The organism is Azoarcus olearius (assembly GCF_001682385.1).
Classification (GTDB): domain Bacteria; phylum Pseudomonadota; class Gammaproteobacteria; order Burkholderiales; family Rhodocyclaceae; genus Azoarcus; species Azoarcus olearius.
The window spans coordinates 4,243,272-4,299,270 of sequence record NZ_CP016210.1 but is presented as its reverse complement, the minus strand read 5'-3'; the positions used below and the strand labels follow the sequence as shown (position 1 = coordinate 4,299,270).

Here is a 55,999-nt window from a genome sequence, read left to right as displayed (position 1 = left end):
GGCAGCCACGGCGGGTTGCACACCACCAGCGGCGCGCGCCCGGGCGGGTAAAGGTCTGCCTGCAGCAGCTCGACGCGCCCGGCCAGCCCGAGGCGGCCGAGGTTGTCGGCGGCGCAGGCGAGCGCGCGCGGGTCCTGGTCGGTGGCGACCACGCGTTCCACGCCGCGGCGCGCGAGCAGCGCGGCGAGCACGCCGGTGCCGGTGCCGATGTCGAAGGCCAGCGTCGTGGCCGGCAGCGGCGCCTGCGCCACCAGGTCCACGTATTCGCCGCGCACCGGGGAGAACACGCCGTAGTGCGGATGGATGTCGCCGTCGAGCGCCGGCACGCGCACGCCCTTCTTGCGCCATTCGTGCGCGCCGACCAGGCCGAGCAGTTCGCGCAGCGAGACCACGAACGGGCCGCGCGCGGGGCCATAGGCCTCGGTGCAGGCGGCGCCGAGGTCCGGGGCGCGCCGCAGCGGAATGCGGTAATCGTCCTCCACCGGGATCAGCAGCATGCCGAGGCTGCGCGCACGCTGCGCCTGGGCCTGGCGGTGCAGGTGGAAGGCCTCAGTGATGGGCTTCGCCGCGCCGCCCTTGGCCTTGCCGGGCTTGCGCTGCGCGCGCCGGCCCATCGCCTGCAGCAGCTGGCGGGCGTTGTTGAAGTCGCCGCGCCACAGTATCGCGGTGCCTTCGCAGGCAAGCCGCCAGGCGGCGTCGGCGGTCAGCGTGTCGTCGGCGACGACCACCCGGCGCGGCGGCGGAGCGCCGTTTTCGGACTGCCAGCGGGCGTGAAGTTCGGCGCCGCCTTCGTTCCACTGCAGGTGGTCGGGCGCGGCGGGGGCGGGAGCGGACGGCATCGGGTGGAGAGGGCGAAAAGCGGATCGAGGGCCGATTCTACGGCCGCCGCCGCCAAAGCCGCGCGCCGTCGCTGCGGCGCGCGCTGCTTACAGGTCGATGCGCAGCGTGACCCAGTGGCGCAGGTCGACGACGCGGTCGGCCGGTTCGCCGCTGGACTTGAATTCGCCGTGGGCCCCGTTGATGGACTGCGCGGTGTAGGCGATCTCGCCCCGCGTGGGGCCGAACTCGAAGGGGTAGCCGAGGCGCATGTCGAAGCGGCGGTAGAAGTCCACCGAACTGTTGCGCGTCCATTTCATCGCGTCCACCCAGTAGCCGGCGAGCGAGAAATCGATGTTGCCCGGCAGCTTCTGCATCAGCAGCAGCGAGGTCGAACGCTGGGGCGCCGACTGTTCGGTGTGGGCGTCGATGCGGGCGGCCTGGCGCGGGTCGTCGAGCGTGGTCGGCATCGGATAGTCCATTGCCGAGGTGAGGAAGTCGGACTTGATGCGGATGAAGGACTGGCCCAGCAGCAAGCGGGTGTCGTTGAAAGGCTGCCAGCGCCACTGGTATTCCACGCCCTCGATCTTCACGCGCTGGATCGGCAGCGTGAAGTAGGGCGAGGCGCAGCGCCAGTGCAGCGGCAGGTCGCACAGCGCGGGGTCGCTGACGCGGCGGCGGATCGCCAGCGTGCGGTTGGGAACACGTTCGCGGAACAGGCGCACGTCCAGGCTGCTGCGCAGCGCCGACCATTCGCCGAGGTAGCCGAGTTCGACCGTGGTGATCTTTTCCTGCGCCATGTCGGGGTCGCCGTACATGTCCTGCACCGCGATCACCGGCACGGGCGAGCCGTCGGTGGTGCCGTAGGGCGTGGCGCGGACGTTGCCGACGTAGTCGATGGTTGCGCCGGTGCGGAACGCGCGCGATGCGCCGATCCGGATCGTGTTCTCCGGATTGAGGTGGAAGCTGGTGCTGAGGCGCGGCGAGAAATTGCGCCCGGCGATCGAGTCGTATTCGGTGGCGGCGCCGAGGTTGGTCGTCAGCCACTCGGCCGGCTTCCATTCCAGGTTGCCGAAGATCCGCGCGACGCGGCGATACACCGTGCCGTCGGGCAGGTAGTTGTCCGACGTGAGGCTGTCGAGCCGGTAGGCGCCGCCCCACGCGAGGCGGGTGGTTTCGGTGGGGGCGAAGCTGTGCTGGGCTTCGATTTCGTGGCGGGTGCCGAGGTCGCCGACCGCATCCACCTTGAACAGCACGTTGCCGTAGCGCTCGGTGTGCATCTCCGAGCCGCGGCTCTCGGTGTAGGCGTAGCGCAGCTGGATGTCGGCGCCGTCGTCCAGCGCATGCCGCCACATGGCCTGCACGTAGGAGTCGGACTGGGTGAAATCGCGCAGCGGATTTTCCGGGTCTTCGCCGCCGGTCAGCACGCCGTTGCGGCGCGCGAGCCGGCCGCGCCGCGTGACCGCATCCACATGGCCGAGCGAGAGCTGCAGCTGGTCGCGGTTGGTCAGCCAAAGGTCGGAGCGCAGGTCGATCAGGCGCGACTCGAAGGAGTCCTTCCAGTCGAACTGGTCCTTGAGGCCGTCGTCCTTCTTCGATTGATACGTGATGCGCAGGTCGCCGCTTTCACCGAGATGGGTGCCGTGGCGCAGCGTCAGGTCGCGCACGCCCTGGTTGCCGATGTTGGTGCTGATCGAGGTGCCGCGCACCAGTGCCGGCTCGACCGTGATGATGTTGATGACGCCGAGGAAGGCGTTGGAGCCGTAGGACACCGCGTTGCTGCCGCGCACCACCTCGATGCGCTCGATGTCCTCCAGCGCCACTGGCAGCGTCGCCCAGTTCACCCCGTTGCGGAACAGCGGCGAATACTGCGAACGGCCGTCGATCAGCACCTGCAGGCGGGGCGAGAAGTCCTCGTCGGTGAGGCCGTGGTAGGTGACGCGCGCGGCGTCGGTGTTGTTCGGATAGGTCTGGAAGCCGGGCACCAGACGGAACACGTCGTTGAGGTCGCGCGCGCCGCTGGCCTTGATCATGTCGCGGTCGATCACGGTGACCGACGCCGAAGCGTCGGCCAGCCGCTGCGGCAGCCGGCTGACGGTGGCGACGATGGGCAGTTCGCTGAAGAACAAGTCCTCGCTCGCCAGCGCGGTGCCCGGCAGCACGACGAACAGCATGGAAAGCGCGCCCGCGAGGCGCGCGCGGGCAGGAAAGGACTGGCCCGGAACGCGTGCCGGGCAGGAGCGGAGAGCGGCCGCTGGCTGCATGGAATTCCCGAATCTTCTTATTACTTAAGTGGCAGCGGCGAAGCCGGCCCGCGACGAAGTATCGGTGGCGGTCGAGGACTCCGTCAATGATCCGCGGCACCGTTACAACTGTTCCTGCTACCCGATCCGGGCAGTGGGGGCGGAAGGGTTTGGCGTGGCTGCAGCGGTCGTGAATAATCCGCGCCATGTCCGCCATCGCCAACCCGCTTCCGCTCGACGTGTTTACCTGTCCGCTGGACGGCGTGCGCCTGGTGGAAGCCTCGGCAGGCACCGGCAAGACCTGGAACATCTGCGGGCTTTACCTGCGCCTGCTGCTGGAGCGCGAGCTGGCCGTGGAATCGGTGCTGGTGGTGACCTTCACCAAGGCCGCCACCGCGGAACTGTCCTCGCGCATCCGCGACCGCATCGTCGACTGCCTGCGCGTGCTCGATGGCGGCGATCCCGGCGCGGACCCCTTCGTGCCCGGCCTGATCGCCTGCGCCGGCGCGGCCGGGATCGAGCCGCCGCTGATGGCCGAACGCCTGCGGCGCGCGCTGCAGACCTTCGACGAGGCGGCAATCTTCACCATCCACGGCTTTTGCCAGCGCGCGCTCGCCGACACGCCCTTTGCCGCGGGGCTGCCCTATGCGCTGGAACTGGCGGAGGACGACGGCGCGCTGCGGCGCGAGGTGGCGCAGGACTTCTGGCGGCGCGAGATCGCCGCCGGCGCGCTGGCGCCGCTGCTGGCGGACCACCTGCTCGAATGCGGCGACAGCCCCGAGGGCTGGGCCGAGATGCTGCGCCGCGACCTCGCCCGGCCGCTGGCCGAACGGCGCTGGGATGAGGCGGAAGCCACCGATCTGGCCGCCTTGCACGCGGCGCTGGAAGCCGCCTATGCGGACGCGGTTGCGCGCTGGGGCGACGGCGAAGGGCCGTGCGAGGCGGTGTCCGGCGCGCTCGACGCGCTCAACAAGTCCAGCTACAAGCCCGACGCGCTCGCCCGCGCCCGGCGCCAGTGGCAGGACTGGCTCGGCGCCGGCGATCCGCGCCGCGCGCTGCCGGGCGACAAGGACAGCAAGCTCCACCTGCTGTGCGAGCAGTTCCTCGCCGGCAAGGTCAAGAAGGGTGGCAGCGCGCCCACCGGCCTGTTCTTTGCCGCGGCCGACGCCCTGCTCGGCGCGCGCGGCGCGGTCGATGCCGCGGTGGATGCGGCGCGGCTGCAACTGCTGCGGCGGTTTCTCGCCGAGGGCGCGGAAGAACTGCGCCGGCGCAAGCGCGAGCGCCGCCAGATCGCCTTCGACGACATCCTGTGGAACGCCTACGCCGCGCTCACGTCTGGCGCCCAGCCCTGGCTCGCCGGGGCGCTCCACCAGCGCTACCCGGCCGCGCTGATCGACGAGTTCCAGGACACCGATCCGCTCCAGTTCGCGATCTTCGACCGCGTCTACAACGCCGAAGGCCGACACGGCAGCCTGTTCCTGGTGGGCGATCCCAAGCAGGCGATCTACAGCTTCCGCAGCGCCGACCTGCACACCTACCTGGCGGCGCGCGACCGCGCTGATGCCTGCTACACGCTGGCGACCAACCAGCGTTCCTCGGCGGCGCTGATCGACGCGTGCAACCGCCTGTTCTCCGCCAATCCGGCGGTGTTCATGCTCGACGGTCTCGACTACCGCAAGGTCGGCGCGGGCACGCGGCCGCGCCCGCCGCTGTTCGATGCGGCCGACGACAACCCGGCGGCGCTGCGGCTGTGGCGGATTCCGAAGGACGAGGCGCTGGAGGCTGCCGCCGAGGAGGAAGGCGGCGACGGCGGCGGAGGCGGCCACCGCCTGCCGCGCGAGCAGGCCCTGCAGCGCGCCGCGCGCGCGAGCGCCGCCGAGATCGCCCGCCTGCTTGCGGCCGGCGCCGCCGGCGAGGTCCGCATCGGCGAGCGCCCGCTGGCGCCGGCCGACATCGCGGTGCTGGTGCGCAGCCACGGCCAGGGCGCGCGCATGCGCCGGGCGCTGGCCGCGTTCGGCGTCGGCAGCGTCGAGCTGTCGCAGGCCAGCGTGTTCCACACCGAGGACGCCGAGGAACTGGAGCGGGTGCTGATCGCGATTGCCGAACCCGCGCGCGAAGCGCGGGTGATGGCGGCCCTCGCGACCGCGGCGATGGGGTACGGCGCTGCCGCCATCGCCGCGCTTGCCGCCGACGAGGCCGCGCTGTTGCGCGTACTCGACCGCTTTGCCGGCTGGCGCGAGATCTGGCTCGCGCGCGGCTTCGGCGTGATGCTGCGGCGCTGGATGAGCGACGAGGGCGTGGCGGCGCGGTTGCTCGCGCGTGCCGACGGCGAGCGCCGGCTGACCAACCTGATGCATCTCGCCGAACTGCTGCAGCAGGCGGCCGGCACCGCCTCGCCCGAGGTGCTGCTGCGCACGCTGGCCACCCGCCGCGCCGAGGAGGGCGGTGAGGCGGCCCAGCTGCGGCTGGAGTCGGACCGCAACCTGGTGCAGATCGTCACCATCCACCGTTCCAAGGGGCTGGAATACGGCATCGTGTTCTGTCCCTTCCTGTTCGATGGCTATCCGCCGCCCACCGAGCGCGGGCCGATGCGCGCGTGGCATGCCGACGACGGCACGCTGGTGCTGGACTACCGCAGCGAGGCGGCGGCCGACAAGACGATCGCGGCCCGCATCCGCGCCGAACGGATGGCTGAAGACCTGCGCCTCGCCTACGTCGCGCTGACGCGGGCGGTGCACCGCTGCTACCTGGTGGTGGGCTGCTATGCGCGCATGGCCTTCGGCAAGCCGGGCTACAGCGAAAGCGGGCGCAGCCTGCTCAACTGGATGGCGGCGGGCGCCGGGCTGGACCCCGAGGCGTGGGCGGAGCACAAGATGACGCCGGCGGAGATCGACGCGCGCTGGCGCGGACTGGTGACGACGAGCGGCGGCGTGATGTCGCTCGTCGACCTGCCCGCCGGCGAGGGCGCCGCACTGGCCCTGGACGACGGCGCCGAACGCGTGCCGCGGGTGCCGCGGCCGCCGCAGGTGAGCGCGGGCTGGCGCATCGGCAGCTTCTCGGCGCTGATCTTCGGCGCCACCCACGAGCAGGCCGCGCGCGACCACGACGCCCGCCAGGTGCCGGTCGAGGCCGAGTCGCCGCCCGCGCCGCCGCCTGCCGCCGACGACATCCTGCGTTTCCCGCGCGGGCCGGTGGCCGGCGACTGCCTGCACGCGGTGTTCGAACGCATCGACTTCACCGACCCCGGCGGCTGGGATGCCGCGATCGAGAGCGCGCTCGCCGATCACCCGCAGCGCGGCGAGGCCGACGGCGCGCGCCTGCACGCGATGCTGCGCAGCATGTTGCGCGACGTGCTGGACGCGCCGCTGACCGCGGGCCCGGCGCCGCTGCGCCTCGGCACGCTGACGATGGCGCGCCGCCTCACCGAACTCGGCTTCCACCTGCCGGCGCCGCGGGTGGAGGCGGAGGCGCTCAACGCCTGGCTGGCCGCGCGCGGTTATGGCGTGCCGCGGCTCGCCTTCACCGGGCTGGAAGGCTATCTGAAAGGCTTCATCGACCTCGTCTTCGAGCACGACGGCCGCTACTGGGTGCTGGACTGGAAGTCCAACCACCTCGGCAACGCGCCCGCGGACTACGCCCCGGCACGGCTGGAGGCGGCGATGCAGGCGCACGGCTATCACCTCCAGCACCTGCTCTACACCGTTGCGCTGCACCGCCACCTCGGGCGCTGCGTGCCGGATTACGACTACGCGCGCCACTTCGGCGGCGTGCTCTACCTGTTCGTGCGCGGCGTGCGGCCGGGCTGGCAGGCGGACGGCCAGCCGGCGGGCGTGTTCCATCATCGACCGGAGGTCGAGGTCGTGCAGGCGCTGAACCATCTGCTCGCCGGCGGCACGCGCGCGCCGCTCGCGGAAGAGGGGGCCGTGCAGTGAACGCACCGGCGGGGCTGCCCGCGCAGTTCGACCTTGCCGCCGGCTTTGCCGAGCGCGTCGCCGGCTGGGCGCGCGCGCGGGGCGCCGGCGAGGCGGCGCTGGCGGCGCTCGCGACGGCGGCGCAGCGGCTCTGCCTCGCCAGCGCGGCAGGCCACGTCTGCCTGCCGCTCGCGGCGATCGCGGCCGAGGTCGCGCCGGAGTGGGGCGAGGACGACGCCGGCTGGGACGAGCAGTCCGCGCTGCCGTGGGACGAAGGCGCGGACCCGGCTGCCGTGGCCGCGCTGCGCAGCCGGCTGCTGGAGAGCGGCGCGGTGGTGGCGGCCGCCGATCTGGCCGCCGCAGCGCACGAGGCGCACGAGGCGCACCCGCTGGTGCTCGACGCGGATGACCGCCTCTATCTGCGCCGCCTCTACGACCTAGAAGGACGCCTCGCGCAGGCGCTGCGCACGCGCGCCGAGGCCGCCCCGGGCGCGGTGGCGGACGAGCGCGTGCGCGCACTGCTGGCGCCGCTCTTTCCCGCGCCGGCCGGCGAGGCGCCGGACTGGCAGCGGATCGCGGTGGCGCTCGCGCTCGGACGCCGCCTGACCGTGATCAGCGGCGGCCCCGGCACCGGCAAGACCACCACCGTCGCCGCGCTGCTCGGCGCGCTGCTGGGGCTGCAGCCGCAGGCCCGCATCGCGCTGGCGGCTCCCACCGGCAAGGCCGCGGCGCGCATGCTCGAAGCCCTGCGCGGGCGCGCCGCCAGCCTGCCCGCGGCGCTGCGGGCGGCGCTGCCGGGCGAGGCGCACACGGTGCACCGTCTGCTCGGGGTCACGCCGCAGCCCGGCCGCTTCCGCCACCACGCGGGCAACCCGCTGCCGGTGGACGTGCTGGTGGTGGACGAGGCCTCGATGCTCGACCTCGCGCTCGCGGCGCGGCTGCTCGATGCGCTGCCGCCCGAGGCGCGGCTGGTGCTGCTGGGCGACAAGGACCAGCTCGCCGCGGTGGAGGCGGGCGCGGTGTTCGCTGAGGTGTCGGCCGCGCGCGCGCTTGATGCCGCGGAGGTCGCCCGCCTGGCCGCGCTCACCGGCTGCAGCGCGGCCGCCATGGCCGATGAACTCGGCCCGCCGGCTGGGGCCGCCGGCGCGCTGGCGGGCAGCGTGGTCTGGCTTACGCGCAGCCACCGCTTCGCCGCCGATTCGGGCATCGGCCGCCTCGCCGCCGACATCAACGGCGGCCGCGGCGAGACGGCGCTTGCATGGCTGGCCGCCGGCGCCGACCCCTCGGCGCGCTGGCTGGACGACGGCGAAGCCCGTCCCGGCGCCGCGCTGTGGCAGGCGATGGAAACCGGCTACGCGCCCTATCTCGCCGCGCTGCGCGAATCTGCCGCCCAGGCGACGCCGCCGGCGCGGGCGGTGGCGACGGCCTTTGCGGCGTTCGACCGCTTCCGCGTGCTGGCCGCGGTGCACGACGGCCCGCGCGGCCTCGGTGCGCTCAATGCCCATCTCGCGCGCTGGCTGCGCGCGCAGCTCGCTCACCCGCTCGACCGCGGCGCCGGCGCGCGCTGGTATCCCGGCCGCGCGGTGATCGTGCTGCGCAATGACTACCTGCTCGGCCTCTACAACGGCGACGTCGGCCTCTGCCTGCCGGACGCCGACGGCACGCTGGCGGTGTGGTTTGCGCTGCAGGGCGGCGGGTTTCGCGCGCTGCCGCCGCAACGCCTGCCGGCGCACGACGATGCCTTCGCGCTCACGATCCACAAGAGCCAGGGTTCGGAGTTCGAGGAGGTGCTGGTGGTGCTGCCGGCCCAGCCGGTGCGGGTATTGAGCCGCGAGCTGCTGTACACCGGGGTGACGCGCGCCGCGCAGCGCGTTTGCGTGGCCGGCGGGGCGGCGGTGTTCGCTGCCGCGTGCGAACGGCCGACGCGGCGCCATTCCGGCCTCGCTGCGCGACTGGGTGCGGATCGCAGTCCTACGTGAAATCCGTCGCCCCGTTCGCGAACCGGGCCGCTAGAATCCGGCGACGTATTACTTAAGGATTAACCGCGATGAAGCTCGGCGCGCCCGTGGACGCCAGCCTGAGCGCGGCACAGCTGTCGCTGTTCCCGCTGCCGGTGCTGGTCTACGACCCCGTCACGCTGCGCGTGCTGGAGGTCAACGACGTCGCGTTGCGCTGGTTCGGCCACCAGCGCGAGACGATGGTGGGCAGCCAGGTCATCGACATGGTGGCCAATGACTATGTCGATCGGATGATGGGCTACATCGCCGGACTGAGCGACACGGACTGGAGTTCGGGCGAGTGGCAGTTGCGGCGCGCGGACGGAAGCTGTTTCGAAGCGCGCTCGTTCAGCCGCGGCATCGAATGGGAAGGCCGCCGCGCCCGGCTGGCGGTAGTCGAAGACCTGACCGAGCCGCGCCGCCACATGCGCGCGCTGGAGGAAAGCGAGCAGCAGTACCGCGCGACCATGGGCGCGGCGCTGGTCGGCGTGTATGTGCTGCAGGATTTCCGCTTCCGTTACGTCAATCCCGAGCTGTGCCGCTACTTCGGCTACAGCGCGGACGAGCTGGTCGACAAGCTCGGCCCGCTCGACCTCGTGGTCGCCGAGGAACGCGAGTACGTGCGCGAGCAGCTCGCGCGCCGTGCGCGCGGCGAACCGGGCCACCCGTTCGAACTGACCGGGCTGCGCCGCGACGGCTCGCACTTCCCGTTCATGGTGTTCGGCGCGCCCTCCACCTGGCGCGGCCAGCCGGCCTCGGTGGGCACCGTGTTCGACCTCAGCGAGATCAAGGCCGCCGAGGACCGCATCCGCCAGCTCGCCTATTTCGATCCGCTCACCGGCCTGCCCAACCGCAGTCTGCTGGAGGACCGCGCCGGACAGGTGCTGGTGCGCGCGGGGCGCGATCGCCGTGCGGCCACGCTGATGTTCATCGACCTCGACCGCTTCAAGACGGTGAACGATTCGCTCGGCCACCTGATGGGCGACCAGCTGCTGCGGCTGGCCGGCCAGCGCCTGCGTGACAGCGTGCGGCTGTCGGACACCGTCGCGCGCCTCGGCGGCGACGAGTTCATCGTGCTCGCGCCCGATACCGGCGCCGAGGGCGCGGTGCGGCTGGCGGAGAAGATCCTCGAAGTGTTTGCCGCGCCCTTCGACCTGGACGACCGCGAGCTGACGATCTCGCCCAGCATCGGCATCGCCCGCTATCCCGACGACGGCAAGGACTTCCCGGCGCTGCTGCAGAGCGCGGACATCGCGATGTACCAGGCCAAGCGCGAGGGGCGCAACGGCTTCCGCATGTTCTCGATCGAGATGAACGCGCCCATCCTCGAATCGCTGCTGCTCGAAACCCAGCTGCGGCGCGCGCTCGACCACGGCCAGTTGAGCCTGGTCTATCAGCCGATGGTGGATATCGCCAGCGGCCGCATCGTCGGCGCCGAGGCGCTGCTGCGCTGGCAGCATCCGCAGCATGGCGAGATCTCGCCGGTGCGCTTCATCCCGGTGGCGGAGGAGTCGGGCCTGATCCTGCCGATCGGCGAATGGGTGCTGGAACAGGCGCTCGGCCAGGTGCAGCGCTGGCGCGCGGCCGGCCATCCGGACCTGGTGATGGCGGTGAATCTGTCCGCGCTGCAGTTCGAGCGCCTCAACATCAGCAACACCGTGCTGCGCCTGCTCGACCATTACGGCCTGCCCGGCAGCGCGCTGGAACTGGAACTGACCGAGAGCGTGCTGATGGAGGACGCCGAGCGCGCGGTGGCCGCGATGCTGAACCTTGCCGATCGCGGCGTGCGCCTGTCGGTGGATGATTTCGGCACCGGCTATTCCAGCCTCGCCTACCTGACCCGCCTGCCGCTGGCCAAGCTCAAGATCGACCGCTCCTTCGTGCGCAACATCCCGTCGGACGCGAGCGCGCGCAGCGTCGCCCGCACCATCCTCGACCTTGCGCGCTCGCTCGCGCTGGAGGTGATCGCCGAAGGCGTGGAGAACGAAGCCCAGCTGCTGCTGTTGCGCGAATGGTGCTGCGATCAGGCGCAGGGCTATCTGTACAGCCGGCCGGTGCCGGCGCGGGCCTTCGAGGCGCTGCTGCGCGCGGCCACGCTGCCGCCCCAGATGCAGGCCTGAGCGCGGAGCCGCTCAGCGCGGCGTGCCCGGCTTGGCGGCGCCGAGCGCCTGCAGCACGCCGATGCAGGGGCTTTCGCGCTCGCTGCTCGGCGCCACCAGCGCCAGCAAGGCCGCGGCGGGCGCCACCGCCGCGCCCAGCGCCAGCATGCCGGCACCGCGCGCGAGCAGCGGCCCCGCCTGCACTCCGGCGTCCGGCGCCTTGAAGCGCCCGCGCACGTAGAGCGGCGAGCGCAGCGAGAACAAACGCATGCCCTTGGACTGCGGCCGGATGGTCAGGTCCAGCGTCTCCTGGCCGAAATTGACCGTGCCGTCGATATCCACGCGCGCGTTCTCGGTATCCACCAGCGCCAGGCGCGCGGTCGCCAGCCCGTCATCCACGCGGAAGTCCGCCACCGCGCAGTGGATGCGCACCTCCTCGTCGCCGAACAGCTTGCCGACCACGTAGTTGCCGACGTTGAGCCCGGCGATCTCCATCAGGCTGCGGCTTACCGCGCCCTCGTCCAGTACCAGGCGGAAGTCGCCGTCGGCGCTGCCCAGCAGCGCGCCGACCGAATTACCGTGGCCGGCGAGCGCGACCTCGCCGTTGAATTCGCCGAGGCTGGTCTGCAGCGGCTCGAAGGCGGGCACCAGCTTCTTCAGGCTCAGCCGGCGCGCGTGCAGGTCCAGCCGGCCCTGCAGCGGCGTGCGCGCGCCGTCCAGCCGGATTGCGCCGCCCACGCTGCCGCCCGCCACGCCCACCTGGAACGGGTCCAGCCGCAGCACGCCGTCCTCCAGCTGCAACCGGGTCTTGAGGTCGGTGATGGGCAGCTCGTTGCCGCGGTCGATGCGCGCGCCCTCGAAGCGCACGTCGGCATCCATGCTGCGCCAGCGCTCGGTGCGGAAGGTGGCGCTCGGCAGCACGCGGTCCGCGGGCTGCGCCGGGCGCGGCTGCGCCGCGGTATCGACCCCGATCAGCGGGCCGAGGTCGGCCAGCCGCAGCAGGCGCGAGCGCAGCTCGCCGCTCAGGCGCGGGCGCGGTGCGGCGGTGGTGTAGGCCAGGTCGCCGCGGATCTCGCTGTCGCCGATGCGGCCGCTGAAGTCGCGGTAGCGGAAGCTGCGGCCGTCCGCGCCCTGCAACTGGGCGATCAGGTGGCCTTCGGTGCTGTAGGGCGGGGTTTCGGGCAGCGTGACGCCGGTGAGCGGATAGAGGTCGGCGAGCGAGTTGCCCGCCAGCCGCAGCTGCAGGTCGAGCGCTTCGGGCGCGCGCGGATCGACCAGCACGCCCGCGAGCGTGATCCGGGTGGCACCGATGCGCGCTTCCACCTGCAGCGGAAAGGGCTGGCCGCGCCCGTGCAGCGCCAGCAGCCCGCCCAGCTTGCCGCGCGCGTTGAAGGGCTGGTCTTGATAGCGCCCGCGCGCCTGCCACGCAAACGCGTAGTCGGCCGGTGCCGGCGTGGGCGCCGTCGCGTCCGTTTGCGTCGCGCCCTTGCCGACGATGTCGGCGAACGGGATTGCGGCCTCCAGCGGCGTCAGCTCGCCCTCCGCCTGCAGACCGAGCACCGCATCGTCCACCGTCGCGGTGCCGCGGTCGAAGGCGATCTCGCCGATGTCGAGCTGCCAGCGCGGCGCCGCGTCGTCCTTGTCGTCGCCCTGGTCGAAGGTCCAGGTGGCGCGGCCGTCGGCGGCGCGCTCCAGTTGCAGCGCCGGCTGGCGCACCTCGATGCGCGGAATCCGCACCTGATGCGCGAGCAGCGGCAGCAGCGCGAGGCGGAAGTCCACTCGCTCGAACGCCGCGAAGCCCGGCCGCTGCGCCCACTCGGGGTTGCCCAGCACCAGATCCGCCGCGCCCACCTGCAGCGCCGGCAGCCAGGCCCGCCAGCCGGGCGGATCATCCGCGCGCGCCCAGCGCACGCTGAGGTCGCCATTGATGGCGAAGGGGCGCCCGAGTGCGGCCGATACGCGTTCGTTCACGGTCGGCCGCAGCCGGTTCCAGTCCAGCGTGGCGACCGCGACCACCACCGCCGCCAGCAGCGCCAAGAGGGCGAGCACGATGCCCGCGAGCAGCTTTCCCGCACGTCCCACGTCTGGCTCTCCCGCATCCCGGTTCCGGGCCGCCGCGCCCGCGCCGTTCCCGAATCGACCGCGGCGGCTGCGGAATGATTCCGCGCGGGGCCCGCGTGGCGGGCGCTGGAGCGTGTCGCAAAGCACACCTTCCGTTGTAGCAATGAATACATCAAATGAGCCGCACGAGGAGCGCAAGCCTCTCGATGAGGCGCGGGGCGAATGGCGCATGCAGCGTCGAGGCGGCAATCCGAGGCCAGAAAATCGCCGTTCTTCGCCAGGATGAGGGTTTTCATGCGACCGGGAGCACTTCGCGCCGGCCCGCATCGACCCGTCGGCATTATTGTTGCTACAGATATATAACGAACCGCCCCGCGGGAGCGTCGCCGCCCACTTTCAAGGAGCCGCCGTGCTAGCACATCATCGATCCGCTTCCACCGCCCGTGGCCGCCTCGACGCCGAGGCCTGGCCGTGGCACGCGCGCCTACCGGTGGCCTGGCGCGAGATGGCGGTGGTGCCGATCGCCTTCCGCGTCCATCGCGATGCCGAACTCGCCGCCGCACGCTGCTTCGGCCACGACGCCGATGACGAGCCCTGCTACTACGCCCACCGTTACCGCATCGACGAGCCGCGTTCGGATGACGGCGAGGAGTTCTACGCCGGCGTGCTGCACGCCGAGTCCGTCGCCGCGTGGCGGCTGCGCGACGGGCGCTGGCTGATCCACCGCGTGGTGCGCACCGACGAGCACGGCGAAGGCCAGGCCTTCTACAGCTTCAGCGAAACCATGCCGCGCTGAGCCCCGCCGGCGCCTCCGGCTGGGCGTATCAGGCAGTCACGCCCAGGATCACGTTGGACGACTTGATCACCGCGGTGGCGGCCACGCCCGGCTTGAGCCCGAGTTCGGCGACGGCCTCGCGCGTGACCACCGACGAGATCTCGGTGCCGCCCGGCAGCACCAGCGTGACTTCGGCATTGACCGCGCCGGGTTCGACCGATTTCACCGTTCCGGTCAGGCAGTTGCGCGCCGACAGGCGGACATCGTGGCTGTCGGTCATCAGCATGACCCACGGCGCCTTCACCAGCGCCACCACCTCCTTGCCGGCGGCGAGTTCGAGCGTCTTCACGCTTTCCATCGTCACGATCGCGACCAGCGCGTCGCCTCCGCCGAGGGCGATGTCCACTTCGGCGTTGACCGCGCCGGCCTGCAGCTTGCTGATGGTGCCTTTGAATACGTTGCGGGCGCTGACTTTCATTGGGTTCTCCAGAGCGTTGAGTGCAGGGATGAATACACGTTGTGTTGTTGGCTACATATATTTGTGAGAAGACCTACAATCGTCTCCGGGAAAAATCATAGCCGTCGCCCTTCTACTGCTACAACCACAAGAAACGCACTTCTGGCATAGAACTGGCTTTATATAAACGGGAAAACATAATGCCGACCAGAACCATGACCCCGACCCGCTTCCTTGCCCGCATGTCGCTCGAGACCGACGTCGGCACCGCCCTTTCGGACACGCGCATCCGCCTGCTGGAGGAAATCCAGCGCAAGGGCTCGATCAACCAGGCCGCCAAGGCCGTCCCGCTTTCGTACAAGGCGGCGTGGGATGCGATCGATACCATGAACAACCTCGCGCCGGAGCCGCTGGTGGTGCGCGTCACTGGCGGCCGCCAGGGCGGCGGCACCCAGCTCACCGACTACGGGCGCCGCATCGTCGCGATGTACCGCGCGCTCGAGATCGAATACCAGGCCGCGCTCGACCGCCTGTCGGAACGCCTCAATGACGTCGGCGCGGGCGACATCCAGGGTTTCCAGCGCCTGATGCACCGCATGAGCATGAAGACCAGCGCGCGCAACCAGTTCTCCGGCGCGATCACCGGGCTGCGCGACGGCGGTGTCGATTACGAGGTGCGGGTGCGGCTCGACGCGCACACCGAGATCGCCGCGGTCATCACCAAGGCCAGCGCCGAGAACCTGGGGCTGACGATCGGCAAGGAGGTGTTCGCGCTGGTGAAGTCGTCCTCGGTGATGCTGGCGATCGACCCCGCGATGAGGCTGACCGCGCGCAACCAGCTGTGGGGCGAGGTCGCCGCCATCCACGAGGGCCCGGTGAATAACGAGGTGACGCTGGCGCTGCCGTCGGGGCGCAGCGTGACCTGCGTGGTCACCGGCGACAGCTGCAAGGCGCTCGGCATCGAGCCGGGCGTGCGCGCCTGCGCGTTCTTCAAGTCGTCCAGCGTGATCCTGGCCGCCTACGACTGAGTTTTTGCGGCGCGCCGCCGGCGCGTCCCCATCCACCCGTTTCGGGAGTTCTCCATGAGCCTCATCCTGCGCCGCCTGCTGTTCCTGTGTTCCCTCCCGGCCGCCGTCCTGTCCGCCAGCGCGCACGCGGGCGAAGTGCAGGTCGCGGTCGCGGCCAATTTCACCGCGCCGATGCAGGCGATCGCGGCGGCGTTCGAAAAGGACACCGGCCACAAGGCGGTGATCGCCTTTGGCGCTACCGGCAAGTTCTACGCGCAGATCATCAATGGCGCGCCGTTCGAGGTCTTCCTGGCGGCCGACGACACCACCCCGGCCAAGCTGGAAGGCGAGGGCGGCGCGGTGGCCGGCAGCCGCTTCACCTATGCGATCGGCAAGCTGGTGCTGTGGTCCCCGAAGGAGGGCCTGGTCGATGACAAGGGCGAGGTGTTGAAGAAGGGCGACTTCCGCCACCTCTCGATCGCCAACCCCAAGACCGCGCCCTATGGCGCGGCGGCGATGAGCACGCTCGGCAAGCTCGGCCTCGGCGATCGTCTGCAGGGCCGCATCGTGCAGGGCGAGAACATCACCCAGACGCACCAGTTCGTCGCCACCGGCAATGCCGAGCTGGGCTTCGTCGCGCTCTCGCAGGTCTACAAGGACGGCAAGGTCACCAGCGGCTCCGCGTGGATCGTGCCGGGCGACTACTACGAACCGATCCGCCAGGATGCGGTGATCCTCGCCAAAGGCAAGGACAATCCGGCAGCGGCGGCGCTGGTGGCCTATCTGAAGGGGCCCAGGGCCACCGCGGTCATCAAGTCCTACGGTTACGGTCTCTGAACTTCCGCAAGGGGCGGGCATGCAACTCGATGGCGTCGATCTCGCGGCGATCTGGCTTACGCTCAAGCTCGCCACCGTGACCACGGTGCTGCTGCTGCTGATCGGCACGCCGATCGCGTGGTGGCTGGCCCGGACGCGCTCTCGGCTGAAGGGGCCGATCGGCGCGGTGGTGGCGCTGCCGCTGGTGCTGCCGCCCACGGTGCTGGGCTTTTACCTGCTGGTGGCGATGGGGCCGAACGGCTTCGTCGGTCACATCACCCAGAGCCTCGGCCTCGGCACGCTGCCCTTCACGTTCGCCGGCCTGGTGGTGGCCTCGGTGTTCTATTCGACGCCTTTCGTGGTGCAGCCGCTGCAGAACGCCTTCGAGGCGATCGGCGAGCGCCCGCTGGAGGCCGCCGCCACGCTGCGCGCCGGGCCGTGGGACCGCTTCTTCACCGTGGTGCTGCCGCTCGCGCGGCCAGGCTTCGTCACCGCCGGCATCCTCGGCTTTGCACACACGGTGGGCGAGTTCGGCGTGGTGCTGATGATCGGCGGCAACATCCCGGAAAAGACCCGGGTGGTGTCGGTGCAGATCTACGATCACGTCGAAGCGCTGGAGTATGCGCAGGCGCACTGGCTGGCCGGCGGCATGCTGGTGTTTTCCTTCCTGGTGCTGCTGGTGCTGTACAGCAGCCGCTTCAAGCAGGGGTGGCGTGCATGACGGCGAGCAGCGAGATCGACACGATGGCGGCGATGACCGGGTCCCTGGCGCCCGCGGCGGCGGAGGGCGCGGCAAGCGCCGGCATCCGCGCGCGCTTCCGCCTGGCCTACGCGGGCTTCGCGCTGGATGTGGACCTTGCGCTGCCCGGCCGCGGCGTCACCGCGCTGTTCGGCCATTCCGGCTCGGGCAAGACCACCTGTTTGCGCTGCGTGGCCGGGCTGGAGCGCGCCGGCGACGGGCTGCTGGCGGTCAACGGCGAGGTCTGGCAGGACTCCGCGCGCGGCGTGTTCGTGCCCACCCACAAGCGCGCGCTCGGCTACGTGTTCCAGGAAGCCAGCCTGTTTCCGCACCTGACGGTGAAGCGCAACCTGGAATTCGGCCAGAAGCGCATTTCCGCCGCGCACCGGCGGGTGGCGTGGGATCAGGCGGTCGAACTGCTCGGCATCGGTCACCTGCTCGATCGCATGCCGGAGCGGCTCTCCGGCGGCGAGCGCCAGCGTGTCGGCATCGCCCGCGCGCTGCTCACCAGCCCGCGCCTGCTGCTGATGGACGAGCCGCTTGCCGCGCTCGACCTCAAGCGCAAGAACGAGATCCTGCCCTACCTCGAACGCCTGCACGACGAACTGGACATCCCGGTGCTCTACGTCAGCCACGCGCCGGACGAAGTGGCGCGGCTCGCCGATCACGTGGTGCTGCTCGACCAGGGGCGCGTGGTGGCGCACGGCGGGCTGCAGCAGACGCTGGCGCGGCTGGACCTGCCGACCGCGTTCTCCGACGACGCCGGCGTGGTCATCGAAGCGCTCGTGGGCGAGCACGACGACGCCTACCACCTTACCCGGCTCGATTTCCCCGGCGGCGACGTGCTGGTGGCGCGCCGGCCGGAGGCGCCCGGGCAACGCCTGCGTTTCCGCGTCCACGCGCGCGACGTCAGCCTCGCCACCACCCGCATCGAAGGCAGCAGCATCACCAACGCGCTGCTCGCCACCGTGCAGGAGGTGGCGGCGGCCGACACGCCCGCGCACGTGCTAGTGCGGCTCGATGCCAGCGGCACCGCGCTGATCGCCCGGATCACCCGGCGCTCGCTGGACCAGCTCGGCATCGTGGTCGGGCGCAGGGTGTGGGTCCAGATCAAGGCGGTGGCGCTGCTGGGCTAGCGCCCGCCGGGGTGTGAGCCGCCGCGGAGGGCGGCACCGGATTCAACGGAGGTCCACGACCGGGTGCCTGCGCCGGGGTTGGCGCGGCCCATGCGGGAACGCTAATCCCCGCCGCCACGGCTGCATCCGCCTGCGAGGCGCGGTTCAGACCGCCGCCTTGGCCTTGCGGAAGGTCCACCACGGCAGCAGCTGGCGCATCGACAGCACCTCGCCGCTGTCGGCCGGCCGGTAGCCGGGCAGGGCGGCGAGGCGGGACTGCCATTCCGCGCTGCGCAGCAGTTGCAGCAGCGCCGCCACCGCGGGTTCCTCGAGCGCCGACTTGAGGCAGGCGAGGTGGTAGCGCTCTTCCACCAGCGGCACGAAATCCAGCCCGTGCGCGAGCGCGGTGGCGAGGATGCCGAGGCCGGCGTCCGCCTTGCCGGCCGCCACGGCCTGCGCCACCGCGGCGTGGGAGGGTTCGTCGCCCTCGTAGCCGGGCAGCGCGGCGGCGTCGAGGTCCGCGCGGCGCAGCAGTTCGTCGAGCAGCACGCGGGTGCCGCTGCCGCGCGCGCGGCTGGCGAAGCGCGCGCGCTTCGTCGCCACGTCGCGCAGGGTGTAGAGGTGGCGCGGGTTGCCGCGCGGCACGATGAGGCCCTGGCTGCGGCGGGCAAAGCCGATCAGCTTGTGCAGGCCGGGCTGCAGCAGCGGTTTGTAGGCGCGCTGGATCGGCGTGCCCGGCGCCGCGTCTTCCAGCGTGTGAAAGCCCGCCATCAGGCAGCGCCCCTCGTTGAGCGCGCGGATCGCATCGACGCTGCCGGTGAAGCGGATATCGAGGTGCAACGGCTGCGAGCGGCCGCGCGCCAGTTCGCGCAGCGCAGCCAGCGCTTCGTCGTGGCTGGCATAGAAGGTGAGAACGTGGGCGCTGTCGTCGAAGGCGACCGCGAAGGCGCGGTCCAGCTCGGCGCGCAGCGCCTCGATCTGCGGCTGCAGCCGGGCCTGGGCCTGGCGTTCGGCCCACAGCAGCTTGGTGCCGAACTCGGTGAGCCGGGCGGGCTGGCCTTTTTCCCACACCACCAGGGGGTGGCCCAGCTCGCCCTCCCAGCGTTTCAGCTCGCCCCATACATGACGGTAGGAGAGCCCCAGTTCGCGCGCCGCGGCCGAAATCGAACCGCGCTGCGCGAGCGCATGCAGCAGGTCGAGCAGCGGATTGCGGATCTGCGCCGGGCCGCCTTCACGACCCAGCGTGTAGTGGAGTTGAACCCTATGCACGGCGCTTCATATTGATGCTTGTCGGTCGGGTCCGTACGTTACCGCACTTCCGCCGCAGCACGTTTCCCGTCTGCGCCGGACCGAACCGATCGTCCCCGTCTGCCCGGAGTCCGCATGAAGCCGTCCGTCCCGTCCTCGTTCCGCCGCTGCTTGCTTGCCGCCGCGCTGTCCTGTGCCTCGCTCGGCGCCGCCGCCGGATCCATCGTGATGGCCTCGACCACCTCCACCGAGCAGTCCGGCCTGTTCGCCCATCTGCTGCCCGCCTTCACCCAGGCCAGCGGCGTCGAGGTGAAGGTGGTGGCGCTCGGCACCGGCCAGGCGCTGGACGTGGGCCGCCGCGGCGATGCGGACGTGCTGTTCGTCCACGACGTCGCCGCGGAAGAGAAATTCGTTGCCGAAGGCTACGGCGTGAAGCGCTACCCGGTGATGTACAACGACTTCGTGCTGGTGGGCCCGGCGGCGGACCCGGCCGGCGTCGCCGGCAAGGACATCGTCGCCGGCCTCAGGAAGCTGGCCGCGGGCAATGCCTTGTTCGTGTCGCGCGGCGACAAGAGCGGCACCCACGCCGCCGAGCTGCGCTACTGGAAGGCGGCAGGCTTCGAGGGCGACAAGGGCAGCGGCTACAAGGAGTGCGGCTGCGGCATGGGGCCGGCGCTCAACATCGCCGCCTCCACCGGCGCCTATGTGCTCGCCGACCGCGGCACCTGGCTCAGCTTCAAGAACCGCGCCGACCTGAGGATCCTGGTGGAAGGCGACCGCCGCCTGTTCAACCAGTACGGCGCGATCGTGGTCAATCCGGCCAGGCACCCGCACGTGAAGGCGGGCGAGGCGCAGAAGTTCGTCGACTGGGTGATCTCGCCGGCGGGCCAGGCGAGCATCGCCGCCTACAAGATCGGCGGGGAGCAGCTGTTCTTCCCCAACGCCAACGAATAAGACCGGCCCTCCCGGTTCTGCCTGGGCTTTTTTTGCCTGATCGCACCCTGCCGGCGGAGGGCGCTTCCGGTTCTGGGGCTGCCGCAGGGGGCGTCGAAGGGGGCGCACGGCCGCTGCCGGCAACCCCCCGGTGGTACTTAGCGCAGCTTCTTCCCGGTTGCCACGTCGTACACCGAACCATCTTCCAGGCTGATGCGGTAGATCTCGCGCAGCACGTTGCCCGAGAAGGCAAGTTCGACGATCGAGACGTTCCTGAACGAGGTGGTGATGCCGTCCGGCAGCACCTTGTTGAAGTCCGCCGCGACCTGGTCCATCGAAGCCTGCAACTGCGGGGTGAACATCGCCATGCTGTACACCAGCGTGTTGTGCGGATTGTGGCTGCGCAGCTCCTTGCCGTCCTTGACCACGTTCACGCCGCTTACGCCCACCGTCTGCACCAGCTCCTTGCCGGCGTCGCCCATCTTGGCGTAGACCGGGCCGGTGACGCGTGGCAGCGGGCCGTCGCGCAGCGGGGCGAAGGCGGCGGTGGCGCGGGTGTTGAAGGACATCATGTCTTCATAGGCGGCGCCGCTCTTGACGATGCCCAGGTCCAGCCACCAGGGGTGGCCGGCGCCCTTGGCGGCTTCGGTGGTGTAGAAGTTCTTCAGGACCACGCCGTTCAGCACCGGCGGCAGCTTGGGCAGCGCGGCCAGCATCTTCTGCGGGGTGCTCGGGTCGGCGCTGTGGATGTGCACCACGGTGACGTGCGGCAGGTTGAAGGTATTGGCCTCGGCGGTCAGGCCCAGGCGCAGCAGGTTCTGCTGCAGCGGGGTGGTGATCCTGGCGTCGAGCACGTCGGTGACGTCCTTGGGCAGGCGGTACACCAGGCCGTAGGTCTTCACGTGCTCGCGGAATTCCGGCTTGCCGATGGCACTGTTGTCGATGCCGGCCGTGCCCGTGGGCGAGGTCGCACAGGCGCCGAGAAAGGCGGCCGACAGCGCGGCGATGGAAAGGGTCCAGGTTCTGCGGTTCATTGGCGGTACTCCATTTCGTCGATTCGGCGAGGGGGATTCCTCGCGCCTTCGGGCATCAAGGCGGCATGGCCGCACCGTCACCCACCTGCGTCGCCTCCACTGCCGGCGTGGTCCGCGGCTGCGGCCCGCCGGTCTCGTCTACTGCTGGTCCTGTGCCTGCCCGTCGGCGGCCGGCAGCGCCGGCGGAGTGTCGGCGCCGGGCAGGGCGCTGTCGCTGTTGTCCTTGAGTGCCACGCCGGTGAGGCCGAGGCGGCGCGCTTCCGCGCATAACCACCACAACCGGCGCGCGGCCTCGACGTAGCCCAGGCCTTCCGGGCGGATGTTGGAGATGCAGTTGCGCTGGGCGTCGCTGCGGCCGGGTTGCGGCGCCCAGGTGAGATAGGCGCCGAGGCTGTCGGGCCAGCTGAGACCGGGGCGTTCGCCGATCAGCATCGCCACCAGGCGGGCGCCCAGCGTCTGGCCGATCTCGTCGGCCAGCGCGACGCGCGCCTGGCTGGCGATCACCACCGGGCCGAGTGTCCAGCCGGCGGGCAGGCCGCGGCGGATTTCGGTGACCAGCGCGCGGGCGTTGCGCGCCACGGCGAGCGAGGACAGGCCGTCGGCGATCACCAGCAGCAGGTCGCAGCCGTTGGTGGTGGCGTGATTGCCCAGTCGAGCGGCGCTGTCGTCGGCGAGCCGGCGGCCGAGGTCGGGGCGGGCGAGGTAGGCGGCGCGGTCGGGCGCGGCGCTGTGGGCAAGCAGGGTGTCGAATCCGTCCGCCGCCAGTTCGGCCTGCAGCGCGGCGGTGTCGAGTGCGATGTGCACCGCGTCGCGCGCCTGGGCGTGGGCGAGGCCGAAGCGCAGCACTTCGGCGGTGGGCAGGCTGGCGCCGGCGCGGCCGAGGGCGAGGCGGGCGGCGGTGTAGGCGCGCAGGTCGGCCCAAGGATCGGCGTCGAGGTGCGGCGGCGTGTGCGGCTGGCTCATCGACGTCTCCTTACGGGGTGAGCCGGCGCAGGGCGGCGAGCGCCGGGTGCTGCGGGGAGATAGGCAGTGCGCGGCCGGCCGCATCGACGAGCTGCATGCGCTGCAGCCAGTCTTCGAATTCGGGGGCGCGGCGCAGGCCGAGCGCCCGGCGCAGGTAGAGGCCGTCGTGGAAGGACGTGCTCTGGTAGTTGAGCATGATGTCGTCCGCGCCCGGTACGCCCATGATGAAGCTGACCCCGGCGACGCCGAGCAGGGTCAGCAGGTTGTCCATGTCGTCCTGGTCGGCTTCGGCGTGGTTGGTGTAGCAGACGTCGCAGCCCAGCGGCAGGCCGAGCAGCTTGCCGCAGAAGTGGTCTTCCAGACCGGCGCGGATGATCTGCTTGCCGTCGTAGAGGTATTCCGGGCCGATGAAGCCGACCACGGTGTTGGTGAGCAGCGGCTTGAATTCGCGCGCGACGGCGTAGGCGCGCGCTTCGCAGGTCTGCTGGTCGACGCCGTGGTGGGCGTTGGCCGACAGCGCGCTGCCCTGGCCGGTTTCGAAGTACATGACGTTGTCGCCGACGGTGCCGCGCTTCAAGGACAGCGCCGCTTCGCGCGCTTCGCGCAGGGTGGCGAGGCTGATGCCGAAGGCGGCGTTGGCGGCCTCGGTGCCGGCCACCGACTGGAAGACGAGATCGACCGGTGCGCCGCCTTCGATCATGTGCACGGTGTTGGTCACATGCGTGAGCACGCAGGATTGCGTCGGCAGGTCGAGCCGCGCGATCACCTCGTCCAGCATGTGCACCAGCTTGGTCAGCGCCGCGATGCTGTCGCTCGCCGGATTGACGCCGATCACCGCGTCGCCGGCGCCGTAGAGCAGGCCGTCGACGATGGCGGCGGCGATGCCGCGGGCGTCATCGGTGGGGTGGTTGGGCTGCAGTCGCACCGACAGCCGGCCGGGCAGGCCGATGGTGTTGCGGAAGCGGGTGACGACGCGGCATTTCTGCGCCACCCGCACCAGGTCCTGGTTGCGCATCAGCTTGCTCACCGCCGCCGCCATCTCCGGCGTGAGGCCGGGGCGCAGCGCGGCGAGCGCGGCTTCGTCGGCGTGGTCGGAGAGCAGCCAGTCGCGGAAGTCGCCGACGGTGAGGTGGGCCACCGGCGCGAAGGCGGCGCGGTCGTGGCTGTCGATGATGAGGCGGGTGACTTCGTCGCTTTCGTAAGGGATCAGCGCTTCGTCGAGGAAGCGCGCAAGCGGCAGCTCCGCCAGGCACATGCGCGCGGCCATGCGTTCCACCGCGCTGGTGGCGGCGATGCCGGCCAGTTGGTCGCCGGAGCGCGCCGGGCTGGCCTTGGCCATGAGTTCGCGCAGGTCGGCGAAGACCCAGGTGTGATGGTCGAGGGTGTGGCGGTAGGACATGGCGGCCTCCTCCTTTGCCGTTCTCAGGCGACGACGACCTCGGGCCCGGCCTTCTCGATTTCGGCCAGGGCGGAGAGCTTGCGGGCGCGGCCATCGGTCACCAGGGTGTCGATGCTGCCGACCGGGCAGTAGCTCACCCGGCTGCTCTCGCCGATCTTGCTGTGGTCGGCGAGGATGACGCGGTGGGCGGCGCGCTCGGCCATCGCGCGGGCCACGCCGGCTTCGCCGTGGTCGAAGCTGGTGGCGCCGTTGTGGGCATCGACCGCCACTGGCGACAGCAGTGCGAAGTCGGCGCGGTAGCGCTGGATCTCGCTCACCGTGGTTTCGCCGCAGGTGGCGGCGATGCCGGGCGCGAGCCGGCCGCCGAGCACGATGACTTCGTGGCGCTGGCCCATGTTCTCGCCGGCCTGCGCCATCCGTACCGCGATATCCATGCTGTTGGTGACGATGGTCAGGCCGGACAGCGTCAGCAGTTCCTCGGTGAGCGCCAGCGTGGTGCTGCCGGCATCGAGGAAGAGCGTGTGGCCGGGCTGCAGCAGCTTGACCGCGGCGCGCGCGATGGCCTGCTTCTCCTTGGCGCGCACCTTCAGCCGTTCGACAAACGGCGCCTCGCTGCGTGCGCTGTCCAGCACCACGCCGCCGTGCACCCGGCGCAGCCGCCCCATCGCCTCCAGCGCGATCACGTCGCGCCGCACCGTCTCGCGCGAGATGTCGAGTTCGCCGGAAATGCGCTCGGTCGACAGGCTCTTGAAGGTTTCGAGCAGGGCGCAGATGCGTTGGTAGCGTTCTTCTTGCAGCATTGGGTAGGGTCTCCGGAATCCTTGTTATTTGACGGCGGCGCGCGCCGGGCGGGCAGATGTCAGCCGGTGCAGCAGCAGCGCCACGGTGCCGACCACCGCCATGATGCAGGTCGAGAAGGCGGCGGCCTGCGAGGTGAAGCCGGCCTCGTCCAGCCGCATCACGGTGACGGCCGATAGCGACAGCTCGGGCGTGACCAGGAAGATCACCGCCGACAGCGTCACCATCGAGCGCATGAAGAGGAAGGCGGCGACCGCCAGCAAGGTGACGCGCAGCGCCGGCAGATGGACATCGGCGAGCAGGCGGCCGACGCCGCCGCCGAGTACGGTCACCGCCTCTTCCAGCTGGGCGGGCACGGCGCGCAGGCCGGTGGCCATCGCGACGTAGCCCTGGGTGTGGTAGTGGTAGAAATTGCACATCGCCAGCAGGAAGACGCCGCCGTAGAGCGCGCCCCAGGGCAGGTCCGGCTGGTTGAAGGCGAACACGTAGGCCAACCCCAGCACCAGCCCGGGCACGCCCACCGGCAGGGTGGCGAGCAGGGTCGCCAGCCGCGCCGGCCAGCCGGACAGCCGGCGCAGCGAGAACGCGAGCAGGAAGAGCAAACCGGTGCCGACCACGGCGACGATCAGCGATACCGCCAGCGAGGCCCACAGGCTGTTGTAGCCGCCGGACACAGTGATGTCGTAGTGCTTGAAGGTGAGGTCCAGCCGGTAGGGCCACAGCCGGATGAAACCGGCGATCACCACCGTGGCCACTACCGCGCAGATCGCACCGGCGATGCCGAGGCAGGCTATCGCGTACAGCCCGTCGCGCCCGCGCGAGGCCTGCGGCCGCGGCGGCTGGGCGGATTCCGCGCCGATACCGGCCTGGCGCTGCGCCGCCACCCGCTCGATCCACACCGACAGCGCCGCCGGAAGCAACAGCAGCAGGCCGACCACCGCGCCGATGCCGAAGCGCATCTGGCCGCTGACCTGGTTGTAGATCTCGGTGGCCAGTACCGAGAAGTCGCCGCCGATCACCACCGCGTTGCCGAAGTCGGTGATGGTCACGGTAAACACCACGAAGGCGGCGCTGAGCAGGCCGTAGCGCATGGTCGGCAGGGTGATGTCGCGGAACTGGCGCCAGGGGGTGGCGCCCAGCACTTCGGCCGCCTCGTACTGACGCGCGTCGGCGCAGCGCAGCGCGGCGCGCAGGATCAGCACCGCCTGCGGCAGCGCATAGAGCACGTCGGCGATGAGCAGGCCGGAGAAGCCGTAGATGTCGGGCCGGATGTCGAGCAGTTTGCCGACGATGCCGTTGCGGCCGAGGATGAAGATGAGCCCCAGCCCGAGCACCAGCGAGGGCGCCAGCATCGGCAGCGTCAGCGCGGTGGCGACCAGGCGGCGGCCGCGCATGCAGGTGCGGTCCATGCCGTAGGCGAGTACGAAGGCGAGCAGCAAGGTGATGGCGGTGGTCGCCAGTCCCAGCACCAGGCTGTTCTGCGTGGCCTGCCACACGCCGGGGGTGTCGAGCAGCGCGACGTAGTTGGCGAAGCCGATGCCGCCGTCGTCCTGCATCAGGCTGCGCCAGGCGACAAAGCCCATCGGCACGGCGAAGAACAGCAGCAGTGCCGTCAGCGGCAGCCACAGGCAGGCCCGGAGCAGCCAGCGGTCGGGGGCGGCGAGCGGCAGGGCGGTCACCGGACGGCCCTCCCGCCGGGGTGCGGGATCGCCATCGACGAGCGGGGAGCGCATCCGGCGCGCGGGTGGAGAGCGGTGCTCATGCGGCGACCCATGCGGCGACCCATGCGCAGTCCTGCGCGGTGATATCCACCCACACCGCATCGCCGGCCGCCAGCACGGCTGCGGCAGAGACCTCGGCAAGCAGTTCGCGGCCGCGCCAATCCAGCCGCACGCGCTTGAAGTTGCCCATGAAGGCAACTTCGATCACGCGGCCGTCGCCTTCCGGGGTGCGCGTCAGCACGATGCGCTCCGGCCGCACGCAGGCGGCACCATGCTTGCCGAGCCCGGCCGGCATGCCGGTCAGCAGTGCCGGCGCTGCGTCTTGCAGCCAGTCCGCCGGTAGCAGGTTGCCGTGTCCCATGAACTCGGCGACGAAGCGGGTGCGCGGTTGCTCGTAGAGCTCCTGCGGGGTGCCGATCTGCTCGATACGGCCGTGGTTCATGCACACCACCCGGTCGGCCAGCACCATGGCCTCGTCCTGGTCGTGAGTCACCATCAGCGTGGGGATGCCGAGCTTGCGCTGCACCTCGCGCAGTTCGCCGCGCAGTTCGGCGCGGACGCGTGCGTCGAGGGCGGACAAAGGTTCGTCGAGCAGCAGCAGCGCCGGATCGACCGCCAGCGCACGGGCGATCGCCACCCGTTGCTGCTGGCCGCCGGAAAGCTGGCCGGGGTAGCGCTCTCCGAAATCGGCGAGCTTCACCGTCGCCAGCAAGCCGGCCACCCGCTCCGCGATCCGGGCCGGCGCCACGCCGCGGATGCTGAGGCCGTAGCCGACGTTCTGCGCCACCGTCATGTGCGGAAACAGGGAGTACGACTGGAAGACGATGCCGAAGCCGCGTTCCCGCGTCGGTACCGCGGCCAGGTCGCGGCCGTTCAGCCGGATGTCGCCGCGGTCGGCCGCCAGCAGGCCGGCGATGATGCGCAGCAGCGTGGTTTTGCCGCAACCGCTGGGGCCGAGCAGACAGACGAATTCCGCGCCGCCCAGGGTGAGGTCGATGCGCTCGAGCGCCGCATGGCCGGCAAAGCTCTTATGGAGGTTGCGGATCTCCAGGGACATGGGGGGCTTTCCGTGGGCAGGGTCGGGGGGATGCGGTGGCGGCGGGTCAGCGGCCGATCTGCTTCTGCCAGGTGGCAAGGGTGCTGTCGCGCTCGCGCGCGGAGCGCGTGAAGTCGACCGGGAACAGCACCTTGGAGAGGTCGGCCGGCAAGCCGGCGGCGGTGGCCGCCCTGGAGCGCGGTGTGCCGGGGATGGTGACGATTTCCTTGTACTGCGTGTAAAGCCCGGCGGCCTTGGGCGACAGCGTCCAGTCGAGGAAGCGTTTGGCGTCCGCTTTGTTCTTTGACGACTTCATCAGGCCGGAGGCTTCGAGTTCGTAGCCGGCGCCATCGCTGGGGATGACCATCTTCAGCGGATAGCCTTCCTCGATCGACTGCATGGCCGCGAAGGCGAGCGAGATACCGATGGCGAATTCGCCAGTGCGCGCCGCCTTGCACGGCCGCGAGCCCGACTTGATGTACTGCGCGACGTTACCGTCCAGGGCCTTCAGGTATTTCCAGCCGGCGTCCGTGCCCATGCCCTGCAGCAGCGCGGCGATCTGCAGGTAGCCGGTGCCGGAGGACACCGGGTTGGGCATCGCGATCTCGCCCTTGTAGATCGGCTTGGCGAGGTCTTGCCAGGAGGTCGGCAAGGGCAGCTTCTTCGCGGCCAGGATTTCGGTATTGACGCAGAAGGCGGCCATGTAGCCGGTGGGGGCGAACCACCTGCCGTCGGCGGCCTTGTCCTTGGCAGTTAGCGCCTCGCTGCCCTTGGCGGCGTAGGGCTCCAGCATATCGACGATGCGCGGATCGAGCAGGTTGGTCAGCGCCCAGCCCCAGATCACGTCGTGCCGCGGGTTTCCCGCCTCGGCCAGGATGCGCGCGCCGAGGTCGCCTGTGGACAGCCGCAGCACCTTGATGTCGATGTCGGGAAGATCCTTCTTCGCTGCGGTGACGTAGGCCTTGATCTCGTCCTCTTCGAGTGCGGTGTAGGCGACCAGGGTGCCGGCAGCGGCGGGCAGGGCGGCCAGGCCGGCAAGTGCGGCGAGGACAAGCCTGACGTAGCGGGAACAGGCAGGACGGTGAGCGCGCATCTCGATTCCTCCGCAGCGGCAGAGCCGTTGTTCAAATTGGTGCAGGCCGGGGGGCTCGCACACCATGCTTGTGCATTAATGGGGAAGTGTGCATAGTTGAGGCAATTTATAGCACGTTTTTTTCGGGAATGTGACAGGAGTTCGCATGAATCCACAAAACAGCACAGATATCCTCAACGTCTATCTGCCGCTGGCCCACGCCCTTGCGGACGAGGCGCGCGCGCTGGCGCTGCGTCGGTTTCGCACCCGGCTGGACGTGTCGATCAAGGCCGACGACAGCCCGGTCACCATCGCCGACCGCGAGATCGAAGCCGCGTTGCGGTTGCGCCTGGCGGCGGCCTGCCCGACCCACGGCGTCTTCGGCGAGGAGCAGGGCCGCGAGCATCTGGATGCCGACTGGGTGTGGGTGATCGATCCGATCGACGGCACCAAGAGCTTCATCACCGGCTCGCCGCTGTGGGGCACGCTGCTGGCGTTGTTGTACAAGGGACAGCCGGTGCTGGGCATGGTCGACATCCCCTTTACCGGCGAGCGCTGGTGGGCGGTGGCCGGTGGCGCGGCGCAGTACCAGGGCGCGGCGACGCACGCCAGCGGCTGCCAGACGCTGGCGGCAGCGCGGCTCTATGCCACCTCACCGGATCTGTTCGGCGACGGTGACAGGGCGCGCTTCGAACGGGTCGGCGGAGCGGTGGCGCTGCGCCGTTATGGCGGCGACTGCTATTCCTATGGCCTGCTCGCCAGCGGCCATGTGGACCTGGTGGTGGAGGCTGGCCTGCAGCCCTACGACTACCTGGCCATGGTGGCCATCATCGAGGGTGCAGGCGGCGTGGTCACCGACTGGCAGGGCCAGCCGCTGGGGCTGGAGTCCGATGGCCGCGTGCTGGCCGCGGCAACGCCTGCGCTGCATGCGGCGGCGTTGGCCCTGCTGACGGATTGAGCCGGCATCGCGCAGGAGGGTTCGCCGCGGAGCCGGGGTGGAAGTGAGCGCCCTCGCGCGCGCCGCGGTGCGCACCTGCTTTCAGGCCGCGCGGGCTGGCAATGGCAGTGCGGGCCTCGGTTACACTGCCGGCTGCCTTTTCAGCCGAGCCTGCCGCCATGCTTCAGATCCAGATCGTTCCCGTCACCGCCTTCGAGCAGAACTGCAGCATCTTGTGGTGCGACCGCAGCATGAAGGCGGCCGTGGTCGATCCGGGGGGCGACCTCGAGCGCATCCACGCGGCGGTGCAGAAGCTGGGCGTGAGCGTGGAAAAGATCCTGATCACCCACGGCCATATCGACCACGCCGGCGGCACCGCGCGGCTGGCGCGCGACCTCGGTGTGCCGGTGGAGGGGCCGCAGCAGGAAGACCGCTTCTGGATCGTCGCGATGCCGCAGCAGAGCAAGATGTTCGGCTTTCCCGACGTCGAGGCCTTCGAGCCCGACCGCTGGCTGGGTGACGGCGATACGGTCAGCGTCGGCGAGGAGACGCTGCAGGTGATCCACGCGCCCGGCCACACCCCGGGCCACGTGGTGTTCTTCCAGCCCGAGGCGCGGCTGGCGGTGGTGGGTGACGTGCTGTTCGCCGGCTCGATCGGCCGCACCGACTTTCCGCGCGGCAATCACGCCGAGCTGATCTCGTCGATCCGCAACAAGCTCTTTCCGCTCGGCGACGACATCACCTTCATCCCGGGGCACGGCCCGGCCTCCACCTTCGGCGACGAGCGCGACAGCAATCCCTACGTGGGCGACCACGCCTGAGGCAGGCGCGGCCGCCCCGGCGCGTCAGCGCTGCTTCAGCGCGTCGCGGATCTCGCGCAGCAGCTTGATGTCCTCCGGTTCCGGCGCGGGTTCGGGCGCCGGCGCGGGCGGTTCGCTGCGCTTGAGTTTGTTGATCGCCTTGATCGCGACGAAGATCGCCAGCGCGATGATCAGGAAGTCGATCGTGGTGTTGATGAAGGCGCCGTACTTCACCAGCGGCGCACCGGCCTTTTCGGCGGCTTCCAGGGTTTCGTACTGCTGACTGCCGAGGTTGACGTAGAGATGGCGGAAGTCCACCCCGCCGACCAGGCGGCCCACGATCGGCATCACCACGTCCTTCACCAGCGAATCGACGATCTTGCCGAAGGCGCCACCGATGATGACGCCCACGGCAAGGTCGATGACGTTGCCGCGCATGGCGAATTCCTTGAATTCCTGGATGAAGCTCATCGGTTTCTCCTTGGTTTTGCGGGGATGGGCGGGTTTGCGGCAGGACGTTTGCCTAGGCCTGTGTGCTGACCGCATGGTATCGGGATGGCCGCGGCGCTGCCAGCGCGGAGGTGGCCGCCGGCCATGCTAGATTGCGGCCCTGTCCGTCTTGCGTGGGATGCTCCGATGCCGATACCCGATGCCTTCCGCGGCCGCCTGCGCGTGCCCGCGATCGCCGCGCCGATGTTCTTGGTTTCCGGTCCCGAGCTGGTGATCGAGTGCTGCCGCGCCGGCGTTGCCGGCTCGCTGCCGGCGCTCAATGCGCGCCCGGCCGCCCAGCTTGAAGACTGGCTCGCGCGCATCGACGCCGAACTCGCCGCCCACCGTGCCGCGCAGCCGGCGGCGCCGTGCGCGCCCTACGGGGTCAATCTGATCCTGCACGCTTCCAACCCGCGCCTGCAGGAAGACCTGGCCACCGTGGTGCGCCACCGCGTGCCCTTCGTCATCACCAGCCTGGGGCACCCCGGCGAGGTGGTGAAGGCGGTGCATGCCTATGGCGGGCTGGTGTTCTCCGACGTGATCCACGCCTACCACGCGCAAAAGGCCGCGGCGGCCGGCGTGGACGGCATCATCGCGGTGTGCAGCGGCGCGGGCGGCCACGCCGGCACCCAGAGCATGACTAGCCTGATCCGCGAGATCCGCGCGTTCTGGGACGGCGTGCTGATTGCCGCCGGCAGCATTTCGGACGGCGCCGGCATCCGCGCCGCCGAGGTCCTCGGCGCCGATTTCGCCTACATGGGCACCCGCTTCATCGCCACCCGCGAAGCGCTGGCGCAGCCCGAATACAAGCAGATGCTGGTCGATTGCGGTGCGCGTGACATCGTCTATACCGACGCGATCTCCGGCACTAACGCCAACTTCATGTGGCCCAGCCTGGAAAAGGCCGGCTTCGAGCGCGCCCAGCTCGCCGCTGGTCACGGCAAGGGCCAGATCCACGACATGTCGGACGAAGCGCGCGCGTGGCGCGACGTGTGGAGCGCCGGCCATGGCGTCGCCGCAATCCACGACGTGCCGCCGGTGGCCGAACTGGTCGCGCGGCTGGCCGCCGAGTATCAGGCCGCGTGCGCGCTGCCGCCGAGCGCGGCGCTGGTGCCCGGCGACTGAGCCGGCGATGTCCGCCTTCGCCCAGGTTCTCGCCAGCGGCGTTGCCACGGGCTGCGTGTATGGGCTGGTGGCGCTGTCCTTCGTGCTGATCTACAAGGCGAGCGACACCGTCAGCTTCATGCAGGGCGAACTGCTGATGGTGGGCGCCTTCGCCGCGGTCGGCCTGCATGCGGCGGGGGTGCCGCTCGCGCTCGCCGGCGTGCTGGCCGTGCTCGCGGTGGCGCTGCTCGGCGCCGCGCTGGAGCGGCTGGCGCTGCGGCGCGCACTCGGCCAGCCCCATCTGGTTGCGGTGCTGCTGACCTTCGGCTTCGGACTGGTGATGCGGGGCGCGGTCGCGAGCGTGCCTGCCGCCACCCACGAGATGCACCGCCTGCCGCTGCCCGAGCAGGTGCTGGTATTGGGCGGCATCGCGTTCGCATCCAGCCACCTCGCGGTGATCGCCGCCACCGCGCTGCTGGTGCTGCTGCTGGCGCTGTTCTTCCGCCACACCCGTGCGGGGCTGGCGTTGCGCGCCTGCGCCGAGGATGCGCGCGTCGCCGCGCTGATGGGGGTGCCGGTGGCGCGCATGCACACGCTGGCGTGGGCGCTGGGCGCCGGGCTGGCGGCCTTTGCCGGGCTGCTGCTCGCGCCGATCTCCTTTGTCCATCTCGACATGGGGCTGGTGGCGCTGAAAGCCTTTCCGGCCGCGGTGCTCGGCGGCCTTTACAGCCTGCCGGGCGCGCTCGCGGGCGGCGTCTTCATCGGCGTGGCCGAGGCGCTGGCCGGGCTGGCGCTGCCCGAGGGCTACAAGGACGCGGTGCCTTACGCGCTGTTGATGCTGGCGCTGCTGGCCTTCCCGCGCGGGTTCGGCGGGCGCGCGGCATGAACGCCCGAATGCCGCCTTTGGCCGCGGCTGAAGACTCCGCTGCCGGAGGCTCGGTCCGCGCGTTTGCGAGGCCGGCCCGATGAGCGCCACGGCACGCCGCGCCGCGCTGGCCGCGGCCGCGGTACTTGCGCTTGCCGTATTCGGGTACGCCAGCGCCAGCCCCGACTACGCGCTCGGTCAGGCCACCTTGGTCATCACTTATGCGATCGCCGGGCTCGGCCTCGTCATCGTCGTCGGCCACGGCGGCCAGATCGCGCTTGGCCACGGTGCGCTGGTGGCGCTCGGCGCCTACACCCAGGCGCTGCTGGTGGCGCGCGGGCTGCCCCCGCTGCTGGCGCTGCCGTTGGCGATGGCGGCCGGCGGCGCGGGCGGTGCGCTCGCCAGCCTGCCGGCGCGCCGCCTCGGCGGGCTCTACTTCGGCATCAGCACGCTGGCCTTTGCGCTGATGGTGGAAGAGGCCCTGGTGCGCTGGGAGTCGCTGACGCGCGGCAGCGCAGGGCTGGGTGTCGCCGCCTTTAGCGTCGGCGGCTGGTCGGCCACCGCGCCGGCGGCGCAACTCGGCGTCAGCGCCGTGCTGCTGGCGCTGGCGTGGGCGGGCTGCCGCCGCCTGCTCGCCAGCCGCATCGGCCGCGCGTGGCGCGCGCTGCGCGAGGATGAGATGGCCGCGCAGGCCTGCGGCATCGCCGCAGGGCCGTCGATCGCGCTCGCGTTCACCGCAGGCGGCGCGCTCGCCGGGCTGGGAGGTGCGCTCTACGCTCACTGGATCGGCTACCTCAGCCCCGAGCAGTTCGGGCTGCGCTTTTCCTTCGAGCTGTTGATGCTGGTCTTCATCGGTGGTGCGCGGCGGCTTGCCGGCGCCTTGTGGGGCGCGCTGGTGATCGTCGCGCTGCCGCAACTGATTGCGCTCGCGCGAGATGCGCTGCCCGGCGACACGCTGCGCAGCGCAGGCGTGGAGACGCTGCTGTTCGGTGCGCTGATCGTTGCCGCGGTGCTGCTGCGTCCGCAGGGGCTCGCGGGCGGCCGCTGACGCCTGCCGCAGTGTCCCCGCGTGGCGGATAATTCCGCCTTTTCTTGCTCTGCCCGTCCGTCGCCATGCGTCTCTTCCGCCGCCTCGCCGCCGTCGCCCTGCTGGGCTGGACCGCCCTTGCCGCTGCCGCCACCCCAGGCGTGACCGAGCGCGAGATCGTGCTCGGCAGCATCCAGGATCTGTCCGGCCCGATCGCGTTGCTCGGCACCCCGGTGCGCGACGGCATGCTGATGCGCATCGACGAAGCCAACGCCGCCGGTGGCGTCCACGGCCGCAAGCTGCGGCTGGTGGTGGAGGATGCCGGCTACGACCCCAAGCGCGGCGTGCTGGCGGCGCGCAAGCTGATCCAGCGCGACGGCGCCTTCGCCTTCCTGGCCAACATGGGCACGCCGGTGGTGATGGCGACCATGCCGCTGATCGTGGATGCGGGGCGCTTGCACCTGTTTCCGTTCTCGCCGCACGAATCCACCTACAGCCCGGTGCATCCGCTCAAGTTCCAGCTGTTTGCGCCCTACCAGGACTACATGGAGGCGGCGGTGCGCCACATGGTGAAGGAGCGCGGCTACCAGCGCAGCTGCCTGCTCTACCAGGACGACGACTACGGCCTGGAGGTGATGAAGGGCGTGGAAGCCGGACTGGCGAAGCTGGGCCGCGGATTGGCCGAGAAGACCAGCTACAAGCGCGGCGCCACCGATCTCTCCAGCCAGGTGGCCCGGCTGCGCAGCGCCGACTGCGACCTGGTGGTGCTCGCCACCGTGGTGCGCGAGACGATCGCGGCGATGGCGGAGGCGCGCAAGATCGGCTGGAAGGTGGACATGCTGGTCACCGCCTCGGGCTACTCGGCGCAGACCCACGAACTGGGCGGGGCCGCGGTGGAGGGGTTGTACGGCGTCAGCGTGCTGCCGCACCCCTACGCGGCCGGCGCCAACCGCGCGCTGGCGGACTGGATCGCGCGCTACCGGCAGCGCTACGGCGTCGATCCCAACGTGTGGAGCGCAATGGGCTATTCGATCGCCGACCTCTTCATCCAGGCCGCGCAGGCCGCGGGGCGCGATCTCACCACCGAGCGCTTTACCGCGGCGATGGAGCGGCTGGCCACCACGCGCGACTTCTTCGGCAGCCCGGAATACCGCTTCAGCCCCGCCGATCACCTCGGCAACCGCCACGGCCGGCTCGCGCAGATCCGCGACGGTCGCTGGGTGATCCTGGGCGACTACCTGCGCTGAGCGCGGCTCAGCCGTCGTAGGCGGCGCAGATCGCCTCGACGTGACGGTGGTCGGTGCCGCAACAGCCGCCGATCACCGCGAGCCCGGGCAGTTGCGGGCGCAGCGCACGGTAGCGCGCGCCGAGGTCGATCGGGTCGCCGGCGTCGAGCTCGGTGGCCGCATCCAGTTCGGCGTGGCTGCGGCACGAAGCGTTGGCGCGCAGGCCGCGGATGCGGTGGCGCCAGTCGCCCGCGCCGTCGAGTACGTGGTCGAAATGGGTCGGATGCGCGCAGTTGATCATGTAGTAGGCCGCCCCGGCCGCGGTGGCGGCGTCGGTTTCGCGGATCGCGTCGCCCAGCGCCTGGCCGGAGGGCAGGCGACCGTCGGTTTCCAGCGTGAACGAGATCACTACGGGCATCGTCTCGTGTTGCGCGGCGCGCACGATCCCGATCGCTTCGTCCACGTAATTGAGCGTGAATGCGGTGACCAGGTCGCAGCGCGTGCTCGCCAGCGTGGCGATCTGCTCGCCGTGGTAGTCCGCGGCCTCGGTGGCACTCATGCCCGCGTCGGCCACGTAGCCGTCGCCCCGCGGCCCGATCGCGCCGCTGATGACCATCGGCGTGCCGGCGCGCTGATGCGTTGCGCGCAGGGCGTCCAGCAGCGCCACGCTGTCGCGGTTCACCCGCGCGAGCGCGGCCGCGTCGTAGCCGAGCCGCGCGCCCCAGTCCGCGCTGGCGCGCCAGGTGGGCGTTTCCAGCAGCAGGCCGCGGCGGTGGCGCAGCGCGATATCGATGTAGCGGCGGTAGTAGTCGGTCAGCAGCCTGCGGCCTTCCGCGTCATCCATCAGCGTGAACGCGGCGAAGTGCGGCAGTTCGCGGCCATGGTGATAGATCAGCGTGGTTTCCATGCCGCCGTCGCTGACGAAGGCGGCGCCGGCAAGCTGCGGCAGGCGGTGGCGATAAAGGCTCATGAGGTTCTCCAGTCGGGGTCGGGGATGCGCGCAGCGTGTGCCGGCCGGGCGGCTATCATGAAGTCGGGGCCCGCCCGGGCGCCCGCCGCATCACGAGGCCCAGCTTAGGCGGGCGCTTGCGGGCGGACCAAAGCCGTTCCGGCCACCAGGTGGACGAATCTGCCATGCGCACCGAACCGCCCCTGCCGATCGCCATCCTCGCGATGGCCGAGACCACCGCCTCGACGCTGTACGGCATGTACGACCTCTTCATGTCGGCCGGGCGTGACTGGCCGCTGCTGATGGACGGCACCCCTGGCGCGCCGCTGTTCGCGCCGGTCGTGGTCTCGCGCGAGGGGCGTCCGCTGCGCGCCGCCAACGGCGTGACGCTGACGCCGGACCGCGCGCTGGTCGACTGTCCGCCGCCGGCCGCGGTGTGCGTGCCCGAGCTGGCGGTGGTGCCCGGGGAGTCGATCGCCGGCCGCTTTCCCGCCGAAATCGACTGGCTGCGCGCCTGCCACGCCGGCGGCAGCCTGCTTGCCACCGCCTGTTCCGGCGCGGTGATGCTGGCCGAGGCGGGCCTGCTCGACGGTGAAGACGCCACCACGCACTGGGGCTTCTGCGCGCATCTGGCGCGCGAGTATCCCGCGGTGACGGTGCATCCCCAGCGCGCGCTGGTCGCCGCCGGCGAGGGGCAACGGCTGGTGATGGCGGGCGGCGGCACCACCTGGCTGGACCTTGCGCTGTACCTGATCGCGCGGCTGGCCGGGGTGGACGAGGCGATGCATGTGGCGCGGCTGAACCTGATCGACTGGCACCACAGTGGGCAGCAGCCCTTCGCCCGGCTCGCGCGCTCGCGCCAGGCCGAGGATGCGCTGATCGCCGACTGCCAGGCCTGGATCGCCGACAACTACCAGCGCCCGACGCCGGTGGCGGCGATGGTGGCGCGCAGCGGCCTGCCGGAACGTTCGTTCAAGCGCCGCTTCCAGCTCGCTACCGGAATGTCGCCGATGGAGTATGTCCACACGCTGCGGCTGGAGGAAGCCAAGCAGATGCTGGAGGCCAGCACGCTGGCGGTGGAGGCGGTGGCACTGGAACTGGGCTACGAGGACGCGAGCTTCTTCAACCGCCTGTTCCGCCGTGAAGTGGGGCTGACGCCCGCGGCCTACCGGCGCCGCTTCGGCGGCATGCGCCGCGCGCTGCAGGCTGTGCAGACGACCTGATGGAAGGGGCGGTCAACGCAATCGGGCCGCACGTGGCGGCCCGATTGCGGGAGATGCGGCCGGGGTGCTCACCCCGGCGCCCTCGTGCGGCGGACGACTCAGGCGGCCTTCTTGATCAGCGCGACGACCTTGGTCGCGGCGTCGGTCGCGGCGCTGACGTTGGCCTGGGCCAGTTCGGCAGCCTGCTTGGCGGCCTTGTTCAGCGAGTCGTAGGCGCTGGTGTTGGCGGCGACCACGGACTTGATCGCGGCGAACACGCCTTCGCTGCCGGCCGGGGCCGACTTCGCGGCCTGCTCGAGCGAGCTGGCGAGCACCTTGTGGAGTTCGGCGAACTGGCTTTCGGCCAGCGCGGCGGCTTCCTGCTGGGCTTCGAGGGCCAGCTCGTAGGCGCTGCGGGCGAGGGCGACCGTGCCTTCGATGGCCGGCTGCAGCAGCGTGGCCTGGGCGTCGCTCAGGTCCTGCGGGGTCTTGGCGGCGAGCAGGGCGCGGGTGCTGGTGATGCTGTCCTCCAGCATCGCGCGGCTGGCGTTGAGGTTGAGGGCCACCAGGCGCTCAGCGCGCTTGAAGGCGCTGCCGGCGAGGCTGGAGAAGGTCTCGATGTTGTCCTTGAAGACAGCGGTGAAGGCTTCGGCGTTGAAGATCTGGGTCATGGTCGTTATCCGGGGTAGAGATCGATGGAAGGGCTGTTGCGCTTTTGTTGCGGTGCAGCATTTGCGGCGGATTCTACCGTTCGCCGTGGGGTTGTCAATCTTTGTGTGCAATGCAACAGGCGGGCGCACGGGTTCGGAGCGTCTTGGCCGCGCCGCCGCGGCCGCCGGCGCGATCGGTTACCCTTGCGCCTTCTCTCCTGCCGCGTGTGACCCGCGATGAGCGCTACCAAGACCATCACCGTCGCCTTTACCGGCGCCTCCGGCCTGCCCTACGGCGTGCGCCTGGTGGAATGCCTGCTCGCCGCCGGCTGCAGGGTGTGGCTGCTGTATTCGCAGGTCGCGCAGATCGTTGCCCGCCAGGAGATGGACTGGACCCTGCCGGGGCGTCCGGCCGAGGTGGAAGCGGAGCTGTCGGCGCGCTTCAAGGCTCAGCCCGGCCAACTGCGCGTGTTCGGCCGCGAGGAATGGTTCGCGCCGCCGGCTTCCGGTTCCAACCCGCCGGATGCGATGGTGATCTGCCCCTGCACCATGGCGACGCTGGCGGCGGTGGCCGCGGGCCTGAGCCAGAGCCTGATCGAGCGCGCCGCCGACGTGGTCGTGAAGGAAGGCCGCAAGCTGGTGCTGGTGCCGCGCGAGACGCCGTACTCGGCGATCCACCTCGAGAACATGCTCAAGCTGGCCCGCCTCGGCGTCTGCATCCTGCCGCCCAATCCCGGCTTCTACCATCACCCCCAAACCGTTCAGGACCTGGTCGATTTCGTCGTCGCCCGCATCCTCGACCAGCTCGGCGTGGCGCACAGCCTGATGGCCCGCTGGGGCGAGGCGCCCGCCGACGGCATAGACTGAAGCGTTCCCGCTCCTTTTCCCTCTTCCCGCCGCCATGACCGACGCCGTCCGCCTGCCGCTGTTTCCGCTCAATACCGTGCTGTTCCCCGACGGCCTGCTGCCGCTGCGGGTGTTCGAGGCGCGCTACATGGACATGGTGACCCGCTGCCTGCGCGACGGCGCCAGCTTCGGCGTGTGCCTGATCGCCGCCGGCCCGGAAGTGGGCGACGCGGCCATCCCCCACGCGGTGGGCACCGAGGCGCTGATCGAGCAGTGGGGCATGGCCGAGCCGGGCGTGTTGTCCATCGTCGTGCGCGGAGGCCGCCGCTTCCGTATCGAGGACCACGAGGTCGAGCGCGACGGCCTGCTCACCGGCACGGTGCGCTGGCTCGCGCAGCCCGCGCCCGAGGCGGTGCCGGCCGGCCAGGCCGAACTGTTGCCGCTGCTGAAGGCGATCGTCGGCGAACTCGGCGACCGCCTGCCCGAACCGCACCGTTTCGACGACGCCGCCTGGGTCGGCGCGCGCTACGCCGAAGTGCTGCCGATTCCGCTCGTGGCGCGGCAGAAGCTGCTGGAACTGGACGACGTCGTCAGCCGGCTGGAGATCGTCCAGCAGTTCCTGCACCAGCGCGGTCTGCTGAAGACCGCCGGCTGAGACTGCGCCGGCGGCGTGGTATCTCCCCTTTCACCGGGCGCTTGGGAGGGGGCTGAACTCGCCGCCGGCGTGAACCCATTCCCCGCCTTCCCGCCCCCTTCCCACCCCAACCCGGGAATCTTCGCTTCGCTCCGCCGCTCCGGCCGCGCAGCGCGATGCGCTGCGAAACTCCACCTACGCTTCCTTGAAGGGGAGGGCGCTTTCATTCAGTCCGGCGTCGCCAGCCCGTCGAGGATGCGCCGCACTGGCGTCGGCAGCGCGGCGCCGGTGGTGTCGGACAGCGGCAGCCAGCACAGCGCGCCATCGTCATCCGCCCGGCTCCCGCCGGCTTCGACCTCGATCTGCAGTGGCGCGATCTCCAGCACGAAGTGGGTGAACACATGGGTCAGCGGCGGCAGCGGCGTCATCGTCGTGGCGCGCAGGCCGAAGCGCGCCTGCGTCCATTGGCCGACATTGGCGCCGTCTGGCGGGATTTCCGGCAGCGCCAGCAGCCCGCCCCAGATGCCGGCCGGCGGGCGGCGCTCCAGCAGGACCCGGTCCCCGCACCGCAGCACGGCCATGCGGCTGTGGCGGCGCGGCGCCGCCTTCCGCGGCCGCGGCACGGGCAGTTCGCCGACGCGCGCGGTCGTGAGCGCCACGCAGTCCGCGGCGAACGGACAGCGCGTGCAAGCCGGCTTGCCGCGGGTGCATACGGTGGCGCCCAGGTCCATCTGCGCCTGGATGTAGCGTCCGACCTCGGCCTGCGGCAGCAGCGCTTCGGCCAGCGCCCACAGCCGGTTTTCCACCGCCTTTTCGCCCGGAAAACCGTCGATGCCGAAGGCGCGGCAGAGCACGCGCTTGACGTTGCCGTCAAGGATCGCGGCGCGCTCGCCGTAGGCAAAGGCGGCAATCGCCGCCGCGGTCGAACGGCCGATGCCGGGCAGCTCGGCGATGGCCGCCGCGCTGGGCGGGAAGCGGCCGCCGTGCTGCGTCGCCACCGCCACCGCCGCGCGGTGCAGGTTGCGCGCGCGGGCGTAGTAGCCCAGCCCGCTCCACAGCGCCATCACGTCCTCCACCGGCGCCGCCGCAAGGTCCGCCAGCGTCGGGAAACGGTCGAGAAAGCGCGCGTAGTACGGGATCACCGTTTCCACCTGGGTCTGCTGCAGCATGATCTCCGACAGCCAGATCCGGTACGGGTCGGCGCTGCGTTGCCAGGGCAGGTCGTGACGGCCGTCGGTACGCTGCCAGTCGAGCAGGCGCGCGGCGAAGTCCCGCGGGCCGGCGGCAGCGGGCGGGGGGGCGGACGGAGCGGGGCGTGGGGGTGTCATCAGTGGGGAGTGCAGTGCTCGACGGGGCAGGGCTTCACGGCGATAATCGGGCGTTTTCGCCCTTCGGTGCGTCGGGCAGACGCGCCCGGGGCCTTCCGGCCAGCAGAGTCATCCATGTCCCAACCCAATCCGTCGGCAGCCGATTTCGCCCGCAATTTCCGCAACGCGCTGGGCATGTTCGCCACCGGCATCGCGGTGGTCACCACGCGCAGCCCGGCAGGCGAACCGCTCGGGCTGACGATCAACTCGTTCAACTCGGTGTCGCTCGAGCCGCCGCTGATCGTGTGGAGCCTGGCCAACCAGTTGCCGAGCCGGGCGATCTTCGAAAACTGCGAATACTACGCGATCAATATCCTCGCCGAGGACCAGGAACCGCTGTCGCGGCTGTTCTCGCGCCGTTCGGACGACAAGTTCGCCGATCTCGAACTGGATGAGGGCGTTGGCGGCGTGCCGCTGCTGCGCGGCTGCTGCGCGCGCTTCCAGTGCCGCAACACGGTGCGTCATCCGGGCGGCGACCACGTGGTGTTCATCAGCGAAGTCGTGGATTTCGACCGCAACGAGCTGCCGCCGCTGATCTACCACGGCGGCGCCTACCGCCGCCTCGCCTGAAGCGGCTTACGCCCCCACGCCTGCCAGCGGCAGCTCGACCGTGAAGATGGCGCCGCCGGCCGGATGGTTGGCGGCGCTGATGCGCCCGCCGTGGCGCTCGATGATGCCGTAGCTGATCGACAGCCCCAGCCCGGTGCCCTTGCCCACCTGCTTGGTCGAAAAGAAGGGGTCGAACACCTGCGGCAGATGCTGGGCCGCGATGCCCGGCCCGTTGTCGTGAAAGCTCACCCGCACGCGCGCGCCGCCGGTATCCGTGCCCGCTTCCACCTCCGCGAGGATGTCCAGCCACTGTTCGGGCTGTTCCGCGGTGGCGTCCCAGGCGTTCTGCACCAGATTCATCATCACCTGCTGCATCTGCCCGGCCGAGCCGGTCATCGGGATCTTGCGCGGCATCGAGAAGCGCACGTGGAAGCTGTCGCGCGCGCCGCGCCGCACCCAGCTCACCGCGCGCTCGATCACCTCGGCGAGGTCGAAGGCTTCGTTCACCTCGCGGTCGATCGCGGAGAAGCGCTTGAGGCCGTCCACGATGTCGCGCGTGCGTTCGGCGCCCTCGATGGTGCCGTCGATCAGCGCCGGCAGGTCGCCGAGCAGGCGGTCGATGCGCAGCCGCGTGCGCAGCTGGGCGAGGTGTTCCGCGCTGTCGCCGCCGTGGATCGCGCCGAGGTAGCTCTCCAGCCGGCCGGCGTAGCGCTTGAGCGCGTGGACGTTGCCGAGGATGAAGCTGATCGGGTTGTTCAGCTCGTGGGCGACGCCGGCCACCAGGCGCCCGAGCGAGGCCATCTTCTCGGAATGCAGCAGCTGCTGCTGGGTGCGCTTGAGGTCTTCGTGGGCCTGGCGCAGCGCCTGATAGGCGCGCTTGAGTTCACCCACCGGGCGGCCGGTGACCACCATCCCCATCGCCTTGCCGACCGCGTTGAAGCGCGGCGTGCAGTTGAGCGACACCGGCACCGCGCTGCCGTCGCACGCGCGCAGCGGCAGTTCGCAGTCGTGCAGGGCCTGGTCGCCGAACAGCGAGAACAGGTGCCGCAGCTGGGCGCGGGCCTGGTCGTCGGCCAGCAGCTCGAACACCGAGGTGCCGCGCAGGCTGTCGAGGTCGCGCCCGGTGAAGTCCTCCAGCGAGCGGTTGACCTCCTCGATGGCACCGTGGCGGTCGCACACCACCAGGATGTCGGAGATCGAGGTCAGCACCGACAGGATGAACTGCTGCGATTCCTCCAGCTTGGCGTTCTTTTCCTCCAGCGCCACTTCGTACTGCAGCAGGTCGGAATAGACCTCGTCCATCTTGTGGATGACGTCCATCCACACGTCCTCGCCGACGCCGACGAGTTCGCCGGGATGGCCGGTGTGTTGCAGCGGCGGCAGCGGATCGGGATGGCGGGGCTGGTCGGGCATGGTGGCGAGCGGCGGTCAGGCTGGCTTCACGCTAGCACACGCCTGAGTCGGCCGGCGTCCATTCGAGGCGGTCGCGGCCGCTTTCCTTGGCCCGGTAGAGGGCCAGGTCGGCACGCTGCAGCAGCGCTTCCAGGCTGGCGTCGGCGGGTCCGATCACGCTCAAGCCGATCGACACCGTGAAGCGCAGCACCTGGCCGTCGTGCGGCACCTCGCATTCGCGGAAGGCCGCGAGCAGGCGCTGGCCGACCTCCATCGCACCCTTGCAGTCGGTTTCCGGCAGCACGATGGCGAACTCCTCGCCGCCGAAGCGGGCGAACAGGTCGGAGGTGCGCAGCACGCTGTCGGGCACGGTGGCGAGCGCGCGCAGCACCGCGTCGCCCCCGGCGTGGCCGTAGCGGTCGTTGATCGACTTGAAGCGGTCCACGTCGAGCACCATTACCGCGAGGTCGCGGTGGTGGCGGTGCGCCAGCGCGAACAGCGCCTCGCCTTCGTCCATGAAGGCGCGCCGGTTGCGCGCGCCGGTCAGCACGTCGGTGTGGGCCAGCCGGTGCAGCTCGCGGGTGCGTTCGCGCACCCGGTCTTCCAGTTCGCGGTTGGTGGCGGCCAGTTCGTCCAGCGCCTGGCGGCGGCGGGTGACCTGACGGTAGGCGTAGAGCCCGATCACCATCAGCGCGACGTTGCCGCCGAGCGCGATCACCAGGAACACCGGCAGGTTCGCATGCCAGGAGGCGAGCAGGGTCTTGTTCGGCAGGTCGGCAACGACGAAGAACTGGCCGTCGCGCGAGGGCAGATAGACCGAAATGCCGCGGCCCTTGCCGAGCAGGCGCACTTTGCTGATCTCGGCCTCGGCGCCGCCTTCCAGGTCGCTGTCGATCATGTGCTTTACCTGCGGCGGCGCATCGGGGCATTCCTCGCGGTGCGGCAGGCAGGCCAGCGCATGGCCGTCGCGGCGGAAGATGCCCAGCAGCAGGCCGTCGGCGCCGTTGGACACCAGATCGTGAAGGTAGTGGGGATCGATCGCCCCCGAGACGACACCGATCAGGCGGCCGCCGTCGTTGTTCACGCGCCGGCTGATCGGCACGATCTGGATGCCGCTCAGGCGCGAAGTGACCGGGCTGCCGAGGAACAGGCCCTTGTTCCAGTCATCGATCTGCGCCTTCACGTAGTCCCGGTCGGAGAGGTCGATCGGCGGCGCCGGATAGGTGCGCGAGGTGCTGAGGAGGCGGCCGTCGGCACCGATGAGGTTGATCGAGACGAGGGCCGGCGTGATCGCGTTGCGCCGGAGCAGCAGGCGGTGCAGGTAAACGTCGTCCGGCGCGGTGCTGGCGCGCGCCGCCACCACCTCGCTGACGCCGGACAGGGTGCGGTCGAGCAGTTCGAACAGGCTCTCGGCGCGCCGCAGGGCGGTTGCGGCCGCCAGCGTGACCGACTCCTGACCGCGCTCCAGCGCGCGTTCGCGTTCGTTCCACAGCACCCACGCCAGCAGCAGGTCGGTCACCAGCAGCACGATGGCCCCGGCGATCGCCCAGCGTGCGGCGCTCAAGCCCCAGTCCGATGCCCTCACGCACTCTCCTTCACGACCTGTCCGGGTACAGGGTATCCACTTGCCGCTCCTGCGGCCAAGGGCATGCGGCACGGCACCGAGCCGGCCGCGATCGAGGTCAATGCACCGTACATACCATGCAGGGGTCGAAAGAGCGCACCACGTGCTGGACCAGCGCGGGCACGCTGCCGTCTTCGGCCATCGGCAGCCCGACCAGGGCCTGCTCCAGCGCCCCGGGTGTTCCGGCTGCGTCGCGCGGCGAGAAGTTCCAGGTGGTCGGCGCGATGATCTGATACCCGACGATGCGGCCGTGGCGCACCGTCAGCCAGTGGCCGAGCGCGCCACGCGCCGCTTCCACCAGGCCCACGCCCTGGGCGTCGTCCGGCAGTTCGCCCTGGGCGCAGAACGGCGCGCCGGGCTCGATCGCCCGCACCCAGGTTTCCATCGCCGGCAGCACGCGGGCGAATTCGAGCAGGCGGCCGAGCACGCGCGCGAACACGCTGCCGCCCTCACCCGTCACCAGTTCGCGCAGCAGCGGCTGGCCATCCACCAGCTGGCGCGCAAGCGCGCCGCATTCCACGACCTCGCCGCCCAGCCGCGGCGCCTTGCACCAGCTGTAGGCGCCGGCCTTGTCGGCATCGGGCCAGGTGTGGCCCTGCAGTGGATGGCGTGGCGCCTCGTCGCGCAGCCAGGCGTGGCTGACATCCTCGACGATCGCGCCCGCATCGAGCGCCGTGGTGGCGCTGCCCGGCCGCCACACGCCGCGCGCGAACAGGGCGTCGTCCGCGTCGCCATAGGCGCCGTAGCTCAGATAGACATCTGTGGCGCGGCCCGCGCGGCGCAGCTTAAGGTCCGCGGCGATCTCCAGGAACAGGCGGAAGTCCGACGCGCCCGGCGGTCGCGCCGCGGCCCAGGCTTCGAGCGCCGCCATCGAATCGAGCGCCGCGATCGCTTCCAGACTGTCGCCGAACAAGCGCCGCTCCAGCCAGCCGCGGAACTCGCGCAGCAGCGCATAGAGGCGGATCTTTTCCGCGGCCGACACCGCGCGCGCCGAACCGCCCGGCTGCAGCGACAAGGTGTGCGGCCACTTGCCGGCGAGCAGCCCCAGGGTGTGCATGAAGGCGGCGCGCGCCGGCAGCGCGTCCGCCGTGGCACTGCCTTCCACCGCCTTGAAGCGTGCCCGCGCCGCCTCGAACCACCGCCGCCCCGCATAGGCGTCGCGGGCGAAGTCGGGCATGAAGAAGAGGTAGAAGTGGGTGAAGTGGTCGGCAAGGTTCTCGGTGGCGAGGACCAGGTTGGCGGCGTGGCGGCCGTTGTCCGGCACGGCCAGTCCCATCGCCGCGCGCAGCGCCGCCGCGGCCGCGGCCGACTGCGACACCGAGCAGATGCCGCAGATGCGCGGCACGAACACCAGCGCGTCGCGCGGGTCCTTGCCCACCAGGATCTGCTCGAAACCGCGGAAGAGCGGCGAATTGACCCGCGCCGCCGCCACCCGGCCGTCGGCCACGTCCAGCGTCACCTCCAGGTCGCCCTCGACGCGGTTGAAGGGCCCGACGACGATGCGGTTCATGACCACCTCGTGGTCGCCATGCGCCGGGCCGCCCCAAGCGTGGCGAAGCCCCCTCGGGGGGGCGAGACCGGGGTTTCGCGGCGCACTGCGCCGTGCCGGTCGAGCGGGTCGGCTGTGCAAAGCCGACCCTCCGCGAACGCAGTGAGCGTGGGGGCTCTCATTTCAGTCCGGTGCGGCGGATCGCCGGCGTGATCTGCGGGTGGTCGGCGGTGGCGTTTTCGCGCACGCGGCGCGGCGTGGCCGACTTGGACAGCGCCGCCAGCGCCACGAACCAGGCCTTCGGCATGTCGGACGGCAGGCCGATCGGGATGCCGGCCACCTTGGGCGTCTGCGCGAAGGGATGGCCGGGAGTCTCGAAGCCGGGTTCGGTGCACGAGATGCAGGCGTAGCCGCCGCTGGTGCACGAGCCGCTGCCGTTCCAAGGCCGCAGGTTGCAGTCCGCATGGGCCTGGGTGCCCTTGCAGCCGAGGTGCTCCATCATGCAGCCGAGGTCGGAGGGCTTTTCGGCGCTGGCCTTGAACTCGTAGAACTCGTTGCGCGAGCAGCCGTGGTGCACCAGCTGATCGGCGTAGAAGCGCGGCCGCGCGAGCGCATCGAGCGCGTCGGCGCCGAACTCGCCCAGCGCGAGCGCCAGCAGCGTGTCGACCACCCAGCCGGGGTGCGTGGGGCAGCCGGCCACGTTGATTACCGGCAGGCCGGCGCTGCCGCGATAGCCGGCGCCGAGGAGGCCGCCGCGGGTTTCACCCTCGTATTGCAGGCCGCAGGCCTCGGTGGGGTTGGTGCCGCCGGCGCTGATGCCACCCCAGGCCGCGCAGGAGCCGATCGCCAGCGTGTGGCGCGCGCGCGCGGCCAGCGCCTCCACCCAGTGGATCATCGGCTTGCCGCTGCCGGCCAGCACATGGAAGCGGCCGCTGCCGGCGGGGCCGCGCAGCATCGCGCCTTCCACGCACAGCAGATCGAGCGGAATCTCGCCGTTCGCGCAGGCTTCCAGCAGCGCCAGCGCCTCCGGTCCGGTCTGTTCGGACAACGAGGGATGCCACAGGATGTTGATCCCGGCGTCGCGCAGCAGGCCGAGGAGATCGCGCGCGTCCGAGCACAGCAGCGACATCGTGCAGCCGCCGCAACCGCCGGATTGGAGCCAGATGAGGTTCATGGGGCGAGATTGAACCATTAGCGGAGGACGCCGCAAAGGCCGGTGCGGAAACCCGCGCCGGCGCGGGCCGGAAAGCGACGGGGTGGAGCCGTGTTGCGCTGCAGCAGAGGTTGCGGCACAGTCACCGCTTTCACCCGGCCGAGGAGGCGTGCGATGAACGGGCTGCCGCATTTCCAGCAGGATCTGGACGACATCATCCACGAACTCGCGACGCTGGCGGCGCTGTGCGGGCTGCGCCTGCGCGACCCCGGGGTGATGGACGCGGTGCTACATAACGACCCTCGGCTGCGCCAGGGCAACGAGGCTGCGTTCGACAAGATGCGAGGCCTGCTGGTGCTGGCGTTCACCACCGTGGAGCACGCGGTGGAAAGCGAAGGCGTCGGGCCGACCTCTGCCTTCATCCTGCGCGCGCTCGCCGAGGTGGATGAGCGCCGCGGCCTGCGCGGCTGAGGTGGCCGCGCGGCTTCAGTCGCGCTCCAGCCCATAGCGCGCCAGCTTGCTGCGCAGGCCGACGCGCGACAGGCCGAGTTCCTTGGCCGCGCGGGTCTTGTTCCAGCGGTGGCGGATCAGGCTTTCCTTGACGATGCGCGCTTCGAGCGCTTCCAGCCGGGTCTTGAGGTCGCCGTCCAGCCCGCTCAGCATCGACAGCGCCGGCTCCTCGTGCGCGTCGCCCGCACGCAGCACGCGCGGGCTCAGGTGGGCGGCCGACAGGCGCTCGTCGTCGGCGAGCGCGATCATGCGCAGCACCTCGTTGCGCAGTTCGCGCACATTGCCCGGCCAGCGCCAGGCCTGCAGGCAGGTGATCACCTCGGCCGACAGCGGCTCGAAGCGGCGTCCGAGTGCGGCCTGGGTTTCATCCACCAGCGCCTGCGCGATCAGCGGGATGTCCATCGTGCGCTCGCGCAGCGGCGGCACATGGATGGTGAGTGCCGCCAGCCGGTAGTAGAGATCCTCGCGGAAGCGGCCGGCGCGCACCTCGGCTTCGAGGTCGCGGTTGGTGGCGGCAATCACCCGCGCATCCACCGGAATCGGCCGCGGCGCTCCCACCGGCCGCACCTCGCCCTCCTGCAGCGCGCGCAGCAGCTTCACCTGGAAGGCGAACGAGGTTTCACCGATCTCGTCGAGCAGCATGGTGCCGCCATCGGCCTGCTTGAAGAGGCCGACGCGGTCTTCGAAGGCGCCGGTGAAGGCGCCGCGCTTGTGGCCGAAGAGTTCGGATTCCAGCAGCTGGTCGGGCAGCGCGCCGCAGTTCTCCACCACGAAGGCCTCGCCGGCGCGCGGGCTGTCGTAGTGCAGCGCGCGCGCCAGCAGTTCCTTGCCGGTGCCGGATTCGCCGGTCAGCAGCACCGGGATGTCGAGCGCGGCGAGCTTCTTCACCAGCGCGCACACCGCGTTCATCGGCGAGCCGGGCGCGCGCAGCACGGCGTCGAGCGCGAACTGCTGGCGCACGCTGGCGCGCCGGTGGCTGACCTGTTTTTCGAGCACCGGCGCGGCGGTGCGCAGTTCCAGCGTCAGGCGCTGGTTCTCGGCGTGCAGCCGGGCCATTTCGGCGGCGGATTTCAGCGCCAGCAGCAGCTGTTCCGGCTGCCAGGGCTTGAGCAGGTACTGGTAGATGCCGGCCTCGTTGATGCCGGCGATGATGTCTTCCGAATCGGTGTAGCCGGAAATGATGATGCGCACCGCCTCGGGCCAGCGCTCGCGCACCTGGCGCAGCAGCGCGACGCCGGAGCTGCCCGGCATGCGCTGGTCGCACAGCACGATCTGTATCCACTCGCGCTCGAGGATGGCGATCGCGTCGTCGGCGCCGGACGCGGTGAAGACTTCGAAGTCTTCCTCCAGCGTGCGGCGCAGGGCTTCCTGCGAGCGGATCTCGTCGTCGACGACGAGGATGGACGGCAGTTCGGGCGGCAGCGGCGGGGGCATCGGTCGGCGGCGCTCAGCAGATGCGCGGCAGCGGTTCGCCCGACAGCCAGTCGAGCATGCGCATGCCGCCGAGCGCGGTGCGCAGCTGTACGAAGTGGTGATCGTCCGCGATCACGGTGCCGATGCGTGCGGCGTCCCGGCCGCGCGGATGGGCCCGCATGGCGGCAAGCGCGGCCTCGGCGTGCTCTGGCGCGCAGACGACGATCAGCTTGCCCTCGTTGGCGAGATAGAGCGGGTCCAGCCCGAGCAGCTCGCAGGCGGCTTCCACCTGCGGGTGCACCGGGATCGCGGCCTCGTCGATCAGCATGCCGGCGCCGGACTGGCGCGCGATCTCGTTGAGCGTGGTGGCCAGCCCGCCGCGGGTGGGATCGCGCAGCACGCGGATCGCGTCGGCCGGCACCGCGGCGTACAGCGTTTCGACCAAACAGGCGAGCGGTGCGCTGTCGGAGCGGATTTCGCTGTCGAAGGCGAGCGCCTCGCGCACCGCGAGGATGGCCATGCCGTGGTCGCCCATGCTGCCCGACACCAGCACCACGTCGCCCGGGCGCGCGCTGGCGCCACCCGGCGCCCGGCCCGGGGGCAGCGCGCCGACGCCAGTGGTGGCAATGAAGACGCCGTCGCCCTTGCCCTGCTCGACCACCTTGGTGTCGCCGGTGACCACCGGCACACCGACGCTGCGGCTGGCCTCGGCCATGGCGTCGACGATGCGCTTGAGGTCGGCGAGCGGATAGCCTTCTTCCAGGATGAAGCTGGCCGACAGGTAGAGCGGGCGCGCGCCCATCACCGCCAGGTCGTTGACCGTGCCGTGCACCGCCAGGCTGCCGATGTCGCCGCCCGGAAAGAACAGCGGCGACACCACGTGGCCGTCGGTCGCCATCACCAGGCGTTCGCCGGGTTCGGGCGCCGGCAGCACCGCGCCGTCGTCGCCCTGGGCGAGCCAGGGGTTGTCGAAGGCGCGGGCGAAGAGTTCGGAGACCAGCTGCGCGGTGGCGCGGCCGCCGGCGCCGTGGTTCATGTCGACGCGGCCATGCTTGAGGTCCAGCGGGCGGGTGTAGTTGGCTTTCATCGGCGGATGTCGGTGCGGTAGGGGCGCAGCCGGCGCCGGCCGGGCCGGCGTGGCTGCGCGGGGATGCGTCAGGCGGCCACCACCGCGATGTCGCGGAAACGGCCGTAATTGTAGTGGGCGGCGCAGGCGCCTTCGGAGGACACCATGCACGAGCCCATCGGCGTTTCCGGCGTGCACACGGTGCCGAACAGCTTGCAGTCGGCCGGGCGCTTTTCGCCGCGCAGGATGGTGCCGCACTCGCAGGCCTTGTGGTCGGCGACCGGGGTGTAGCCGATGCCGAACCTGGCCTCGGCATCCCATGCGGCGAACTCGGCGCGGATCTTCAGCGCCGACTGCGGCAGGCTGCCGAGGCCGCGCCATTCGTAGCTGTCGCGCAGCTCGAAGACCTCGGCGACCAGGGCCTGCGCCTTGCGGTTGCCGTCCGGGGTGACGGCGCGGGTGAATTCGTTCTCGACCGCGGCGCGACCGTCATTCACCTGGCGCACCAGCATCAGGATGGACTGCATCACGTCGAGCGGCTCGAAGCCGGCGATCACCACCGGCTTGTTGTACTGCGTGGCGACGAAGTCGTAGGGCCGGCTGCCGATCACCGTGGAGACGTGCGCCGGGCCGACGAAGCCGTCGAGCTGCACGCCGCTGCCCTCGGGGTGTTCGAGGATGGCGACGATCGCCGCCGGGGTCAGCACGTGGTTGCACAGCACGCTGAAGTTCTTCAGCCCCAGTGCCTGCGCCTGCTTCAGCACCAGCGCGGTGGGCGGCGTGGTGGTCTCGAAGCCGATCGCGAGGAACACCACCTCGCGCTGCGGCTCGCGCTGGGCGAGCGCGAGCGCATCGGCGGCGGAATACACCATGCGGATGTCGGCGCGGGATTTATCCAGGTGGGCGCGCGCCTTCAGCAGCGAGAGGCCGTCGGAGGCGGGCACGCGCAGGCAGTCGCCGTAGGTGCAGATCGTCACCGCGCGCTCCATCGCGAGCTTGATCGCCATGTCGATGCGGCCCACCGGCAGCACGCACACCGGGCAGCCGGGGCCGTGCACCATGCGCACGTTCTTCGGCAGCAGGTCGATCACGCCGTAGCGCGAGATGGCGTGGGTGTGGCCGCCGCAGAACTCCATGAAGGCGTAGTGGCGGCCGGGATCGGCCTCGCGCCGGATCGCCTCGCCAAGGCCGCGGGCGAGTTCGCCGTCGCGGAATTCGTCCACGTACTTCATTGCGCGCCCTCCAGCGAGGGCGTCAGCCCGGCTTCGGCGAACAGCGCCAGCGTGGCCTCGGCCTCCTCGCGGTCGAGCTTGGAGAGCGCGTAGCCGACGTGGACGATGACGTAGTCGCCCACCGCGACCTCATCGACCAGCGCAAGCGAGATTTCCTTGGTGACGCCGCCGAGTTCGACGCGGGCGGTGTCGTTGGGGAGCAGTTCCGAAACGCGGGCAGGGACGGCAAGGCACATCGGATCAGATTCCTTCGGTCAGCAGATGGCGGGCGACGTGCGCCTGCCCGAGTGCGAGGCCGCCGTCGTTGGGCGGCACCTGGCGGGCCTCCAGCACGGTGAGGCCGCGCGATGCCAGCCGCCGCGACAGGTCGCGCGACAGCAGGCGGTTGAGGAAACAGCCGCCGGACAGCGCGACCGTGCGCACGCCGGAGAGGTCGGCGGCGCGCAGCGTCCAGGCTTCGAGCGCGGCGGCCAGCGTGGCATGGAACAGCGCCGCGCCGCGCGCTGTATCGGGTTCGTCCGCCAGTTCGGCGAGCAGCGGCAGCAGGTCCAGCGTGCCGCCGTCGCTGCCGCCCTGCGCCATGCGCCAGCGTCCGTGCAGCGGCAGCACCGGGCCGAACTCGGCCGCGAGCGTTTCCAGCCGCATCGCGGCTTCGCCTTCATAGCCCATGCGGCGGCACACGCCGAGCAGGCCGGCGGCGGCGTCGAACCAGCGCCCCAGGCTGGTGGTGGGCGGGCAGCGCGTGCCCGCCGCGATCAGCTCCGCGAGCCGCCACGCGGCCTGTTCTTCGTGGAAGCGGGCCGCGATCTCCTCGCCGCGGCCGAGCCGGTGCAGCACTGCCGCGGCCATCCGCCACGGCTCGCGCGCCGCCTTGTCGGCGCCCGGCAGCGGCAGCGGCGCGAGGTGGCCGAGGCGCTCGAAGCGCGCGCCGTCCACCCGCAGCAGTTCGCCGCCCCAGGCCTGACCGTCGGTGCCCAGCCCCACGCCGTCCAGCGCCAGCCCGAGCACCGGGCCGCGGTGGTGGTGTTCGGCCTCCACCGCGGCGACGTGGGCGTGGTGGTGCTGGACGGCGAATGCGGGCACGCCCAGCCGTTCGGCCAGCGCCTCGGCCGCGCGCGTGGAGGGGAAGTCGGGATGCAGGTCGTGCGCCACCGCTTCGGGCGACAGCGCGAGGATGCGCTGCAGGTGCTCGGCGATTTCGTCGAGCGCCTGGCAGGCGCTGGCGGATTCGAGGTCGCCGATGTGCTGGGACAGGAAGGCCTCGTCGCCACGGGTGAGACAGAGCGCGTTCTTCAGCAGCCCGCCGAAGGCCAGCACCGCCGGCCCTTTCTCGGTGAGGCGCAGCGCGCGCGGGGTGTAGCCGCGCGAGCGGCGGATGAACTGCACGCCGTCGTCGCCCGCGCGCACCGCCGGCAGGCTGCGCACCACCGAGTCGTCGCAGCGCACGACGATGTCGCGGTCGTGGATCAGGTAGGCGTCGGCGATGCCCATCAGCCGCCGCGTGGCCTCGCGGTTGCCGGTGACCAGCGGCTCGCCGCCCGGGTTGGCCGAGGTGCACACCAGCGCGAGGTCCAGCGGCCGCCGCAGCCATTCGGTGCCCGGCGGGCGCCCGGCGTAGTCGTGGAACAGCAGGTAGTGCAGCGGGGTGTAGGGCAGCATCAGGCCCACCGCGGCAAGCGCGGGGGCGACGTCCCACAGCTCCTGATCGACGCTGGGGCGCTTGTCGCACAGCACCACCGGGCGCTCCGGCGCGGCGAGCAGCTGCTCGTCGGTGCTGCTCAGCCGCGCCCAGTGGCGGGCGGATTCCAGGTTGGCCACCATCAGCGCGAAGGGCTTGTTCTCGCGCGACTTGCGTTCGCGCAGGCGGCCCACCGCCTCGGGGTTGCGCGCGTCGCACATCAGGTGGAAGCCGCCCACGCCCTTGACCGCGACGATTTCGCCGCACAGCAGGCGCAGCAGCGTCTCGGCCACGGGGTCGCGGGTGGCGACGGTGATGCCGAAGCCCTCCAGCAAGCCCAGCCGCGGCCCGCATTCGGGACAGGCGTTGGGTTCGGCGTGGAAGCGGCGATCGCGCGGCGAGGCGTATTCGTGCGCGCAGTCCGGGCACAGCGCGAAGGCCGCCATGCTGGTATTGACGCGGTCGTAGGGCAGGCCGTGGGTCAGCGTGTAGCGTGGCCCGCAGTGCGTACAGTTGATGAAGGGGTAGCGCCAGCGCCGGTTCGACGGATCGAACATCTCGCGCAGACAGTCGGGGCACACCGCGGCGTCGTGGCTGATCGCGGTCGTGATCTCGCCGCCGCGCGACGCAGTGATCGTGAAGCCGTGGTCGGCCGGGTCGAACTCGCGCAGCTCGGATTCCAGCGTGTCGATGCGGGCCAGCGGCGGCGCCTCGCCGCGCAGGCGGGCGGCGAGGGCGGACAGGTTGCCCGCCGTGCCCTGCACCTCGATCTCGACCCCGCCGCCATCATTGCGCACCCAGCCCGACAGCTCCAGTTCCTGCGCCAGGCGGTACACGAAGGGCCGGAAACCCACGCCCTGGACCACCCCGCGCACGTAGAAGCGCCGCCGTTCGAAGCGCGGCTGCCGCGGGCTGGTGCTGGTGTCTTCGCTCATGATGGGTTCTCCGCTGCGCGGGCCGCGGCGCCGGCCCGGTCTGCGAGGCCGGCGTCGATCCACGCCAGCCATTCGTCGAAACCGCTTCCGCTGGTGGACGACAGCTGCAGCACCTGCAGCCGCGGATTGACCCGGCGCGCATAGCCGATCGCGCGCTCGACGTCGAAACTGAGGTAGGGCAGCAGATCGACCTTGGAGAGCAGCATCAGGTCGGCCGCGGCGAACATGTCCGGATACTTCAGCGGCTTGTCCTCGCCCTCGGTCACCGACAGGATCACCACCTTGTGGGCCTCGCCGAGGTCGAACGCGGCCGGACAGACGAGGTTGCCGACGTTCTCGATCAGCAGCAGGCTGCGCTCGGCGATCGGCAGCCGCGAGAAGGCTTCGCCCACCATGTGGGCGTCGAGGTGACAGCCCTTGCCGGTGTTGATCTGCAGCGCCGGCGCGCCGGTGGCGCGGATGCGCTCGGCGTCGAACTCGGTCTGCTGGTCGCCCTCGATCACCGCCACCGGCACGCGGCCGGCGAGGCGTTCGATGGTCTTCACCAGCAGCGTGGTCTTGCCCGAACCCGGGCTGGAGACGAGGTTGAGCGAGAACACGCCGCGCCGCGCGAGCCAGTCGCGGTTGGCTGCGGCGAGCGCGTCGTTCTTGCCGAGGATGTCGCGCTCGATCTTCACCATCTGCTGCTGCGACAGCCCCGGCGCATGGGCATGGGCTGGGCCCTGGCCGTAGTCGAGCGCCCCGGCGCTGGCAACCGGCGCAGGGTCCTGATGTGCATGCGCGGGCGGCTCACCCACAGCGGGCGAAGCCGGCAGCGGGCGAAAGCCGGTCGCGACCGCGGGTTTGCGCGCCGCCTTGGCCGTCGCGGGCTGACCGTTGTATCGCAATTCGCCACTGCCGCAGCCGCAAACCGTGCACATCTCGTGTGTTCTCCGTGTGTTGCCGCGACCATCCGCGGCGGCTTTGTCGTTCCTCCCCTTGAAGGGGAGGGAGTAAATCAGGCCTGTCCCGGCGCCTGCTTACGTTTCCGTTCCATTCCCCGGGCGGGTGTCGTTCAGTCAGTCGCCCAGCGCCAGTTCCTTCACCCGCATCTCGGTGCCGCCCGTCGGCTGCACCTGATAGCCGCCGCACTGTGGACAGGCATCGTAGCGCTGGGCGATCGGCACCACTGTGGCGCACTGCATGCACCAGCCGCTGCCGGGCACGGCCTCGATGTCCACGGCGGCGCCGTCCGCGACGCTGTCCTTCAGCACCACGTCCAGGCAGAAGCGCAGCGCCTCGACCTCGACCGAGGCGAGTTCGCCGATTTCCAGCACCACCCGCGCCACCCGCGTCGCGCCGTTCTCGCGCGCGACGTCTTCGACGATGCCGCGTATGCCCTCGGCGAGCGACATCTCATGCATGGACGCTGTCCTCCACGTTCAGCTCGAAGGCCACGCAGGGGTCGAGCGACAGCGCGAGTGCGTGCAGCCGCAGCCGGGTGCCGGCCTCGTCGGCGGCGTGCCGGCCCTTGGCCTCGCGCACGAAGGCGCCGCCGGGGTGGAAATGCCAGTCGGTCGGGGCGCAGATGCGGTAGTCGGCGATGCGTCCGGCCTCGACCCGCACGCCGTGCAGCAAGGTGCCGCGCGCGGTGTCGACACAGGCGAGGCCCAGGCCGGGCGCCGGCGCGATGGCGTCCGCCAGCGGCGTGCCCGGGGCGCCGGCAAGGCGGGCGCCGCAATCGGCCACGTCGATGACCTTGGCCAGCAGGCGTGCCGCGATGCGGCGGTGGCGGGCGAGCAGCAGCGCAACAACGGGCAGGTGCGCGTGACGGGCGAGCGGGCCGGTTTCCGCGGCGTTGCCGCCCTCCGTGGGGGCGGAGCAGAAGTGCGGGTCCGGCAGGCCCCCCAGCGCGGTGGCCCAGGCGGCGGCGCTGCGCGGAGGGAGCACCGGCGTGGCGGCGCCGTCGGTAGCGGTGTCCAGCGCGATCGTCTGCGCCAGCACGCGCGCGAAACCGGTGCCGGCGGCGTCGAGGCTGGCGTGCACGGCGTCCAGCGAGGCTGCGTCCTGCAGGCGCGGGAGCGTGCCGCCGAGGAGTTCGTCGGTGGCGAGCCGCTGCAGTTCTTCGCCCAGTGCACCGGCGCTGGTGGCGTCCGGCCCGATGCTCAGCCGGCGATGGAGATCGGCATAGCGCTGGCGCTGCGGCGGCGCGCCGAACAGCACCGGCCAGTCGAGCAGCAGCCGCCACAGGTGCTCGTGCGCCGCCTCGGCGGCGAGGCGGCGCTCGTCGCCCTCGTCAAGCGCCGCGGCTTCGCCCGCCGCAGCGCGACAGGCGAGACGCGCGGCCGCGCCCTGGGCGCAGCCGCACAGGGCGAACAGCCTGGGCGCCAGCGCCACGGCTTCATCCACGCGGCGGCCCACCAGCAGCCGGGCCGCCGCGGGCCGCAGGGTGCGGACGGTCGCATGGAGGCGCCCGTCTCCGGCGACGGTGGCATGCAGCTGGAGGGCGGTGCCGGCCAGCATTCAGCGGCCGCCGAAGAGTGCGCCGCGCAGGAAGGCGCGCCGCGAGACCGGGGCGGCCGCGGCAGGCAGGCCGGCGAGGCGGGCTGCCTCGCGGGCGTCGTGCGCGCGCGCCGCGCCGCC

Annotated in this window: 49 protein-coding genes (2 of these 49 only partly in view); 20 read left to right on the top strand and 29 right to left on the bottom strand. The window is 71.1% G+C overall.

Annotation, left to right across the window (positions count from 1 at the left end):
- Both dqs_RS19670 and dqs_RS19665 read right to left on the bottom strand, forming a co-directional pair.
- On the bottom strand, positions 1-839 hold the 5' portion of the coding sequence (locus tag dqs_RS19670) for a methyltransferase (RefSeq protein WP_065341506.1). 313 nt of this gene lie to the left of the window's left edge; only the first 839 of its 1,152 coding nucleotides appear in the window; its start codon is at positions 837-839; its stop codon lies off the left edge, out of view.
- A gap of 87 nt (positions 840-926) precedes the next feature.
- A complete protein-coding gene (locus dqs_RS19665; protein WP_236778709.1) occupies positions 927-2,990 on the bottom strand; it encodes a TonB-dependent receptor plug domain-containing protein in 2,064 nt (687 codons plus the stop codon).
- Between the two features lie 275 nt (positions 2,991-3,265).
- Between dqs_RS19665 and recB the strand changes: the two genes are divergently transcribed.
- The 3 genes from recB (at position 3,266) to dqs_RS19650 (ending at position 11,087) form a co-directional block, all read left to right on the top strand.
- Positions 3,266-6,991 (top strand): exodeoxyribonuclease V subunit beta, encoded by a 3,726-nt coding sequence (gene recB / locus dqs_RS19660; RefSeq protein ID WP_065341504.1) that lies wholly within the window; start codon positions 3,266-3,268, stop codon positions 6,989-6,991.
- On the top strand, positions 6,988-8,949 hold the full coding sequence (gene recD, locus dqs_RS19655; protein WP_179948002.1) for an exodeoxyribonuclease V subunit alpha: 1,962 nt from the start codon (positions 6,988-6,990) through the stop codon (positions 8,947-8,949). Before recB ends, recD begins: the two co-directional genes overlap by 4 nt.
- A gap of 68 nt (positions 8,950-9,017) precedes the next feature.
- Entirely contained in the window at positions 9,018-11,087 is a 2,070-nt protein-coding gene (locus dqs_RS19650) for a putative bifunctional diguanylate cyclase/phosphodiesterase (RefSeq protein WP_011767571.1), read from the top strand.
- Between the two features lie 12 nt (positions 11,088-11,099).
- Here dqs_RS19650 and dqs_RS19645 read toward each other — a convergent pair whose 3' ends face one another.
- The gene (locus dqs_RS19645; RefSeq protein WP_065341503.1) at positions 11,100-13,148 is read right to left on the bottom strand and encodes an AsmA family protein; all 2,049 of its coding nucleotides are present in this window, start codon (positions 13,146-13,148) and stop codon (positions 11,100-11,102) included.
- A gap of 388 nt (positions 13,149-13,536) precedes the next feature.
- Here dqs_RS19645 and dqs_RS19640 point away from each other — a divergent pair, with 388 nt between their 5' ends.
- Positions 13,537-13,923: a hypothetical protein gene (locus tag dqs_RS19640; RefSeq protein WP_157108230.1), complete on the top strand. Its 387-nt coding sequence runs from the start codon at positions 13,537-13,539 to the stop codon at positions 13,921-13,923.
- A gap of 28 nt (positions 13,924-13,951) precedes the next feature.
- On the opposite strand, the gene dqs_RS19635 is transcribed toward dqs_RS19640, so the two are convergent.
- Positions 13,952-14,380, bottom strand: a complete 429-nt coding sequence (locus tag dqs_RS19635; protein WP_065341501.1) for a TOBE domain-containing protein — start codon at positions 14,378-14,380, stop codon at positions 13,952-13,954.
- 179 nt (positions 14,381-14,559) lie between these two features.
- Between dqs_RS19635 and dqs_RS19630 the strand changes: the two genes are divergently transcribed.
- The 4 genes from dqs_RS19630 to modC are packed head-to-tail and all read left to right on the top strand — an operon-like array spanning position 14,560 to position 18,057.
- Positions 14,560-15,387 carry a TOBE domain-containing protein gene (locus dqs_RS19630; protein WP_221405615.1) on the top strand — a complete coding sequence of 276 codons (828 nt, stop codon included), beginning with the start codon at positions 14,560-14,562 and terminating at the stop codon, positions 15,385-15,387.
- 54 nt (positions 15,388-15,441) lie between these two features.
- Positions 15,442-16,203, top strand: a complete 762-nt coding sequence (gene modA / locus dqs_RS19625; RefSeq protein WP_065341499.1) for a molybdate ABC transporter substrate-binding protein — start codon at positions 15,442-15,444, stop codon at positions 16,201-16,203.
- A 19-nt stretch (positions 16,204-16,222) separates the two neighbouring features.
- Complete coding sequence (modB, locus tag dqs_RS19620) at positions 16,223-16,903, top strand: molybdate ABC transporter permease subunit (RefSeq protein ID WP_065341498.1); 681 nt, start codon at positions 16,223-16,225, stop codon at positions 16,901-16,903.
- Positions 16,900-18,057, top strand: a complete 1,158-nt coding sequence (gene modC / locus dqs_RS19615; protein WP_418202058.1) for a molybdenum ABC transporter ATP-binding protein — start codon at positions 16,900-16,902, stop codon at positions 18,055-18,057. The genes modB and modC overlap by 4 nt, the downstream gene beginning before the upstream one ends.
- 144 nt (positions 18,058-18,201) lie before the next feature.
- Here modC and dqs_RS19610 read toward each other — a convergent pair whose 3' ends face one another.
- Positions 18,202-19,305, bottom strand: coding sequence for a substrate-binding domain-containing protein (locus dqs_RS19610; protein ID WP_065341497.1), 1,104 nt, complete (start codon positions 19,303-19,305; stop codon positions 18,202-18,204).
- A gap of 114 nt (positions 19,306-19,419) precedes the next feature.
- On the opposite strand from dqs_RS19610, the gene dqs_RS19605 reads away from it, so the two are divergent.
- Complete coding sequence (locus tag dqs_RS19605; RefSeq protein ID WP_065341496.1) at positions 19,420-20,238, top strand: ABC transporter substrate-binding protein; 819 nt, start codon at positions 19,420-19,422, stop codon at positions 20,236-20,238.
- Between the two features lie 137 nt (positions 20,239-20,375).
- On the opposite strand, the gene dqs_RS19600 is transcribed toward dqs_RS19605, so the two are convergent.
- From dqs_RS19600 to dqs_RS19570, 7 genes are all read right to left on the bottom strand, one after another.
- On the bottom strand, positions 20,376-21,251 hold the full coding sequence (locus tag dqs_RS19600; RefSeq protein WP_065341495.1) for a hypothetical protein: 876 nt from the start codon (positions 21,249-21,251) through the stop codon (positions 20,376-20,378).
- A gap of 138 nt (positions 21,252-21,389) precedes the next feature.
- A complete protein-coding gene (eutC, locus tag dqs_RS19595) occupies positions 21,390-22,214 on the bottom strand; it encodes an ethanolamine ammonia-lyase subunit EutC (RefSeq protein WP_065341494.1) in 825 nt (274 codons plus the stop codon).
- Positions 22,215-22,224: 10 nt separating this feature from the next.
- A complete protein-coding gene (locus dqs_RS19590) occupies positions 22,225-23,613 on the bottom strand; it encodes an ethanolamine ammonia-lyase subunit EutB (protein WP_065341493.1) in 1,389 nt (462 codons plus the stop codon).
- Between the two features lie 23 nt (positions 23,614-23,636).
- A complete protein-coding gene (locus dqs_RS19585; RefSeq protein WP_065341492.1) occupies positions 23,637-24,413 on the bottom strand; it encodes a DeoR/GlpR family DNA-binding transcription regulator in 777 nt (258 codons plus the stop codon).
- 24 nt (positions 24,414-24,437) lie between these two features.
- Complete coding sequence (locus dqs_RS19580; RefSeq protein ID WP_157108229.1) at positions 24,438-26,090, bottom strand: ABC transporter permease subunit; 1,653 nt, start codon at positions 26,088-26,090, stop codon at positions 24,438-24,440.
- A 79-nt stretch (positions 26,091-26,169) separates the two neighbouring features.
- Positions 26,170-27,189 (bottom strand): ABC transporter ATP-binding protein, encoded by a 1,020-nt coding sequence (locus dqs_RS19575; protein ID WP_065341490.1) that lies wholly within the window; start codon positions 27,187-27,189, stop codon positions 26,170-26,172.
- A gap of 46 nt (positions 27,190-27,235) precedes the next feature.
- A complete protein-coding gene (locus dqs_RS19570; protein ID WP_065341489.1) occupies positions 27,236-28,261 on the bottom strand; it encodes an ABC transporter substrate-binding protein in 1,026 nt (341 codons plus the stop codon).
- A gap of 145 nt (positions 28,262-28,406) precedes the next feature.
- On the opposite strand from dqs_RS19570, the gene hisN reads away from it, so the two are divergent.
- Both hisN and dqs_RS19560 read left to right on the top strand, forming a co-directional pair.
- Positions 28,407-29,198 carry a histidinol-phosphatase gene (hisN, locus tag dqs_RS19565; protein ID WP_065341488.1) on the top strand — a complete coding sequence of 264 codons (792 nt, stop codon included), beginning with the start codon at positions 28,407-28,409 and terminating at the stop codon, positions 29,196-29,198.
- Positions 29,199-29,356: 158 nt separating this feature from the next.
- Positions 29,357-29,998, top strand: a complete 642-nt coding sequence (locus dqs_RS19560; RefSeq protein ID WP_065341487.1) for an MBL fold metallo-hydrolase — start codon at positions 29,357-29,359, stop codon at positions 29,996-29,998.
- Positions 29,999-30,022: 24 nt separating this feature from the next.
- Here dqs_RS19560 and mscL read toward each other — a convergent pair whose 3' ends face one another.
- The gene (gene mscL / locus dqs_RS19555; RefSeq protein ID WP_011767544.1) at positions 30,023-30,448 is read right to left on the bottom strand and encodes a large conductance mechanosensitive channel protein MscL; all 426 of its coding nucleotides are present in this window, start codon (positions 30,446-30,448) and stop codon (positions 30,023-30,025) included.
- A 165-nt stretch (positions 30,449-30,613) separates the two neighbouring features.
- Here mscL and dqs_RS19550 point away from each other — a divergent pair, with 165 nt between their 5' ends.
- The 4 genes from dqs_RS19550 to dqs_RS19535 all read left to right on the top strand — a co-directional run bounded on the left by dqs_RS19550 (position 30,614) and on the right by dqs_RS19535 (position 34,709).
- Positions 30,614-31,591 (top strand): NAD(P)H-dependent flavin oxidoreductase, encoded by a 978-nt coding sequence (locus dqs_RS19550; protein WP_011767543.1) that lies wholly within the window; start codon positions 30,614-30,616, stop codon positions 31,589-31,591.
- A 7-nt stretch (positions 31,592-31,598) separates the two neighbouring features.
- Positions 31,599-32,456: a branched-chain amino acid ABC transporter permease gene (locus dqs_RS19545; RefSeq protein WP_065341486.1), complete on the top strand. Its 858-nt coding sequence runs from the start codon at positions 31,599-31,601 to the stop codon at positions 32,454-32,456.
- Between the two features lie 79 nt (positions 32,457-32,535).
- The gene (locus dqs_RS19540) at positions 32,536-33,483 is read left to right on the top strand and encodes a branched-chain amino acid ABC transporter permease (RefSeq protein WP_065341485.1); all 948 of its coding nucleotides are present in this window, start codon (positions 32,536-32,538) and stop codon (positions 33,481-33,483) included.
- A gap of 65 nt (positions 33,484-33,548) precedes the next feature.
- Positions 33,549-34,709, top strand: a complete 1,161-nt coding sequence (locus dqs_RS19535; protein WP_065341484.1) for an ABC transporter substrate-binding protein — start codon at positions 33,549-33,551, stop codon at positions 34,707-34,709.
- A gap of 7 nt (positions 34,710-34,716) precedes the next feature.
- Here dqs_RS19535 and dqs_RS19530 read toward each other — a convergent pair whose 3' ends face one another.
- On the bottom strand, positions 34,717-35,658 hold the full coding sequence (locus dqs_RS19530; RefSeq protein ID WP_065341483.1) for a homocysteine S-methyltransferase family protein: 942 nt from the start codon (positions 35,656-35,658) through the stop codon (positions 34,717-34,719).
- A gap of 164 nt (positions 35,659-35,822) precedes the next feature.
- Between dqs_RS19530 and dqs_RS19525 the strand changes: the two genes are divergently transcribed.
- On the top strand, positions 35,823-36,860 hold the full coding sequence (locus dqs_RS19525; RefSeq protein ID WP_065341482.1) for a GlxA family transcriptional regulator: 1,038 nt from the start codon (positions 35,823-35,825) through the stop codon (positions 36,858-36,860).
- 98 nt (positions 36,861-36,958) lie between these two features.
- Here the strand turns inward: dqs_RS19525 and dqs_RS19520 are convergent, their stop codons facing one another.
- Positions 36,959-37,510, bottom strand: coding sequence for a phasin family protein (locus dqs_RS19520; protein WP_011767537.1), 552 nt, complete (start codon positions 37,508-37,510; stop codon positions 36,959-36,961).
- 216 nt (positions 37,511-37,726) lie between these two features.
- On the opposite strand from dqs_RS19520, the gene dqs_RS19515 reads away from it, so the two are divergent.
- Together dqs_RS19515 and dqs_RS19510 are read left to right on the top strand one after the other, a co-directional pair.
- Positions 37,727-38,356 carry a flavin prenyltransferase UbiX gene (locus dqs_RS19515; RefSeq protein ID WP_011767536.1) on the top strand — a complete coding sequence of 210 codons (630 nt, stop codon included), beginning with the start codon at positions 37,727-37,729 and terminating at the stop codon, positions 38,354-38,356.
- A gap of 34 nt (positions 38,357-38,390) precedes the next feature.
- A complete protein-coding gene (locus tag dqs_RS19510; protein WP_065341481.1) occupies positions 38,391-38,990 on the top strand; it encodes an LON peptidase substrate-binding domain-containing protein in 600 nt (199 codons plus the stop codon).
- 206 nt (positions 38,991-39,196) lie between these two features.
- On the opposite strand, the gene mutY is transcribed toward dqs_RS19510, so the two are convergent.
- Positions 39,197-40,297: an A/G-specific adenine glycosylase gene (mutY, locus tag dqs_RS19505; protein WP_065341480.1), complete on the bottom strand. Its 1,101-nt coding sequence runs from the start codon at positions 40,295-40,297 to the stop codon at positions 39,197-39,199.
- A 114-nt stretch (positions 40,298-40,411) separates the two neighbouring features.
- On the opposite strand from mutY, the gene dqs_RS19500 reads away from it, so the two are divergent.
- The gene (locus dqs_RS19500; protein WP_011767533.1) at positions 40,412-40,906 is read left to right on the top strand and encodes a flavin reductase family protein; all 495 of its coding nucleotides are present in this window, start codon (positions 40,412-40,414) and stop codon (positions 40,904-40,906) included.
- Positions 40,907-40,912: 6 nt separating this feature from the next.
- Here dqs_RS19500 and dqs_RS19495 read toward each other — a convergent pair whose 3' ends face one another.
- The 4 genes from dqs_RS19495 to dqs_RS19480 form a co-directional block, all read right to left on the bottom strand.
- Positions 40,913-42,298: a sensor histidine kinase gene (locus dqs_RS19495; protein ID WP_065341479.1), complete on the bottom strand. Its 1,386-nt coding sequence runs from the start codon at positions 42,296-42,298 to the stop codon at positions 40,913-40,915.
- A 31-nt stretch (positions 42,299-42,329) separates the two neighbouring features.
- Positions 42,330-43,862, bottom strand: coding sequence for a sensor domain-containing diguanylate cyclase (locus tag dqs_RS19490; RefSeq protein ID WP_157108228.1), 1,533 nt, complete (start codon positions 43,860-43,862; stop codon positions 42,330-42,332).
- A gap of 97 nt (positions 43,863-43,959) precedes the next feature.
- Positions 43,960-45,411 (bottom strand): nickel-dependent hydrogenase large subunit, encoded by a 1,452-nt coding sequence (locus tag dqs_RS19485; RefSeq protein WP_065341477.1) that lies wholly within the window; start codon positions 45,409-45,411, stop codon positions 43,960-43,962.
- Between the two features lie 157 nt (positions 45,412-45,568).
- Positions 45,569-46,564, bottom strand: coding sequence for an NADH-quinone oxidoreductase subunit B family protein (locus dqs_RS19480; protein ID WP_011767529.1), 996 nt, complete (start codon positions 46,562-46,564; stop codon positions 45,569-45,571).
- Positions 46,565-46,717: 153 nt separating this feature from the next.
- Between dqs_RS19480 and dqs_RS19475 the strand changes: the two genes are divergently transcribed.
- Positions 46,718-47,014 (top strand): hypothetical protein, encoded by a 297-nt coding sequence (locus dqs_RS19475; RefSeq protein WP_011767528.1) that lies wholly within the window; start codon positions 46,718-46,720, stop codon positions 47,012-47,014.
- A 15-nt stretch (positions 47,015-47,029) separates the two neighbouring features.
- Here dqs_RS19475 and dqs_RS19470 read toward each other — a convergent pair whose 3' ends face one another.
- The 9 genes from dqs_RS19470 to hybE form a co-directional block, all read right to left on the bottom strand.
- The gene (locus dqs_RS19470; RefSeq protein WP_011767527.1) at positions 47,030-48,487 is read right to left on the bottom strand and encodes a sigma-54-dependent transcriptional regulator; all 1,458 of its coding nucleotides are present in this window, start codon (positions 48,485-48,487) and stop codon (positions 47,030-47,032) included.
- Positions 48,488-48,500: 13 nt separating this feature from the next.
- Positions 48,501-49,553, bottom strand: a complete 1,053-nt coding sequence (gene hypE, locus dqs_RS19465; protein WP_011767526.1) for a hydrogenase expression/formation protein HypE — start codon at positions 49,551-49,553, stop codon at positions 48,501-48,503.
- A gap of 68 nt (positions 49,554-49,621) precedes the next feature.
- Positions 49,622-50,764 carry a hydrogenase formation protein HypD gene (gene hypD, locus dqs_RS19460; RefSeq protein ID WP_011767525.1) on the bottom strand — a complete coding sequence of 381 codons (1,143 nt, stop codon included), beginning with the start codon at positions 50,762-50,764 and terminating at the stop codon, positions 49,622-49,624.
- Entirely contained in the window at positions 50,761-51,000 is a 240-nt protein-coding gene (locus dqs_RS19455) for a HypC/HybG/HupF family hydrogenase formation chaperone (RefSeq protein WP_065341476.1), read from the bottom strand. The genes hypD and dqs_RS19455 overlap by 4 nt, the downstream gene beginning before the upstream one ends.
- 4 nt (positions 51,001-51,004) lie before the next feature.
- Positions 51,005-53,377 carry a carbamoyltransferase HypF gene (hypF, locus tag dqs_RS19450; RefSeq protein WP_065341475.1) on the bottom strand — a complete coding sequence of 791 codons (2,373 nt, stop codon included), beginning with the start codon at positions 53,375-53,377 and terminating at the stop codon, positions 51,005-51,007.
- Entirely contained in the window at positions 53,374-54,297 is a 924-nt protein-coding gene (gene hypB / locus dqs_RS19445) for a hydrogenase nickel incorporation protein HypB (RefSeq protein WP_065341474.1), read from the bottom strand. Before hypB ends, hypF begins: the two co-directional genes overlap by 4 nt.
- Positions 54,298-54,435: 138 nt before the next feature.
- Positions 54,436-54,780 (bottom strand): hydrogenase maturation nickel metallochaperone HypA, encoded by a 345-nt coding sequence (gene hypA, locus dqs_RS19440; RefSeq protein WP_011767521.1) that lies wholly within the window; start codon positions 54,778-54,780, stop codon positions 54,436-54,438.
- Positions 54,773-55,879 carry a hypothetical protein gene (locus dqs_RS19435; RefSeq protein WP_065341473.1) on the bottom strand — a complete coding sequence of 369 codons (1,107 nt, stop codon included), beginning with the start codon at positions 55,877-55,879 and terminating at the stop codon, positions 54,773-54,775. Before dqs_RS19435 ends, hypA begins: the two co-directional genes overlap by 8 nt.
- On the bottom strand, positions 55,880-55,999 hold the final stretch of the coding sequence (hybE, locus tag dqs_RS19430) for a [NiFe]-hydrogenase assembly chaperone HybE (RefSeq protein WP_065341472.1). The gene runs 447 nt beyond the window's last position; 120 of the gene's 567 nt are visible here — the last part of the coding sequence; the start codon falls outside the window, past its right edge; the stop codon is at positions 55,880-55,882. It abuts the gene before it with no gap.

Excerpts from the sequence above, each read along its gene's own strand:
- dqs_RS19635 (WP_065341501.1), bottom strand. The coding sequence starts at position 14,380 with ATGAAAGTCAGCGCCCGCAACGTATTCAAAGGCACCATCAGCAAGCTG.
- dqs_RS19485 (WP_065341477.1), bottom strand. The coding sequence starts at position 45,411 with ATGAACCGCATCGTCGTCGGGCCCTTCAACCGCGTCGAGGGCGACCTG.
- dqs_RS19510 (WP_065341481.1), top strand. The coding sequence starts at position 38,391 with ATGACCGACGCCGTCCGCCTGCCGCTGTTTCCGCTCAATACCGTGCTG.
- mscL (WP_011767544.1), bottom strand. The coding sequence starts at position 30,448 with ATGAGCTTCATCCAGGAATTCAAGGAATTCGCCATGCGCGGCAACGTC.
- dqs_RS19530 (WP_065341483.1), bottom strand. The coding sequence starts at position 35,658 with ATGAGCCTTTATCGCCACCGCCTGCCGCAGCTTGCCGGCGCCGCCTTC.
- dqs_RS19570 (WP_065341489.1), bottom strand. The coding sequence starts at position 28,261 with ATGCGCGCTCACCGTCCTGCCTGTTCCCGCTACGTCAGGCTTGTCCTC.
- dqs_RS19515 (WP_011767536.1), top strand. The coding sequence starts at position 37,727 with ATGAGCGCTACCAAGACCATCACCGTCGCCTTTACCGGCGCCTCCGGC.
- dqs_RS19630 (WP_221405615.1), top strand. The coding sequence starts at position 14,560 with ATGCCGACCAGAACCATGACCCCGACCCGCTTCCTTGCCCGCATGTCG.
- dqs_RS19495 (WP_065341479.1), bottom strand. The coding sequence starts at position 42,298 with ATGCCCGACCAGCCCCGCCATCCCGATCCGCTGCCGCCGCTGCAACAC.
- modA (WP_065341499.1), top strand. The coding sequence starts at position 15,442 with ATGAGCCTCATCCTGCGCCGCCTGCTGTTCCTGTGTTCCCTCCCGGCC.
- hypB (WP_065341474.1), bottom strand. The coding sequence starts at position 54,297 with ATGTGCACGGTTTGCGGCTGCGGCAGTGGCGAATTGCGATACAACGGT.
- hypD (WP_011767525.1), bottom strand. The coding sequence starts at position 50,764 with ATGAAGTACGTGGACGAATTCCGCGACGGCGAACTCGCCCGCGGCCTT.
- eutC (WP_065341494.1), bottom strand. The coding sequence starts at position 22,214 with ATGAGCCAGCCGCACACGCCGCCGCACCTCGACGCCGATCCTTGGGCC.
- modC (WP_418202058.1), top strand. The coding sequence starts at position 16,900 with ATGACGGCGAGCAGCGAGATCGACACGATGGCGGCGATGACCGGGTCC.
- dqs_RS19435 (WP_065341473.1), bottom strand. The coding sequence starts at position 55,879 with ATGCTGGCCGGCACCGCCCTCCAGCTGCATGCCACCGTCGCCGGAGAC.
- hypF (WP_065341475.1), bottom strand. The coding sequence starts at position 53,377 with ATGAGCGAAGACACCAGCACCAGCCCGCGGCAGCCGCGCTTCGAACGG.
- dqs_RS19600 (WP_065341495.1), bottom strand. The coding sequence starts at position 21,251 with ATGAACCGCAGAACCTGGACCCTTTCCATCGCCGCGCTGTCGGCCGCC.
- dqs_RS19540 (WP_065341485.1), top strand. The coding sequence starts at position 32,536 with ATGAGCGCCACGGCACGCCGCGCCGCGCTGGCCGCGGCCGCGGTACTT.
- dqs_RS19480 (WP_011767529.1), bottom strand. The coding sequence starts at position 46,564 with ATGAACCTCATCTGGCTCCAATCCGGCGGTTGCGGCGGCTGCACGATG.
- dqs_RS19520 (WP_011767537.1), bottom strand. The coding sequence starts at position 37,510 with ATGACCCAGATCTTCAACGCCGAAGCCTTCACCGCTGTCTTCAAGGAC.
- dqs_RS19525 (WP_065341482.1), top strand. The coding sequence starts at position 35,823 with ATGCGCACCGAACCGCCCCTGCCGATCGCCATCCTCGCGATGGCCGAG.
- recB (WP_065341504.1), top strand. The coding sequence starts at position 3,266 with ATGTCCGCCATCGCCAACCCGCTTCCGCTCGACGTGTTTACCTGTCCG.
- dqs_RS19665 (WP_236778709.1), bottom strand. The coding sequence starts at position 2,990 with ATGCTGTTCGTCGTGCTGCCGGGCACCGCGCTGGCGAGCGAGGACTTG.
- dqs_RS19550 (WP_011767543.1), top strand. The coding sequence starts at position 30,614 with ATGCCGATACCCGATGCCTTCCGCGGCCGCCTGCGCGTGCCCGCGATC.
- dqs_RS19650 (WP_011767571.1), top strand. The coding sequence starts at position 9,018 with ATGAAGCTCGGCGCGCCCGTGGACGCCAGCCTGAGCGCGGCACAGCTG.
- hypE (WP_011767526.1), bottom strand. The coding sequence starts at position 49,553 with ATGAAAGCCAACTACACCCGCCCGCTGGACCTCAAGCATGGCCGCGTC.
- dqs_RS19575 (WP_065341490.1), bottom strand. The coding sequence starts at position 27,189 with ATGTCCCTGGAGATCCGCAACCTCCATAAGAGCTTTGCCGGCCATGCG.
- modB (WP_065341498.1), top strand. The coding sequence starts at position 16,223 with ATGCAACTCGATGGCGTCGATCTCGCGGCGATCTGGCTTACGCTCAAG.
- dqs_RS19500 (WP_011767533.1), top strand. The coding sequence starts at position 40,412 with ATGTCCCAACCCAATCCGTCGGCAGCCGATTTCGCCCGCAATTTCCGC.
- mutY (WP_065341480.1), bottom strand. The coding sequence starts at position 40,297 with ATGACACCCCCACGCCCCGCTCCGTCCGCCCCCCCGCCCGCTGCCGCC.
- dqs_RS19590 (WP_065341493.1), bottom strand. The coding sequence starts at position 23,613 with ATGTCCTACCGCCACACCCTCGACCATCACACCTGGGTCTTCGCCGAC.
- dqs_RS19455 (WP_065341476.1), bottom strand. The coding sequence starts at position 51,000 with ATGTGCCTTGCCGTCCCTGCCCGCGTTTCGGAACTGCTCCCCAACGAC.
- hisN (WP_065341488.1), top strand. The coding sequence starts at position 28,407 with ATGAATCCACAAAACAGCACAGATATCCTCAACGTCTATCTGCCGCTG.
- dqs_RS19470 (WP_011767527.1), bottom strand. The coding sequence starts at position 48,487 with ATGCCCCCGCCGCTGCCGCCCGAACTGCCGTCCATCCTCGTCGTCGAC.
- dqs_RS19545 (WP_065341486.1), top strand. The coding sequence starts at position 31,599 with ATGTCCGCCTTCGCCCAGGTTCTCGCCAGCGGCGTTGCCACGGGCTGC.
- dqs_RS19605 (WP_065341496.1), top strand. The coding sequence starts at position 19,420 with ATGAAGCCGTCCGTCCCGTCCTCGTTCCGCCGCTGCTTGCTTGCCGCC.
- dqs_RS19535 (WP_065341484.1), top strand. The coding sequence starts at position 33,549 with ATGCGTCTCTTCCGCCGCCTCGCCGCCGTCGCCCTGCTGGGCTGGACC.
- dqs_RS19475 (WP_011767528.1), top strand. The coding sequence starts at position 46,718 with ATGAACGGGCTGCCGCATTTCCAGCAGGATCTGGACGACATCATCCAC.
- hypA (WP_011767521.1), bottom strand. The coding sequence starts at position 54,780 with ATGCATGAGATGTCGCTCGCCGAGGGCATACGCGGCATCGTCGAAGAC.
- dqs_RS19560 (WP_065341487.1), top strand. The coding sequence starts at position 29,357 with ATGCTTCAGATCCAGATCGTTCCCGTCACCGCCTTCGAGCAGAACTGC.
- dqs_RS19585 (WP_065341492.1), bottom strand. The coding sequence starts at position 24,413 with ATGCTGCAAGAAGAACGCTACCAACGCATCTGCGCCCTGCTCGAAACC.